General features: G+C 68.2%; 32 protein-coding genes and 2 pseudogenes (1 of these 34 only partly in view). 13 read left to right on the top strand and 21 right to left on the bottom strand.

What is annotated here, in order from left to right; translation table 11 throughout:
• The first annotated feature begins 153 nt into the window (after positions 1–153).
• The 5 genes from A6A27_RS43215 to A6A27_RS17655 all read left to right on the top strand — a co-directional run bounded on the left by A6A27_RS43215 (position 154) and on the right by A6A27_RS17655 (position 3011).
• A complete protein-coding gene (locus A6A27_RS43215) occupies positions 154–483 on the top strand; it encodes a hypothetical protein (RefSeq protein WP_143194046.1) in 330 nt (109 codons plus the stop codon).
• 141 nt (positions 484–624) lie between these two features.
• Complete coding sequence (locus A6A27_RS17670) at positions 625–1170, top strand: hypothetical protein (RefSeq protein ID WP_143194045.1); 546 nt, start codon at positions 625–627, stop codon at positions 1168–1170.
• A 266-nt stretch (positions 1171–1436) separates the two neighbouring features.
• The gene (locus tag A6A27_RS17665; protein WP_143194044.1) at positions 1437–1880 is read left to right on the top strand and encodes a hypothetical protein; all 444 of its coding nucleotides are present in this window, start codon (positions 1437–1439) and stop codon (positions 1878–1880) included.
• 259 nt (positions 1881–2139) lie between these two features.
• Positions 2140–2517 carry a hypothetical protein gene (locus A6A27_RS17660; RefSeq protein ID WP_143194043.1) on the top strand — a complete coding sequence of 126 codons (378 nt, stop codon included), beginning with the start codon at positions 2140–2142 and terminating at the stop codon, positions 2515–2517.
• A 242-nt stretch (positions 2518–2759) separates the two neighbouring features.
• Positions 2760–3011, top strand: coding sequence for a hypothetical protein (locus A6A27_RS17655; RefSeq protein ID WP_073835705.1), 252 nt, complete (start codon positions 2760–2762; stop codon positions 3009–3011).
• Positions 3012–3019: 8 nt separating this feature from the next.
• On the opposite strand, the gene A6A27_RS17650 is transcribed toward A6A27_RS17655, so the two are convergent.
• Positions 3020–3421 (bottom strand): GntR family transcriptional regulator, encoded by a 402-nt coding sequence (locus A6A27_RS17650; protein ID WP_073835704.1) that lies wholly within the window; start codon positions 3419–3421, stop codon positions 3020–3022.
• Between the two features lie 189 nt (positions 3422–3610).
• On the opposite strand from A6A27_RS17650, the pseudogene A6A27_RS47155 reads away from it, so the two are divergent.
• The 3 genes and pseudogenes from A6A27_RS47155 to A6A27_RS47530 all read left to right on the top strand — a co-directional run.
• Positions 3611–3928: pseudogene (locus tag A6A27_RS47155) on the top strand (hypothetical protein); the annotation flags it as partial.
• On the top strand, positions 3925–4344 hold the full coding sequence (locus A6A27_RS17640; RefSeq protein WP_241825312.1) for a hypothetical protein: 420 nt from the start codon (positions 3925–3927) through the stop codon (positions 4342–4344). The pseudogene A6A27_RS47155 and the gene A6A27_RS17640, both read left to right, overlap by 4 nt.
• A gap of 242 nt (positions 4345–4586) precedes the next feature.
• A pseudogene (locus tag A6A27_RS47530) lies at positions 4587–4781 on the top strand (helix-turn-helix domain-containing protein); the annotation flags it as partial.
• 312 nt (positions 4782–5093) lie between these two features.
• Here A6A27_RS47530 and A6A27_RS45960 read toward each other — a convergent pair.
• The 10 genes from A6A27_RS45960 to A6A27_RS17590 form a co-directional block, all read right to left on the bottom strand.
• Positions 5094–5765, bottom strand: coding sequence for a hypothetical protein (locus tag A6A27_RS45960; protein ID WP_241825311.1), 672 nt, complete (start codon positions 5763–5765; stop codon positions 5094–5096).
• A 273-nt stretch (positions 5766–6038) separates the two neighbouring features.
• The gene (locus tag A6A27_RS17630; RefSeq protein WP_158074000.1) at positions 6039–6824 is read right to left on the bottom strand and encodes an SDR family NAD(P)-dependent oxidoreductase; all 786 of its coding nucleotides are present in this window, start codon (positions 6822–6824) and stop codon (positions 6039–6041) included.
• 44 nt (positions 6825–6868) lie between these two features.
• A complete protein-coding gene (locus A6A27_RS17625) occupies positions 6869–7558 on the bottom strand; it encodes a GntR family transcriptional regulator (protein WP_073835702.1) in 690 nt (229 codons plus the stop codon).
• A 69-nt stretch (positions 7559–7627) separates the two neighbouring features.
• A complete protein-coding gene (locus A6A27_RS17620; RefSeq protein ID WP_073835701.1) occupies positions 7628–8407 on the bottom strand; it encodes an acetoacetate decarboxylase family protein in 780 nt (259 codons plus the stop codon).
• A 39-nt stretch (positions 8408–8446) separates the two neighbouring features.
• Positions 8447–9196, bottom strand: a complete 750-nt coding sequence (locus tag A6A27_RS17615) for an amino acid ABC transporter ATP-binding protein (RefSeq protein ID WP_073835700.1) — start codon at positions 9194–9196, stop codon at positions 8447–8449.
• A 3-nt stretch (positions 9197–9199) separates the two neighbouring features.
• Entirely contained in the window at positions 9200–10297 is a 1098-nt protein-coding gene (locus A6A27_RS17610) for an amino acid ABC transporter permease (RefSeq protein ID WP_073835699.1), read from the bottom strand.
• Between the two features lie 2 nt (positions 10298–10299).
• Positions 10300–11169, bottom strand: coding sequence for an ABC transporter substrate-binding protein (locus A6A27_RS17605; protein ID WP_083672663.1), 870 nt, complete (start codon positions 11167–11169; stop codon positions 10300–10302).
• 162 nt (positions 11170–11331) lie between these two features.
• The gene (pruA, locus tag A6A27_RS17600; protein WP_073835697.1) at positions 11332–12966 is read right to left on the bottom strand and encodes an L-glutamate gamma-semialdehyde dehydrogenase; all 1635 of its coding nucleotides are present in this window, start codon (positions 12964–12966) and stop codon (positions 11332–11334) included.
• Between the two features lie 1057 nt (positions 12967–14023).
• Positions 14024–14836 (bottom strand): G5 domain-containing protein, encoded by an 813-nt coding sequence (locus A6A27_RS17595; RefSeq protein ID WP_241825310.1) that lies wholly within the window; start codon positions 14834–14836, stop codon positions 14024–14026.
• Positions 14837–15077: 241 nt separating this feature from the next.
• Entirely contained in the window at positions 15078–15533 is a 456-nt protein-coding gene (locus A6A27_RS17590) for a lamin tail domain-containing protein (protein WP_073835696.1), read from the bottom strand.
• 253 nt (positions 15534–15786) lie between these two features.
• On the opposite strand from A6A27_RS17590, the gene A6A27_RS17585 reads away from it, so the two are divergent.
• Positions 15787–16917, top strand: a complete 1131-nt coding sequence (locus tag A6A27_RS17585; protein WP_073835695.1) for a DUF4236 domain-containing protein — start codon at positions 15787–15789, stop codon at positions 16915–16917.
• A gap of 449 nt (positions 16918–17366) precedes the next feature.
• A complete protein-coding gene (locus A6A27_RS17580; protein WP_073835694.1) occupies positions 17367–19445 on the top strand; it encodes a helicase-associated domain-containing protein in 2079 nt (692 codons plus the stop codon).
• A 101-nt stretch (positions 19446–19546) separates the two neighbouring features.
• Here A6A27_RS17580 and A6A27_RS17575 read toward each other — a convergent pair whose 3' ends face one another.
• A complete protein-coding gene (locus A6A27_RS17575) occupies positions 19547–19957 on the bottom strand; it encodes a type II toxin-antitoxin system VapC family toxin (RefSeq protein WP_073835693.1) in 411 nt (136 codons plus the stop codon).
• Entirely contained in the window at positions 19954–20232 is a 279-nt protein-coding gene (locus A6A27_RS17570) for a type II toxin-antitoxin system Phd/YefM family antitoxin (RefSeq protein ID WP_073835716.1), read from the bottom strand. The genes A6A27_RS17575 and A6A27_RS17570 overlap by 4 nt, the downstream gene beginning before the upstream one ends.
• Positions 20233–21404: 1172 nt before the next feature.
• Here A6A27_RS17570 and A6A27_RS47525 point away from each other — a divergent pair.
• The gene (locus tag A6A27_RS47525; RefSeq protein ID WP_143194042.1) at positions 21405–22535 is read left to right on the top strand and encodes a helix-turn-helix domain-containing protein; all 1131 of its coding nucleotides are present in this window, start codon (positions 21405–21407) and stop codon (positions 22533–22535) included.
• Here the strand turns inward: A6A27_RS47525 and A6A27_RS17560 are convergent.
• From A6A27_RS17560 to A6A27_RS17545, 4 genes are all read right to left on the bottom strand, one after another.
• A complete protein-coding gene (locus tag A6A27_RS17560; RefSeq protein WP_198940346.1) occupies positions 22445–22948 on the bottom strand; it encodes a hypothetical protein in 504 nt (167 codons plus the stop codon). The genes A6A27_RS47525 and A6A27_RS17560 overlap by 91 nt on opposite strands.
• Before the next feature lie 166 nt (positions 22949–23114).
• Positions 23115–23927: a hypothetical protein gene (locus A6A27_RS17555; protein ID WP_073835690.1), complete on the bottom strand. Its 813-nt coding sequence runs from the start codon at positions 23925–23927 to the stop codon at positions 23115–23117.
• Positions 23924–25279: a hypothetical protein gene (locus A6A27_RS17550; protein ID WP_143194041.1), complete on the bottom strand. Its 1356-nt coding sequence runs from the start codon at positions 25277–25279 to the stop codon at positions 23924–23926. The genes A6A27_RS17555 and A6A27_RS17550 overlap by 4 nt, the downstream gene beginning before the upstream one ends.
• A gap of 1295 nt (positions 25280–26574) precedes the next feature.
• Positions 26575–28536 (bottom strand): zinc ribbon domain-containing protein, encoded by a 1962-nt coding sequence (locus A6A27_RS17545; RefSeq protein ID WP_073835688.1) that lies wholly within the window; start codon positions 28534–28536, stop codon positions 26575–26577.
• A gap of 189 nt (positions 28537–28725) precedes the next feature.
• Between A6A27_RS17545 and A6A27_RS17540 the strand changes: the two genes are divergently transcribed.
• Complete coding sequence (locus A6A27_RS17540; RefSeq protein ID WP_073835687.1) at positions 28726–28995, top strand: hypothetical protein; 270 nt, start codon at positions 28726–28728, stop codon at positions 28993–28995.
• 62 nt (positions 28996–29057) lie between these two features.
• Here the strand turns inward: A6A27_RS17540 and A6A27_RS17535 are convergent, their stop codons facing one another.
• Positions 29058–33458, bottom strand: coding sequence for a S8 family serine peptidase (locus tag A6A27_RS17535; protein ID WP_158073998.1), 4401 nt, complete (start codon positions 33456–33458; stop codon positions 29058–29060).
• A 436-nt stretch (positions 33459–33894) separates the two neighbouring features.
• Here A6A27_RS17535 and A6A27_RS17530 point away from each other — a divergent pair, with 436 nt between their 5' ends.
• Positions 33895–35526 (top strand): hypothetical protein, encoded by a 1632-nt coding sequence (locus A6A27_RS17530; protein ID WP_073835685.1) that lies wholly within the window; start codon positions 33895–33897, stop codon positions 35524–35526.
• 770 nt (positions 35527–36296) lie between these two features.
• Here the strand turns inward: A6A27_RS17530 and A6A27_RS17525 are convergent.
• The 3 genes from A6A27_RS17525 to A6A27_RS17515 form a co-directional block, all read right to left on the bottom strand.
• On the bottom strand, positions 36297–41204 hold the full coding sequence (locus tag A6A27_RS17525; RefSeq protein ID WP_073835684.1) for a phosphodiester glycosidase family protein: 4908 nt from the start codon (positions 41202–41204) through the stop codon (positions 36297–36299).
• A gap of 209 nt (positions 41205–41413) precedes the next feature.
• Entirely contained in the window at positions 41414–45445 is a 4032-nt protein-coding gene (locus A6A27_RS17520; RefSeq protein ID WP_073835683.1) for a trypsin-like peptidase domain-containing protein, read from the bottom strand.
• 40 nt (positions 45446–45485) lie between these two features.
• A protein-coding gene (locus A6A27_RS17515) for a trypco2 family protein (RefSeq protein ID WP_198940345.1) crosses the window boundary here: on the bottom strand, positions 45486–45626 show its final stretch. Its footprint extends 177 nt past the window's final position; the window shows 141 of its 318 coding nt (coding positions 178–318); the start codon falls outside the window, past its right edge; the stop codon is at positions 45486–45488.

Raw genomic sequence — 45626 nt, 5'->3', positions numbered from 1 at the left:
TGAACCGCCGCCCAAATGAAAGACCGAGGCTAGGGCCGAGCATCGGACCGCCTACGCCGAGCACGGCGAGACCGTCGAATAGCCGCATGCTCCTGTGACCCGCCAACTGATGGGCGACGCGGTTCCTGTAGGTGATGCGCGACGGCGCACTACATGCACGCCAACATCTATCCCTCTGGCAACATCTACTGTCACTTCCGACGGAGGGACGTAGCGATGGACAGCTCCGCGACGAACAGGCCCGTCTCCCACCGTGAGATCACAGCATGGTCCATCGCCGTGGCCGCTTCCAGCATCCTGGTCTGTCCAGGACTTGGCACCGTCGTCGCGCTTGTCCTCGCCTTCACGCGGCTCAGGCACAACGCCAGAGCGCGATGGATGCTCGTCGGCGTAAGCGTCGCTATCCTCGCCCTACAGATGATCATTATCCTGCTCCCAGGAAGCGGATCCGGCTACGTCGGCCCGTCTGGGATCGTCGACTGACCAGAGGCCTCGCCGTCACGGTGCCGAACGCTCTTCAGCGATGCGCTACCGGCGGCGGACGGGCATCAGGTGGGACGCGAGTGTCATGCATCAGCCGGCACACGACAGGGCCTGACCGCGTCGCGTTGCCGAATTGGCCTCTTGAGGATCAAGGCGGCCCGCAAGCGGGCCGCGCCGGCCGCGCTCGGCCTGCTGGCGGCGCAAGCGCCGGCATCGGCCGGCGCGCCGGCCGATTGCAGACTGCGCCAAGGACCGGAACCGATGCCGCCGGCGGGGATCTTCGACAGAGATGGGGCCGCCCACCTCCACCGTGAGTCCGGGCGGAGCCGAACAGACCTGCTCCCCGGTGTCAACACGGTGGGTCGTTGTGTTGACACCGGGGAGCAGGCCCGTTCCACGATGTGCGGACTCACGGCGGAGATGGGCTTTGAGGCAGAGGAGCGGTACGTGGCAGACGAGGTGTTCCCCAGCGATCTTTCCGGCCACTTCTGCGCAACGCTGGAACGCCGGCCGGAACTCGATCGATGGCGCTTCGAGATCCTCGACTATCAGAACAACGTCCTGCTCAGTGGTTTGGCCTGTAGCGAGCGGCAGGCCGCAGCCATCGTCAACGCGTGGGACCAGGTGATCGCGACGTCGCCCGACGACGAGGACCCGAGCATGGATTGGGTCGATGACTCGGAATGACGGGTGGTCTGCTGTCGCAGGGACGCATGCAAGTCGGTGGCCATGACGGGCCATCCATGGGCCAATAACTGTGGCGCGCAGCGGTCATGAGCGGGCACGAGCGGCATCCGGCTCTGCCGCCGGCCGCAGGCGTTTCGGGCATCACCGCCCGATGAGCACGCTCTTCCAATCTGACGCTCCGCCCGCCAGCCGTGGCCGCATCTAGTCGGAGGAGGTCAACGGACGCGACGCTGACTGGCTGGCCAACCCTTCGGTAGTGTCCTGCCGTGGTTGAGGAGACGTGGAGCCCGGAGTGGTGCATTGTGGGCAACCTGCTGCCGTACCCGTACAGTTCTGATGGGCCGCAGGCGGACTTCCGCAGCCAGAAGATCTTTCCCGCCGGAGCGAAGCTCTACGTGGTCGGCGGCTTCGCTGGGCTGGGATACGAGACGCTCACCGTGATCGGGTACGCCCACCGCCGGCGCCGACCGGTGACCGCGCACATCAAGGCGAAGTATGTGGGCGGCTGGCGAGCGCAATTGGTCTACCGGCCGATCATTCTCCGCGCGATCCACGCTGCTCAGCAGGAGCGGCGGCATGAGTGCCATCGCTGGCTGGAGCCATTCCGGGACGACCGGGAGGCCGACTACGAGCCGGGCGAGCCAGAGTACGGCGAGCACCTCGCCCAGATCGCCGCTGGCTTCCAGCGAGCTCTCCATGGCGGCCGGTAGGTCGTGCCCGTTGCGTGCCCGTTCGGATGGGACCCGAGGGTCAACGGCGGTCAGCATCTGGCCGTGGCGGCCGGCATGGCGACGCAGGTCAATCCGGGTGAACGCCATGCGACTTCCGGCCGTGTCCACACTTCCTAAACCGTTTGTATGTCGACTCGGCCGGGACGGGGCCGCCTGCTCGTCCGCAGGTCCTCGTGACGGGCCATTGCGAGCTGCTGGCGCCCCTGCGCTGTTGTTCGACCTCTGCGACGATGTGGCCGTGTCTCTCCTCGCACGGACGCCGAAGCGACAGTGCGACCGCGCTGTGAAGCGAGCGCGGCGGGAGCTTGCTCGCGGCGGTACCGATCTCTTCTCGTCCGTGTTCTGGTACGGAGCTGTCGACATCGACCGTAAGCACCTCGTCGTCTGGGTCTTGCTCGCCGGTTCCCCGTCCCGTTTGCCAGCCTGGTACTTCCCGAGCAAGGACCGCGCCGACTACCGGTACGACCCGGAACTGCTGGCAGAGATCGAACGTATGCGTGACACGGTCGTCGCTTGTTTCGCTCAAGAGGGTTGGCCGGATTCTGAGCGTGTCGACGTAGGTTTCGACTCAGAGGCCCGAGTGACAGACGGCGGCGGGTGGCATTACTTCAAGTAGCGCCTGGCACAGGCCCCAGGGCTCCCAGACCCGCCTACGGAGCAGGCCGGCGGGAACCGTCGACAGCAACGCCGACAGCAACCGCACCAAACGGCGGCGCACCAGCGAGTGCGGAGACGGACAGTACTCCGAGCTAGCGAGCGCCCCCGGACAAGGACGGACGTGCTGCACAGAGCTTGTAATCGAGGCGTCAGCCAGCCGGCGGTCTGTTCGGGCGACATGGCGTCGGGGATCCTGGTCGGGTGGACAACCGGGATCTCGACGAGCTGGTCCGGGCCGGGCGGAACATTCAAGCACTCGCCTTGATCCGCGAACAGCTCGGTTGCAGCCTGCAAGAGGCGATTGACGTGCTCAATGAGCATCACCTGCGGCTGAAGGCCGAGCAGCCACACAAGCAGCCGAACCAGCGATCGTCGGCGGACGATGACGGACCGGGACGCCAGGTCGGGCGCGAGGATCAGCCGGTGGACCAGCGGCGGGCAGCCGACTTGTAATGCGCAGATCAGCGGCCGACGCGGATGCGGTCGGCGGCGAATAGCTCGCGGGAGCCGTCGGCGCGGAAGACCACCAGGACGGGGACGCCTTCGCCGATGTCCAGCTCCTTGCGTTCGGCAGGGGTGGGCATCCTGGCGGAGGCGGTGTCGCCCTTGAGTAGGGTCACCGTCTCGGTCGGTTCCATGCTGCGGACGAAGGTGCCACGCGGAGGTTGGACGATCACGAGCCCTTCCGACCGGAGGAGGGAGATGGCCTGCCGGACGCTTGTCCGGCTCAGTCCATACTCCTGAGCCAGTCGCAGCTCGCTGGGCAGCGACGCGCCGGGCGCGAGGTCGCCGGACGTGATCAGGTTCCGCAGTAGGTCGGCGAGCTGCCGAAACACTGCGCGATCCGCGCTGGGGTCGATCACGAATGTGACGCTACGTGTCCAACAGTTCTACAGGTTATTGTATCTACAGTCCTACGTATGTACGGTGAGTTGGCAGGTGCGGCGGCCGGATGACCAGCCAAGGCCCGGCCGCCGTGCCATCAGCCATGCACGAGGGGGAGATCTGGTGCGGCGTGTCTCGTACGAGGAGTACCTGCTCGCCGCAGCGATGACCCTCGCGCGACGACACCGGCCGGTCTGGTGCTGGCGGCAGTGGAGGCGGGTCTGCCGGTGCGGCGCCGAGTTGCCGTGTCACGCCCGGCACCGGATTCCGATCAATCGTGGCCACTGGCCGACGGAGGGGGAGCAGTGAACGACGGTCAGGAGCGGGCCATCCTCGCGGTTCACGTCCGCGGGCTCGATGGCATGTGCGTCGGCTGCCGCGCCTGGTGGTCGCGGCTGACTCCGTACCCGTGCTGGCAGGTGGATTGGGCAACCAGCCGGCAGGCCCGGACGATCACCGCTCGCTTCCTGGAGGATGTGCGGTGACCACCCACGGCCCGGTCATGCCGATCTGGAGCTGCGGAGGCTGCGACCTGCCCTGGCCCTGCCCGACCCGGAAGCGGGAGCTACGGGCGGAGTACGCCGATGCTCCGGTGTCGCTGGCCCTCTACCTCGGCAGCTATCTCGTCCAGGCCGCCGAAGACATGCCCTGGACGCCGGCCGGCGTGTTGCACTGCCGCTTCCTCGGCTGGACCACACGGGGCGAGCGGTCGACGCCAGCAGTACAGCAACCGTGCCAGCCGAACCCGACCGAGACCAGCCTCAGCAGGCCGGATGACCTCGCACCGCACCCGATCCGGCCGGCTCGGCGGCAATTCGGCGAGTTCAGGCGACGAGCCCCGCACCCATCTACGCGCCGACCCGCCCCGGCGATGAATCGATCACCGACGGCGACTGCCTAGCGCAACGCTGACCGCTGCTCCAACGGTCGGCCCATTTGGGCCGGCCGGTGGAGCAGATCCTCGCGGGCCAGACGGCGCGGCGGTGCGTTCGGAGGACGGGAACATCCAAGCGCTGCCGCGCCCTCCCGGCACCGATGACTTGACCTTTGGGCAGAGGTGAGCGTCGATCGTGTCCGTCCTGCCTCCGCCTGCCATCGGCGGATGGTGTGACCACCGACAAACATCGGAGATTCCACCCCGCCATGAGTATTGAAGCTGTCTCCTGGGCGCTCAGCTACGCCCCGGACGTCCCACCGCAGTGCCTCGCCGTCCTCATCGGCCTGGCCAACCACGCCGACGCCGCCGGGCGCGCCGCTTTCCCCTCCCAGGAACGCCTCGCCCACTACGCCCGCAAGACCGTACGATCCGTACGCCGCGACCTGGACGAGTTGGAACGCCTCGGCCTCATCCGCCGCGGCGACCAACGCCACACAGCGTCCCTGCCCGCGGACCGCCGGCCCGTCACCTGGGACCTCGCGACGCACCGCCGCCGCCCGCTTCCCGCAAGCCTCGACCCGTCCGCCGAACCGCAACCCGGCCGCCCCACCGACGTCCACAACCCTGTGGATAACCGGGACGACGTCCACAATCCTGTGGATAACCGGGAGGACGTCCACGTCCCCCCGGTTATCCACCGGCCGGACGTACACGTCCAGACGGCCGGACGTACACGTCCGAACGACCGGACGCACACGTCCGACGAACCGTCCTTAACCATCCATAACCAAAAACGCGCGCGCCCGCGAAGCGGCATCGCCGCACCAGCCGACGTCCGGGCTCGGCAGTGTCCCCAGCACCGCGGATCGCCGGCGCACAACTGTGGGCCCTGCCGGGCGGAGCGCCTCGGGCGTGGGCCCGATGACGGCCCGTCGCATGACCAACGTGCCGTGGCTGACAACCTGGGGTCGGCCTCTGCTCCGAGCGCCGCGCCGTATGACCATCGCCGTGATCAAGCCGTCGGCGATGTGCTCGGCGCCGCCGTTGGTCGACGCGGTGATCCACCAGTAGTGGTCGTCGCCGATCGGCGAGCTCCAGGTCACGGTGAGCTGCGCGGTCTGCTTGTCCTTGCCGGTCCCGACCTGGGCGGTGACAGCCAGGTCGGTGACCGGTGGTGTCGGTGGGTGCGCCGGCCCGAAGGAATGCAGCAGCTGAGTTTCCTGGTAGGGGTCGGTTGAGGTGACCGCCCAGGCTCGGGTGCCGGCCTGGTTGACCAACAGCGTGCCCTCCCAGAGGCTGTCCCCACTGCGGAAGTCGACCGCGTACGTCGGGACCGTGCTGCCCTTGCCGTAGAGGTAGACATCGGCGTCACCGGTGGCGGTCGAGGCGCGGCCGATGGCGACGGTGGAGCCGCCCCCGGACCAGGCGGCGTCCTGCGGATACACGCCGCTGGGATAGACGGTCGCGTCGGCGAGGTCCGGCAGCCGGTACGAGTGGTGCTCGTACGGGTAGCCGACGTCTCCACCACCTCGTGCCGTCCGGGCTGACGGCGTAGTCGATGCGGCTGCTGGTATGTGGGCTCACCCCCGAGCAGTACGTCGGAACCGTTCGGGGTCGGCCATGGCCAGCAGCGTCGAAGTGGCGTTGGCCGGCTGGGCTGCGGGTGGCAAATAGGACTGACGGGCTGGCGGGCAGTTCAGTGCGGCCGAGGGGATCATCTACATGGCGACGACCCAGCCACCATCCACGGTGAGCGTGTGGCCCGTGACATACGCGGAGGCGTCCGAGGCGAGGAAAACGACGGCGCCCGCGAGGTCCGCCGGTTCGCCGACTCGTCCGAGGGGTATGTGCCTGGTCACCAGTTCATCCTCGACAGCCTTCGTGGGCAGGAGATCGGCGGTCATCTCGGTTCGCATGTAGCCCGGCGCGATGGAGTTCACGCGGATCCCGTACCTGCCCCACTCGTAGGCGAGGTTCTTCGTCAACTGCACCACGGCCGCCTTCGACGCGTCGTACACCGAAGACTTCTCACCGTCGACGACGAGGCCGCCGATGGAGGAGAGGTTGATGATCCGGCCCCCGCCGCGTTGGCGCATGGCCCGCGCGGCGCGCTGGGCCACGAAGTACGTGCCGCGTAGGTTCACCGTCAGGGTCAGGTCGAACTGGTCCGTGGTCGCGTCCAGCGCGGTGTTGCGCAGTGATACGCCGGCGTTGTTCACGACCACGTCCGGGACGGTGCGCCGCCGCTCAAGGTCGTCGAACGCGGCGTCGATGCTGTCGACCGAGGTGACGTCCAGCGGCAGCGGAGTCGCCTGGAGGCCCTGATGTTCGAGGTAGGCGCACGCCTGTTCCGCGCGGTCGGTGGTCAGGTCCGTTGCGATGATCTCGGCGCCGGCCTGCCCGAGCGCAAGGGCCTGTGCGCGGCCGAGACCGCCGTGGGCGCCGGTGACCAGGGCTCGTGCGCCGTCCAGGGTGAATAGAGAGCTCAGGGGGGCCGATGTCACTGACAGGGTCCTTTCTGGCGGCCCGTGAACGGCTGGCGAGGCGGCTACAGGCCGTAGTTGGTGAGGATTTCGAAGACCTGCTGGGAGTCGTGGCGCACGTGCTCACGCATCTGCTCGGTGGCGGTGGCGACGTCCTCGGCGGCCACGGCTGCCGCCATGGAGCGGTGGTCCACGCCGGTCCAGTCGGGGGTGGTGACCACCTTGGAGCAGAAGTACCACTGCCGTAGAGCCAGGTTGAAGGACACCCGGGCGGTCGCGACGAGGTATTCGTTGCGGCTCATCCGGTAGATGCTCTCGTGGAATGCGGCATCCAGGTCGATGCATCGTTGCAGGTCGGTGGTCTGCGCTTGTTCCTCGGCGAGCGCGACGAGTTGTTCCTTCTCGGCTTTCGAGCCGCGGCTGCAGGCCAGCATCGTGGCGAGGGATTCCAGTTCCAGTCTCAGTTCCATGACCGAGCGGGAGTCCTTGAGGGCGATCTCGGTGGCGTAGGTGCCGCTGCGCGGGTAGATGACGACCAGCTTTTCGAACTCCAGCCGTCGGATCGCCTCCCGTACCGGGGAAAGGCCGAGGCCGAGATCCGCCCGCAGTGCACTCTCGACGAGTTTGTCCCCGGGCATGATCTCGGCGCGGACGAGTCGGGAGCACAGTCGGGCGTAGGCCGATTCGCTCAGCAGGGCGTTACCCGTCTGGTCGACGCCGACGAGCGCGCCCTTTCCGACATACTCCGACAACATGCTGCTCCTCCCCCACATTCTCCGCAGCGTGTGCGGAGCGGCCCCGTTTTCTGGCAAGCTATCGGACGGCTACGGCCGCTCGGCTTCCTCGACACTGGGCGGATTGCCGAGGAGGTCGTCGATCACCGTCGAGATCCCGTTCGCCACGGTGCAGGCGTAGTCCCCGACGGAGAATTCGCCGCCGAGAACCTCCACCACCTTCAGTTCGACGCCGTTGACCGAGAGCGTGTCGGTGAGTTCGACGTTCGCGGGGCCGAAGCTCTTCCGGTTCAGGACGAAGTCGCTGGATGTGTCCCGCGAGATGATCTCGAAGACTCGGAAGCCTGGTCCGTTGGCCTCGGGAAGGGCGTGGACCTGGAGGTGCGGGTACGTGGACATGTCTGCCCAGGCCGCGTTGTCGTACCCCTGCTGGGGAGTCATCGAGATGCCGAAGATCAGCTTGCCGGAGCGGTGGACGGTGCCGGAGACGGATTCGGCGGTGTCGGTCAGGGTGATGTCGGCGTACTGCTTGGGGTAGCCCCAGACCTCCCGGCCGAAGGCGACGCTCCAGGGCTGGTCCTCGTACTCGAAGAAGTAGTTCACCCCGCGGTGGTTGCGGTAGCGGACGGGGATGACGACGCCCGAGTCGTAGAAGGCTCCCGGGGTGGCGTTGCCGAAGTCGGCGATCTGTACGACGAATCGGTCGTCGGCGAGTTCGAACGGGGTGGGCTCGAGAAGGGCCTCGAGGTTGGCCCGGTCGCCGCGGCAGTAGACGGAGAGGCTACGCAGGTCCTTGCACCAGTAGGGCTGGTCGCCGCTCGGGTACCCGAGGTAGGTGAAGAACTGCTTGGTGTCGTACGTCTTGCTCATCAGGTGATGTCCTTGATCCGTTCTCAGGGAGGGGTGGCGCTAGTCCCGGCCGGCTTCGTGGATCTTCCGGAGGAACGACCGGAGCTCGGGAGTGGAGGGTGAGTCGAAGATCTGCTCGGGCGGGCCCTGCTCGAGGATCGTGCCCTGGTGCAGGAAGCAGACCTTCGAGGAGATCTCGCGGGCGAAGGGCATCTCGTGGGTCGTCATCATCATGGTGATGCCGTCGGAGGCGAGTTCCCGGACCAGGTTCAGGACCTCGATCACGAGCTCGGGATCGAGGGCCGAGGTGATCTCGTCCAGCAGCAGGGCCTGCGGACGCATGAGCATCGCCCGGGCGATGGCGACGCGTTGCTGCTGCCCGCCGGAGAGTTGGTCGGGGTAGGCGTCGGCCTTGTCCTTGAGGCCGACGCGTTCGAGCATGACCCGGGCGTTGCGTTCGGCCTCGGCCCTGGTCGCCACGCCGGCGCGGACCGGGGTGAGGGTGCAGTTGCGCAGCACGGTCATGTGCGGGAACAGGTTGTAGCTCTGGAAGACGATCCCGACGCGACGGCGAAGGGCGACGAGGTCGACGCCTTCGCCGGATACGACGTCGCCGTTGAGGAGGATCTGCCCGCCCTGGATGTTCTCCAGCCCGTTGACGCAGCGCAGCAGTGTCGACTTTCCGGAGCCGGAGGCGCCGATCAGGGTCACCACTTCGTGTCGGTCGACGGTGAGGTCGACCTTGTCCAGCACGGTGAGGTCGCCGTACCGCTTGGTCACCGTGTCGAACTCGATGAACGCTCTCGACATGGCTCACACCCCTGTCTTCCTGGCGCCGCTGCGGGCGAGCAGGTAGTCGACGAACCGGGTCTGCGGGATGGTGATGAGGACGAAGACGATGCAGACGGCGGTCACCGCGGAGAGGTTGAAGTCGTTCGCCGAGTAGATCTTGGCCTGGCTGAACGCGTCGATGATGCCGACGACGATCACCAGCGCGGTGTCCTTCTGCAGGCCGATGAAGGTGCTGAGCATCGGTGCGGCGATGTTGCGGGCCATCTGCGGCAGGATGACGAATCGCATGACGTCTGTCTGGGTGAGGCCCATGGACAGGGCGGCTGAGCTCTGGCCCGGGTTGATCGACTCGATCCCGGCTCGGTACAGCTCCGCGTTGTAGGCGCTGTAGGTCATGGCAAGCGCCACGATCGCGTAGACGATCAGGGAGCCGCCGCTGAGGAACGGCACCTCGGTGAGCGGGAGCCCGTAGCAGACGAGGTAGATCAGGACGACGGACGGAATGCCGCGGAACACGTCGATGTAGGCGATGGACAGGGCCCTGACCGGGCGGAAGCCCCGGCCGGGGAGCTGCCGGCCGATGGCGAGCACGAGCCCGAAGACCATGGCGAGGATCTGGGCGCCGAGCGCGATCTGCACGTTGATCCAGAGTGCGCGCAGGATGTCGAAGAAGCTCCGCGTCATGTACTCGCCGTTGAAGAAGGTCTTCTGCACCGCCCCGTCGTTGGTGAAGACCATCAGGGCGAGTACGGCCACGATGGCCACGCAGCCGCTGAGTCCGAGGGAGGTGATGGCGGCGTTGCGGGAGCTGGCTGCCCCCGTGCGGGCCTCGACGTAGCGGCGGGCGGTCCAGTCCTGCTGGGATTGGCGGCTACGTCGGTAGGCCAGCGACAGGGGCCAGCCGAGCGCGGCGATCGGAAGCACGGCACCGAGCAGGAGCCGGGTGGTGGATCCGGTGACGAGGATGGCGGTGAGCTGGTAGCAGAGCGTCGCGGCCAGGAGGGCGAGGATGGCTGCCGCGGTGAGGTAGGCGGTCGTCGGCAGTGGGCGGGCCGGAGTGAAGCTGATGTCGGACGGTGTCGGCGGGGCCTCACGTCCTTCGGGTGCCTGCACTTTCATGGTCAGGCACTCCAGTCGGCCAGCTTGTTAGGGTCGCCGCCGAGGATCGGGTTCAGCCACTTGTTCATGATGGCGGCGAGGGTGCCGTCCTTCTCCATGTCGGCGAGGATCTCGTTGACCACGGTGACGTTCTGCGAGCCCTTGGGGAACAGCGCCGCGACGTCGCCGCCGGCCGGGTACTGTCCGATGACTTCGAGCTTCCCGCCGGAGCTGGCCGCCCGGGGCATGACGGTGGCGGTGTCGTTGAGTGCGGCGTCGATCTGCCCGGCCAGGACCGCGTTGAAGAGGTCGTCGTTCGAGGAGAAGACCCGCACCTCCTTGGGCTTGAGGGTCTCGTTGACGTACTTGAGCTGGACAGAACCGGCCAGCACGCCGACGGTGGCGGTCTTGATGCTCTCCTTGGTCAGGTTCGAGCCGGTCTTGACGAGGACGCCGGTGCGGTAGGTGTTGTAGGGCGTGGAGAAGTCCACCGCCTTACGTCGCTCAGGGGTGTCGTAGATGTCCCAGACCGCGAAGTCGAAGTTCGAGGTCTTGGCGGTGACGAGGGCCTCGAAGGAGGCGTTCACGAGCTTGATCTTGCGCAGTCCGGCGCGGTTGGCGATCTCGGCGTCGAGGCAGTACATGTAGCCCCCGTCCACCGACTCGAGGGTGTTGCCCCGGTAGCCCGCGGGGTAGGGCAGGGAGGCGGCGACGGTGAGAGTTCCCTCGGTCTTGGTCTTCATCGCGTGGACGGTGGGGTTCTTCGTCACCTCGCAGTCGCCGAAAGGGGATGACCCCGAGTTGGCGGACGAGGTGTCCGTGCCACATGCGGCGAGGGCGAGCATCCCGGTGATGGCTGCGGCGACGCCGAGGGATCGGAGGGACCTGGTCATCTGACACCTCCGTGTCGATGGTCGTTGGCTCAATCAGAAACAGTGAATATGTCAGTGAAATGTTAGTGAAGTGTGAGTGAGGCTACACCCAGGGAGCAGGCCCGTACAGAGGGCCGAGGGTCGAATTTTGGCTGGTCACGAGAGCGCGTGGCGGGCCCAGGATCAGCGGGGCCGCATGTGGGGGTAGCGGTGATCCCGGGGCGGGTCGAAGGTTTCCTTGATCGACCGGGGCGAGACCCAGCGGGAGAGGTTGGACGCGGCGCCCGCCTTGTCGTTGGTGCCGGAGGCGCGGGACCCACCGAACGGCTGCTGCCCGACGACCGCACCAGTCGGTTTGTCGTTGACGTAGAAGTTCCCCGCAGCGAACCGCAGCCGCCGGCTCGCCCACGCGATCGCCCTACGATCACGGGCGACGACCGCTCCGGTCAGGCCGTACGGCGCGAAGGACTCCAACTGGCCGACAGCGTCCTCGAAGTTCCCATCGTCGAAGACGTGCACGGCGAGGATCGGCCCGAAGTACTCGGTGCGGAACATCTCGTCGGTCGGATCGCTGCTCTCCACAACGGTCGGACGAACGAAATAGCCGACCGAGTCGTCGACCTCACCGCCAGCGAGCACCGTCAGGTGGTTCGTCCGGGTGGCCCGGTTGATCGCGTCCCGGTGCCGGGCGAACGCCCGAGCGTCGATCACCGCGCCCATGAAATGGGAGAAATCGGTGACGTCGCCCATCATGATCGCTTCCACCTCGGCGAGGAACTCCTCTCGCACCTTGTCCCAGACCGACCGGGCCACGTACGCGCGGGAGGCGGCGGAGCACTTCTGCCCCTGGTACTCGAACGCCCCCCGCAGCAGTGCCACCCGCAACACGTCGGGGTCAGCCGACCCGTGTGCGACGACGAACCCCTTCCCGCCGGTCTCGCCGACGACCCGTGGGTACGAACGGTAGGTCCTGAGATTTGCTCCCACCGTCGACCACAGGTGTTGGAACGTCGCGGTGGAGCCGGTGAAGTGGATGCCGGCCAGGTCGGGACTGGTGAGTGCCGACGCAGAGACATCGATTCCGTCGCCGGGCAGCATATTGATCACCCCGGGTGGCAGCCCGGCATCCTCCAGCAACTCCATGATCAGGTGGGCGGCGTACTGCTGGGTTGGCGCCGGTTTCCAGATCACCGTGTTGCCCATCAACGCCGGGGCGGTCGGCAGGTTACCCGCGATCGCGGTGAAGTTGAACGGGGTGATCGCGTAGACGAACCCTTCCAGGGGGCGGTGGTCGGTGCGATTCCACACCCCACGGGCGTTCGCCACCGGCTGCTCGGCCACGATCTGCTTGGCATAGTGGGCGTTGAACCGCCAGAAGTCGACCAGCTCACACGCGGAGTCGATCTCGGCCTGGACGGCGGTCTTCGACTGGCCCAGCATCGTGGCGGCGTTGAGGCGTTGACGCCATGGCCCTGCCAGCAGGTCAGCCGCCCTGAGCAGGATCGCCGCGCGATCGTCGAGAGACAGGTCCCGCCAGCCTGGCGCCGCTTCCCGCGCCGCCATGATCGCGGCCTCGGCATCGTCGCGCGTGGAGTTGCGCAGCACCCCGAGAACGTGGCGATGGTCGTGCGGCTGCACCACTGCGACCTCCGCTCCCCCGCCCATCCGCTTGCGGCCGCCGATCGTGGCGGTCAGGTCCACCTCTCGGCTCTCCTGCCGCTCCAGCTCCCGCTCCAACGCGTCCCGTTCGGGGCTACCGGGGGCATAGCTCAGGGTCGGTTCGTTGACCGGAGACGGCGCACTCGTGACGGCATCCACACTGTTGTCCTTCGCATCGACAGGAACCGCGGTGCCGGCTGGGCCGGCCCGCCCGGAAGGCGCGATTGGTGACGCGCTACGAGGCGTACCTGGATCAGGACCACCCCGGGTGAGCGCTGACATTACACTAAAATTTCAGACGCGCCAGCCCTCCAAATCGCCTGACGGAAGTGCCAATGACCGGACCGCCCGGGACGCCAACAACCAGGGATCTTGGCGGCTCATGGCACGGATTCCGGCACTCGGGGCAACCATGTACGGGTTGATCCTCATCCATGGCACAGCAATGGGCGGTGCGATGAGGAGGACAAGGGCACTCCTCCGCGACGCATCCGGACGCGGCATCCTCGTCGCGGCGCCACCATGTAACTCGGGACTCCCGCGAGTCCCCCCTGCCAGACCGCCGTCGGAAGCTGCTTGCCGAGTACGACCGGGCCCGGTCTCGCTCGTCCTCTACCGGGCCGCTCAGCTCGTCAACGCCCGGGTGGGGGACCATGCGGCGGCGACGGTCGCTGCCCGGATGGCTGGGCGGGTGGGCGTTCGGCCCTGTCTGCCAGGGTGAGTTGAGGCCAGCGGCTCGTAGCAAGTTCCGCTGACAGGGCGAGATCAGGGATTGAGAAGCGTTGAGGCTTTCTGTTGGTACCGCGTCGTTTGGGTGGGCGACCCTCCGTTCAGAGGGAGCCCGGCGTCATGGGGCCTCGGGGAGACCTTCTCTGTGGTGGGGGGCGCGTTCCTCTGCTGGGCCGCGCTACGTCATCGACAGCAGCGGTGACAGCAACCGGCCCGGATGGAGGCAGCCCGGGCCGGCGTCGCACGGACGGTCGACCGAGGCGGGAGACGGTCGAAGAAGCCGCCGGACGACGCGCCCAGAACTTACAATCGAGGGGTCCGAGCACACGAGGAGCAACGGTCCGCGGGGCGTCAGCGATGACTAGGTCTGGGCCCTAGCCAGACCGTCGAAGTCGGGCCAGTGTTCGGGACCCGCTACCGGCCCTTTAGGGGCGACTGGACTCGGGGAAGGCAGAGGAAGCGGCCTCCGCACATCCCCGTACCGTCGTCACGTGTCGCAGGCGATGCCGTCGCCGTCTCGGTCGAGCTTGTAGATGTCGGAGCCGATGACGCGGACGGGTCCGTCGACGTAAGCTGGCCCGTCCCCGCTGCCGCCGGCGCAGTCGACGTCGCTTGCTATGGGGACGCAGGCGCCGCTGTAGTTCGGGTCGCACTGCTGGGTGGCCTTCGTGCCGACCCTGACAACCTGGGTGACGGGAGCTTTGGTGACCTGCGAGCGGACCAGCTTCTTTGTTGTCTGGACCCCGTCAGTCAGGGTCACCTCGTAGGTCAACGTCTTGACTCCCGCGACCCCGCGGGTGGTCACGTTTCTGGTGCCTTTGCGTAGCGAGGAGTCGTTGACGGTCTTGGTCTGGTAGGGGATCTTCTGCGTTTCTGTGACGGTCCGGGTTTCGACTACGGGGGTGGCGGGAGCCGTGGGGGTCGTCGCAGCCGACGACGTTGCTGCTGGCGTGGCAAGGCCCGTCGTTGCTGCAGTCGACGGGGCCTGGGCGGCCTGGGCTGACGAGGCTGGCTCGCTCGTCGTGTCCTTGTCGGAACTGGTGGGGTCGACAAGGGCGACGATGCCGGGCACCCCGCAGCACAACAGGAACAGCGCGGCTGCGCTGATGAGCGCAATCTTGCCCTTGGACGGCTTGGATCGTGCTGGCGCCTGGTTCCAGCTCGTTGCTGCCGGGAACTGCGTCGTTGGGTACGGCGGTACCTGGCCGTCGTGCCCGGCCTGCGGCTGGTAGGGCGGTGGGGGTGGGGGTGGTGGAGTCGTTTGGTCGTGCCAGGGGTCCTGCGGAGGCGGGTACGTCACCTGCCTGAGTGTGGTGACCAGTGTCAATGTCCGGCACCGGCCGGTCGGCCACCATGTGTGTCAGCATTCCGACGGACGTTCACCGAGCTCGGTCGGCTGCTCCTCCCTGATCGAGGAGCGACGATCTCCCGAGTCCCAAGTCCCGAGTCCCGGGCGGCGGGGTCGGGGCGGCGATGGAAGTGATGGGGTGGGTAGCGCCGGCCCACCTGATGGCGGGCCGGCGCTCTCACGGTGCTGCTGTTCAGCAGTAGGTGTAGCTGCCGCTGCTGCCCCAGGAGCAGCTGTCGATGCCGGTGCCGGCGGAGTTGCGCAGGTAGGCGGCGTCGCCGGTGTTGTTCCAGATGTAGTTGCCCGAACCCCAGTAGCGGTTGCTGCTGGTGTTGGTGCCCTTGCCGGTGTGGATCACGACGCTGTAGCCGGGCTTGAGGTAGAAGTTGCTGGCGAACTTGTAGACGTGGTTGGACTTGTCGCGCAGGGTCCAGTTCTTGAGGTTGATGGTGGAGCTGCGCTTGTTGGTCAGCCGCACGTACTCGGCGTTCAGGCTGGTGTTCGACCGGTTGTCGGTGCCCGGCGAGTTGTAGTAGACCTTGGTGATCATGATGGCCGGGGTGGCGGCCTGCGCCGGGGCGGCGGCGGCCAGCGACCCGCCGACGGCGATGGCGAGCGCCGAGACAAACCCGATCAGCCTCTTCTTCAAGTGGTCCCCCTGGTCTGGAGTGGAGGCCGGCGTGAACCCATCCGCCGACCGGATGCCTCGATGGCACCACATGCGCGCAAGATCGTAATCACGGCGACCGACAGATTCGCTACCCGCGAGTAGGACAGCAGGAAACCGTGTCCAGCCGGGCATCCGGGCACAGCCGTCCGGCTTGACCGGCGATCAGTCGTCGGAGCCGCCATCGGATAACAGGGTGAACGGGCAGCGCGGTCTCAGGTTCTACGGTCAAGGCGTGGGGTTCTCCATCAAGCTGGCACCCGGGGTGCGGATCCGCGCGTCGTCGCGTGGCATCCGTACCAGCGTTGGCCCGCGGGCAGCCCGGGTTCACTTCGGCGCCGGTCGCACCGGTTTCTCCACCGGCGTCGGTCCGGTCGGGTTCTACACCTCACTGGGCGGCGGCCGTCGGGGCAACTCCCGGGGCCGGACCACGTCCACGGCGAGCTACCAGCGGCAAGTCGCGGCGCAGCAGCGCCAGGCAGTGCAAGCGCAACGGGCCGAGGAGGCACGTCTCTTGGCGCAGGCGTTCCTGCGCATTCTCGAGTTGCACCGAGTCGACTTCCCTGCCGCGTCGCGGCCGATCGCACCCGAGCCCGCACCACCAGACCGGGCCAGCATCTACAAGCACTACGAACACCACGCTCTGGCTGGGATCGGCCTCTTTGAGCGCGGCAAGCGCGCGCAGGCGAAACAGCAGGCAGCGCAGTGGACCGAAGCCGAGGTGCAGCGGCAGCGGGACTTACTACGTGAGCAGCAGACAGGCTGGCAGCAGTACTTGGATGAACGGTGGCAGCAGCTCTGCACCAACGTGCCCGATGTCGTCCTGGAGACCCTTGAGGAAGCCTTCGAAGACAACGAGGCCCCAAGCGCCGCCGTCGGTGTCACCAGCGGTGAGGTCTCCCTCGTGGTGCTCGTGCCCTCCGTCGAGCAGGTCGTGCCCGAACGTATGCCCACCACCACTCAGGCCGGCAACCTGTCGCTGCGTAAGCTCCCGCAACGCGAACGCGCCGACTACTACAAGCTGTTCGTCTGCGGCCAGGTCCTCGTCACCGTGCGGGAAGCCTTCGCCGTCGCGCCCGGCATCACCACCGCACGGGTGGCCGTGCTCCGCCACGACGGACCCGACAGCTACGGCCGACCCCGCGTGTCCTGCCTGCTCGCGACGAAGATCGATCGATCCGCGCTGGACGGAGTTCGGTGGGACACGGCCGACGCCGCTGCCATCGTCAACGACACCACCTCCGAGCTGCTGCTCAACCCACGAGCGCGCACCGGCGAACTCCTACCCCTGAACCTTGCCACCGAGCCGGCACTCGCCGAACTCATCAACACCGTTGACCTAGCCGAACTCACAGCCGCCCCCTAGACGCTCCGACTCTGGCCGGGAGCACCTCACAGAGCGGAGGCAGCAGCGGCTTTCCCCCGTACCTCGCTATCGGGCCGTGGCGTGGTCGCACCGGCAGCGTGGCAGGCGGCCGGGCCGAGCGTCGCCGAGGGGATCAGCAAGATCGTTGGGCACACGCCGGGCACAACTGACGCCGACAAGGGCTGTCAACCGATGTAAGGCAGCGGAAGAACTCGCTCAGGTCAGGCGGCCGATCCGTCCGATTGGAGTTGATCAGGAGAACGCCTGAGGGGTTCAGGGTTCGAGTCCCTGGCGGCCCGCTCGAAACGGATACCCAAACGGAGGGTGTCAGGCGGACAGCCGCGCGCACCACAAGCCTGATCGCGCTGTTGATCCACATCGTGTGGCACGGTCCCCGGCACGGCGTACCTGTCGTCTCCTGCCGGAGCGGGTGGTCGTAGGTTGGCACCGTGCAGTCCCTCGCCGATCACCTTCGCACCCTGACCCAGGAGCAGCTCACCAGTCTGGTCGCGAATCGTCGCGACGCGACCATCGAGCCTGCTCCGAAGACCGCCGACCAGCTCGCCGTGCGGCTGCTTCACCCGTCGTCGATGGCAGCTGCCTGTGCGTTGCTAACGCTGCCGCAGCTCCAGGTGGGCGAGGCCGCCGCGGCGCTGGGCGACGGGTGCACCCTCGCGCGGCTGGCGACGCTGTTGGGCGTATCGGAGGGCGATGCGGACCTGGCTTCGGCGCTGTGTCGTCTTACCGAGCTTGCCCTGATCTGGCCGTACGCCGACGGCTTCGCGGCGGCACATCTGAGCCCGATGTGGCCGCACCCGCTGGACCTCGGACCCGGCGCCGCCGAGCTGCTCGTCGCCCGGAACACGAACGAGCTGCGCAGACTGGCAAAGGTGTACAGCATCCCCGTAACGGGCCGCGGCAAGGACGAGTTGATCGTTGCGCTGGTCGGCTGGCTGGCGCGGCCGGAGAACGTACGCCGGCTCGTGGCGCAGGCCCCCGCCGACGTTCGCGCCCGGCTCGCCGCGCTCGCCGTGCGGCCGGCACAGCCCTTCGATGTGCGAGGGATCATGTTCGGCTCGGCCAGTGTGGCGCTGCCGTGGGCCGCCGAGCGTGGTCTCGTCGTCGGCTCCGCATGGGGCATCGAGGAGATGCCCCGCGAGGTCGCCCTCGCGCTGCGGGAGGGCTACGTCGCTGCGTTCGACCCGCAGCCGCCGGCCGTGCCTACCACCCTGGTCGAGCCAAAGGACGCCGAACGGGAGGCCGCAGCCACCGCCTCGGAGACCCTCGCCGCAATCACCGCGATCGTCGGAACCATGAACGGCGGCCCGGTGCCCCTGCTCAAGACGGGCGGTCTCGGCGTACGCGAACTCCGTCGGATCGCCAAGTCGTCCGACCAGGACGAGGACCGTACCCGCCTGACCATCGAACTGCTCGCCGCGGGCGGCCTCACCGAGGCCTCGGACACCGGTCTGGCCCCCTCGGCGGCCTATGACGAGTTCGCCGCCGCCGAACCCGCGGACCAGCTGCTGGACATCGTCGACACCTGGCTGGCGATGCCCGCGTGCCCGCTCGCCCCGGCCGACTCGACCGCGGTCTCCTCCCGTGTCCTCTACTGGGACGAGGGCGAGGAGATGATCTTGACGGGTCTGCGGGCGCTGACCTTGCGCACTCTCGTCGACGTCTTGCCCGAAGGCCACGCCACCGACCCCGGCACGCTCGCCGACCGGCTGGCCTGGCAGAGCCCTGTCCTGACGGACCAGGCCGACGAGGATCTGCAACGGTATGTCACCGGCATCTGGCGGGAAGCACACCAGCTCGGTCTGCTCGCTCACGGAACCGTAACCAGGCTCTGCCGTAGCCTGCTGACCGGAGACGCCGACGCGACTCATCGGCACGCTCAGTCCATGCTGCCCCGATCCCGCGGCACGGTCCTCTTGCAGAACGACCTCACCGCAGTGGTGACCGGCACCCCGTCGGCCGACCTGCTGGCTCTGCTGGACGGCGCGGCCATGCCAGCGTCCCGCAGCGGCGCCTGGACCTGGCGTTTCTCGCCGGCCAGCATCCGCGGCGCACTCGACACCGGAAGCACCCCGGCGAATCTGCTGGCCCAGATCACCGAGGTGGCCGAAGGCGGCCGCGTGCCGCAGACACTCACCTACCTGATCAACGACGTGGCCCGCCGATACGGCAGCGTTCAGGTCCGCCCAAGCGGCTGCTGCCTGTGCAGCGACGACGAAACCCTGCTCACCGAAATCATCAACACCCGCTCGCTGCGGGCCCTGCACCTGGTCCGGGTCGCCCCGACCGTGCTCGCCAGCGCAAAATCGCAGACCGAAACCCTGGCCGCACTGCGCGCCGCCGGCTACGCCCCGGCCGGCCTCCACCTCGACGGCAGCCCAGCGATCGGGATCCCGCAACGACGCCACGCCGACCCATCACCCACCGAGCCAGACAGCGGTGACATGTTCCCTCTGCCACGCCTGAGCGACCCGGCCGACGTCGCGCGGACCCTGCTCGGCAACCGCTGACCTCGGCAAACACACCCGGCACGGCCGAGGCTCGCTCACGCGAGCAACTCAGCCTGCCTCTGGGAGATCACCCTCCGGTGCCCGTCTTCGGGAGTCGCGGTTCAGTTCTGGCCGGGGCTTGCTACGGGTAGTCCTGCGGCCTTGGCGCATTCGAGCAGTCGCCGGTCGTAGGTGACGAAAGCGATGAGTGCCGTTCCGGACTCGTTGATCAGAACCTGGGCGGTGGCGAGGTGGATGGCGTCGAGGCTGGGTAGCGTCGGCTCAGCGAGCGCGGCTGCAGTCGCGCGGATCGTACTGTCGATCTCCAGTCGGAAGAGCCGCCCGATGGCCGCCGGCACTCCGATCAAGGCTTGCGGAGCTGATCGGCGTAACGCTCTGGGCACTTCCACCTCGACGAGAGCGGAGGAGACCAGCGGCACGTCGTCGTGGGTGTTGAGCCAGGCGACAAGGTCAGCGCTGCATGCCTCCTGCCGAACCAGCTTGACGACGGCGGCGGAATCGAGATAGATCACCAGCGCTCTTCGTCTCGCATCTCGGCGAGCGTGGCGGCCACGTCCACATCCTCGTCACCGAGCTTTGGCGGAAGCGGAACGGGACCGCCGCCGGTCGGAGCCACGGCCCTCCCCGCAGCTACCAGCTTGGCCAGCAGCGATCTGTCATCACCTACCGGAACAAGTCGGGCGATCGGGTGCCCGCGATCGGTGATCTCGACGGTCTCGCCGCCACTCACCCGAGCCAACACCTGGCTCGTGTTCTGGTTCAGCTCCCGGACACCGATACGTTCCATGGACATGAGTGTAGAACTAAATGTTCTACCTTGCCAGTTGTTCGCTGCCTCCCGGCCAGGACCAGAACCGGCGGCATCAGGCAGAGGGCCGCTGCGACTCGCAACCGGGCGCCGCGCGTCGGCGAACCGGACCGACGGTTCGGCTGGTCGGGCCGGCATCATCGGGCACCGCCCGACGGGCGCAAGCTGGGCAGAGACGGCCGACAGTCGGCGACGGACCTGCCCTCCCAACCAGACCGGCTGCCCGGCGGGTAGGGCGACCGCGGATAGTTCCCACGTTCACCGGATCATCGATCGGCCAGATCGGCGTTCAGCTATACCCCGACAGCATCGCCACGCCTACGCCGTAGACCTTCAACGTGGCCTCCCCACCGTCTGCTGCACACGGTGTCGGCGGCCAGTGAAAGATGGCCGTTGACAACACGGCTTCGGAGTTGGCCCACCACGTTTCGGCAGGTCACGCACTGCACCCCGACCCCTATCCACCAGATTCGAGCCGGCACTCTTTACGAGGCTTCCACCACTGATTCACTCGCGTTACGCACCCTGGCCTCGCTAGCCGAACCCGCACCGTCTGGCAGTACCAGCACGTCCCGGCATCGTCGGGGCTGCTTCCCACCCTCACCGGCATCCCCCGGATCAGGCTGCCCCCCAGCTTCGATCAGACCGCTACGACGGCCCACGGCCCAACGGAGAGGACTCCCACCCCTGTCGACAATCCAGCGCCTCGTGGCCCACACAGCAGCGAAGTACAGCAACCGTGCCAGCCAAACACGACCGAGACCAGCCTCAGCAGGCCGAATGACCTCGCACCGCACCCGATCCGGCCGGCTCGCCGGCAATTCGGCGAGTTCAGGCCACGAGCCCCGCACCCATCTACGCGCCGACCCGCCCCGGCGATGAATCGATCACCGACGGCGACTGCCTAGCGCAACGCTGACCGCTGCTCCAACGGCCGGCCCACGTGGGCCGGCCGGTGGAGCAGATCCTCGGCGGGCCAGACAGCGCGGCGGTGCGCTCGGAGGACGGGAACACCCAGGCGCTGCCGCGCTCTCCCGGCACCGATGACTTGACCTTGGGGCAAAGGTGAGCGTCGATCGTGTCCGTCCTGCCTCCGCCTGCCATCGGCGGATGGTGTGACCACCGACAAACATCGGAGATTCCACCCCGCCATGAGCATTGAAGCTGTCTCCTGGGCACTCAGCTACGCCCCCGACGTCCCACCACAATGCCTCGCCGTCCTCATCGGCCTGGCCAACCACGCCGACGCCGCCGGCCGCGCCGCCTTCCCCTCCCAGGAACGCCTCGCCCACTACGCCCGCAAGACCGTACGATCCGTACGCCGCGACCTGGACGAGCTGGAACGCCTCGGCCTCATCCGCCGCGGCGACCAACGCCACACGGCGTTCCTGCCCGCGGACCGCCGGCCCGTCACCTGGGACCTCGCGACGCACAGCCGCCGCCCACTGCCGACAAGCCTCGACCCGTCCGCCGAACCGCAACCCAGCCGCCCCACCGACATCCACAACCCTGTGGATAACCGGGAGGACATCCACGTCCCCCCGGTTATCCACCGGCCGGACGCACACGTCCAGACGGCCGGACGTACACGTCCGAACGGCCGGACGCACACGTCCGACGAACCGTCCTTAACCATCCATAACCAAACACGCGCGCGCCCGCGAAGCGGCACCGCACTGGCCGACGTCCGGAGCCGGCAGTGTCCCCAGCACCGCGGATCGCCAGCGCACAACTGTGGGCCCTGTCGGGCGGAGCGTCTCGGGCGTGGGGCCAACGACGGCCCGGCACCTCACCAGCGAGCCACGGTTGACAAGCTGCGGCCGGCCTCTGCTCCGAGCGCCGCACCGCATGACCATCGGCGCCCAGCAGCCCCGCCCACCACGGTGGTGGATCGGCCCGCTGCCTCGCCGACCCTGCATCGGAGGCGCCGTGATCATGATGCCGGCGACGGCCTCTCCGGCCGTGGCGTGGGGAAGGCGGCGCACTGCGCCCTGCCGCCGCCCACGCTGCGAAGGAGCCCCTGTTCCTCCATGTTCCCAGCCTGTCACGGACCAACGGTTAGGTCGTTCTTGAATGCTGGAGCGGGCGGACTGGCAGGCGGTCAACCGAGAAGACCTACGGACGTTCTGGCAGGAGATGTCCGAGCGCATGGCGCCAGCCTGGCGGGAGTAACGATTAGCCGGCTTGGTCGTCAACGGGAACGCTGGTCGGCTGACGGCTGGGCAGTCAGCCGAGGTTCCACATCCTCCGGCAGCTCAGCACCACACAGCACGCACATGTAGTCGTCGTCGCGGACGAGGTTGTGCTCGCCGCAGTCCAGGCAGCGCCGGAAGACCACGGCGACGGTGAACGCTTCCGGACGGCCGATACCCGCCCAATCGAGGGCGTCCGCCACTGCCGCCCATGAGTTGGGATTGGGGCAGTAGCCGGTGGACTGGTTGCTCACCTCGGCCACGACCCAGCCGTCCCGCTCGTCGGCGAAGGCGATCTCCCCCGCGCCGAGAACCTCCCCACCACCGGCGCAGGCGACGTGCTCGCTGCGTCTCGGTGCGAGACGCAACGTACCGCCAGTGTCGATGACGTACGTGAACGGCTCGTCCCGGTCGCGCGGATCTGCTGCCGCCAGAAAGGTGTCGAGATCGGCCGGTGATCGGACGGGCCAGCCCTCGGGCGCGTCGGCGACCGACGCCCGCACGTCCGCCGGGCCAACATAGCGGTACCGACGCCCCGCCCCTACCACGGCACCGACCCTACGCTCGTGCGGCCGCCGTCGTGCACAACCGCGCCGGTCTGGCAGCCCAGACCCTGGCCCCCGGTTGATCCCAGCACCTCACAAGTTCGCGGGTAGTGGTACCTCCGCGTCAGCCGGGTACGGTCACCCGCTGCTCAGGGGTCGGCTTGCCGGCACCCGGGAAGTGCACCTCGGTGTCGAAGGCGAGCACGCCGTAGTGTCCGCCCGAGGTGTATCCGGTGAATCGGATCGTGTAGGCGTCGCTGCCCGTCGTCGGGGTGACCGCGTGCGGCACCAGCCGGCCGCAGGACGCCGTGTGCCCGGGCCCGTTCCCGCTCGGTGAGGTAGCGGTGAGGGAGTAGTCCTGTTCGCCGGCGTGGCTGACCCGGCAGGTGATGGTCAGGCTGAGCGGCTCGCGCGAGTCCGGGAGCCATCGGCCGCCGTCGAGGAAGAAGGGCTGGACGAAGACATACGGGTTGAGGTAGTAGCCGCCGCTGTCGTTCTTGCGCAGCCGTTGGGTGCAGAAGCGGAAGGTTCCCTTCGTCTTGCCGCTGCGCGAGACGTACACCTGCTGGCCGGTCTGGAGGGTGCAGGTCTGCGACAGCAGGGTGTAGCCGCGGGGGAATTCCGGGGCCGGGGTGGCCCTGGCGGTCGGGGCCGGCGGCGGGGCGGCGGCTGAGCCGGCTCGAGCTGTCGCCGGGGTGCGCGGTTTGGTTGTCGGGGAGGCGCTCGTGGCCAGGTTGCTCGGCGTGGGGGTCGCCACGGCCGCACTGGTCGTCGGCGCCCCGGTGGGCGCCGTCGCCGCGACGGTGGGTGCCGGGGTGGCCCAGACGGTGCCGGCAGCACCGGGTTGGGCGCAGCCGGCAATACCGGTGGTGAGCAGCAGCAGCGCCGGTACGCCGCACCGGACGAGCGGACGGCGCCGCTGGGTCGCAGTGTTCATCGCTGCAGCGTCGCGGTTGCGTAGCCGTCCGGGTAGAACTGGTAGTAGTCGTGGTACCGGACGGTGAAGGTGGTGGTACCGCGGGGCAGCGCGTAGGTGAGGGTGTATCTGCCGCTGGCGTCCAGCTTGCCGCGCCAGAACTCCCGCTCGGCCCCGCCGTTGGTCGACGCGGTGATCCACCAGTAGTGGTCGTCGCCGATCGGCGAGCTCCAGGTCACGGTGAGCTGCGCGGTCTGCTTGTCCTTGCCGGTCCCGACCTGGGCGGTGACGGCCAGGTCGGTGACCGGTGGTGTCGGCGGGTGCGCCGGCCCGAAGGAATGCAGCAGCTGGGTCTCCTGGTAGGGGTCGGTTGAGGTGACCGCCCAGGCTCGGGTGCCAGCCTGGTTGACCAACAGCGTGCCCTCCCAGAGGCTGTCCCCGCTGCGGAAGTCGACCGCGTACGTCGGGACCGTGCTGCCCTTGCCATAGAGGTAGACATCGGCGTCACCGGTGGCGGTCGAGGCGCGGCCGATGGCGACGGTGGAGCTGTCCCCGGACCAGGCGGCGTCCTGCGGATACACGCCGCGGGGATAGACGGTGGCGTCGGCGAGGTCCGGCAGCCGGTACGAGTGGTGCTCGTACGGGTAGCCAACCGTCTCCACCACCTCGGTGCCGTCCGGGCTGACGGCGTAGTCGATGAGGTTGCTGCCGGTGTTGTCCCGCCGGGCGACGATCGTCGGGCTGTCGCCGGACACGTCAATGACGTAGGTGGTGACCGGCGAATAGTCGGTGTCGCCGGCGACGAGGAGGCCGGGCGTGCCGGGGCTGGCGTCGATGATCGGGTGGTAGTTGGGGCCGCCGGTGTAGACCACCGGCGGGATTCCGGGCGCGGACCAGATCAGCAGACCGCCGGAGCCGATGCCGGCATTGATGAACCCGCCGACGATCTTGCCGCCGGTCGGTTCGACGGTGTACAGGTGGGCGCCGACGGGTGCGGGGTAGCTGGCGATGACGGTGAGCGTGTCGGCGTCCAGCGCGATGATCCGGTTGAAGCCCTGGGCCGCGTACAGGGTGCGCCCGTCGTCGCTGAGGACGAGGTCGGAGATGTCAGCGACGGCGGTGACCCGGTTCAGCAGCCGGCCGTCGAGGTCGGTCACCACCAGCGGCAGGCCGGCACCTACCCCCTGGGCGACGTAGAGGCGCCCGCGCGCCTCGTCAAGCTCGATCGCCCGCAGGTCGTTCACCGGCAGCTGCACGCCGACGCTCTTCACTGGGGCCGTCTGGGCGGCGGCCGGCCCTGTGGACAGCAGCTCCCTGGCACTGAGTCCGATCGCCGCGGTTATCCCGGACGCCAGTAGCTGACGACGCCGCATGACACCTCCCCCGTGTCGGCCGCCGCTCGGTACGGACGGCCAGGCGAGATCCTAGTACCGGGCATACTGCTGGCGTGGTACTTCATCGCCCGGCCCGCTCGTGAGCTGGTCCCTGCCGTGCGCAGTGGGCGGCATGGTCGCGGTTGTGACGCCGGTCAGGCGCTTCTGGGCAGGCGATGCTGGGCGTCGGCACGTGCACTCTCCGGGTCGACGTCGATCAGACGCGGCAGCCGAGCTGCCGGGCCGGCGGGATCGGCCTGCAGCTCGACGACCAGATGGGTCGTGCCGGCGTGCGGGTCGCCCCGCCGGAAGGCGGCGAGGCTGGCTCCGCGTAGCGTGCTCAGCTCGCTGCGACCGTGGGCTGGCCCGGCGAACGGGCGAGGGAGGTGGGGAAGCCCTCGGCACGGCCCGACGCCGCAGGCGCCGATATCGGCCCAGTGACTCCGCGATCCTCCGGTTTGTACTCGACGCCGCGGGGTGGGAACACAGCGACTGGTCCTGGGAGGCGCTGCGGTTCGGTAACGGACGTATAGTTCGCGCCATGGCCGGCCCCAGTCGCCCCTCCCCGCTGAGCTCACTCATCGGGGTCGATGTCGACGCGACGGCCGAGCAGGTCTATCGGGCGTTGGTCTCCGGCGGACCGGCGCTCGGGCCGGATCTCGCCGGCCTGCTGGGGATCTCGGTCGAGGACATCGAAACGGCGATCGGTGCGTTGCGGCAGGTGGGCCTGGTTGACATGGCCGACGGCGGAGGAATCTCGGCGGTGTCGCCGTCGCTGGCGCTCGAGGGGATGGTCGCGCAGCGCGAGCAGCAGGTCAGGGCCGCCCGAACGGCACTCGACGAGCTCGCGGAGGAGTACCGGAGGGCGCGCGAGGCGCAGCTGTCGAACGGCATCGAGATCGTTCGGGGTCGCAGCGAGATCGGCAGCTGGCTCAATGGCCTGTTGCTGTCCGCCAAGGAGCAGATGCGGATGTTCGCGAAACCACCGTTCGCGGTTTTCGGGATCTCCGAAACTGACACCGAACGCGAGGTCGCCGGTCGTGGTCTGCGGGAGCGGATCATCATCCAGCGGACCGTGCTGGATGAGCCCGCCGCGGAGAAGGACATGGTCGCGTCCCTGGATCGGGGACAGGAGATCCGCATGGTGCAGTCGTTACCGGCGAAGCTGCTGATCGTCGACGATTCGATTGCGATCGTGCAGCTCGACGAGGGTGGGCACGCGCACTCGGAGGTCGCGGTGGTACGCGCCGGGGGCTGCTGGATTGTCTGGTGTTCAGCTTCGAGAGCGTCTCTGGTCAGCCTAGTGATCCTGAGTCGGATTGAGTTTCCGGGATCGTTTCCCACCGTGGCGGGGAGGCATGGGCATGCAGGTGAAATCCCGCGCCCAAGGCGGCCCCTCGTGGCCGGTGGCCGGTGGTGGGTGTGCTGATCGTGTTCACGCCCTGGTGTCGGTGGGCTGCGCGTGGCAGCCTCTGGCCCGTTGGTGCGTGTCCCTCCGGACGCTTGCCCGCTCGGCTGTGGGGCCGGGTGGGGGAGGGTGCCCTGCGTCGCCTGGGCGCGGGGCGTGTTGCCCTGTGCCAGGTCGGGCCGGTCTTCGACCGGTCCACCCGACTCACCTTCGTGATGACCGCTGTGGCTTCGAGTTTGTCGACCACGGCGCGGATCACCATCTGACCGCTGGTCTTGTCGATGACGGTCTTGGCCTGGTGGGTGAGGCCGCGGGCGGCGATGCGCCGCCAGGCGCCGTGGTCGCGGTCGCCTTGCCAGCGGCAGGACTGGTTGGGGCAGATGGCCCACTTCCAGCCCGCCACGGTCGGCTTGTCTGGCGCTTTGCGATGTTGCAGCACGGTCAGGCATTGCGGGCAGTGCTTGGAGGTGTTGCGGGCGGGGACGGTGACCACGGCGATACCGGTCTCGGCGGCGAGGTGCCGCATGCGGTCGACGATCTTTCCGCGGACCTGCTGGGACAGGCGCGTGTTCAGGGTGGCGCCCATGCCCCGTGCTTCCAAAGAGCGCAGGTCTTCCAGATAGATGACGGACGCCCGGGCGGCGATCGCCTGGTCGACGGCCCAACGGGCGGCAGCCCAGGCGACCGCGTTGTTCAGGTTCTGGCGGCGTTCGGAGACGTGGCGGATCTCGTCCCGCAGGACCGCATGCTTGCCGACGAGTTGATGGCGCTCGTTGACGCCGATGAGCCGCTGGTAGTGGTCGACCTTGGCGTGCAGCCGCTCACTGTGACGGCGTAGGCGGTGCTGCTTCGCGAGGACCCCGGCGGCCCGGAACTGGCCCCCAGCCCCCAACGCCGTGATACGCCCGTCGGTGTGCAGTCGTACGGCCCCCGCGCTGAGGAGGGTGTTCACGCCCCAGTCCACACCGAGCCCGACCGTGTGACCGGCGCGGCGGGCTTTCGCCACGACATGGGTGAATGCCACATCGGCGCGCACCCTGCCACCCAGGACACGGAGAGTCGGCAGGTGCAGCACCGCACCCACAGGGACCGTGGGTGGCAGGATGATCGGACAGGCCACCCACGTCCAGTCCCGATACGCTCGCGGATCCGGCCGTAAGGGCAACTGCAAGCGCAGCAGCACCCTGCCCGGGTCGGTCTCGCAACGTTCGAGGGTGGCCTGCTGCCGATCACACGCGGCGAGCAGCAGCATCCGCGGGACCCTCGGAACGCCTTCGAGTTCGAACACGTCCACCGGCAGCCGGCCGTTGGCGTTGAGGAACGTGACGGCCTGCCGGGTCCGGCCCTTGATGACGCCCGACGGCAGATGTTCCCCGCCAGGGATCGACGCCCGAACCTGCTCCCACTCGGCCGGGGTCCGCTTGCGCGGATCGGCCGGCCACGTCGCCAGGACCCCGGCGGTCAGAGCAGCACGCCACCACACCGAGCGAAGAGCACGCCCGGCCTGCTCCTGCGCCATCCGCACGACCCGGTCATTGACCCTCACACCCTCCGCGGGGGTGACGGTCCACCCCAGGCGCCGCAGCGCCATCCACGCGTGCGACGGCAGCTTCCGGCCACCCGCGTCCTGCCCGGAGGCCAACACCTGCACATCCGCGGTGTTCCAATGCTCACCGATCAGAGCGCCCACCATGCCCGCCACCAGATCGGCACACCAACCGATCCGTTGCGCAAGCACCGCCGGGGACAGCACCTCACCGGTCTCCTCGTCCACACCCCCACGCACCAGAGTGCGGACACCCGCGGTCCGGGCAAGCTCGCCGTCGGCCAGCGGCAGCCTCCCACTCACCGGCCCACCGCCTCAACACCAATCCACGAGAACCGGCGCTCACGGTCGACCCACGTCACCGGAATCCTCCCCGATCCAACCCAAAGACCAAGCGCCAAGGGGTGCACACCCCGACGCTTCACGGCCCTTGGAAGCCGAAGAAATTCCACACGATCAATCTATGATCACTCACGATTCCTAATCAAGTTGGTGAGCCTGTGGCGGTCGGCCATGCAACTGCGGGAGGCCCTCGGCCGTAGGGTCGATCCGAACTTGGCATCGCCGAAGGATCTCGCCGACCCGGCGGACCGGGAGGTCCTGATGCTGTTGCTGGCTGGGTACACCGATGCCGCGGTCGCTGCCCGGCTGGGGATCGGCCTGCGGACCATGCAGCGCAGGGTCCGCAGGCTGATGGATCTGGCCGGCGCCGATTCCCGGGTGTTGCTTGGCTGGCACGCGCGGGACCGGGGCTGGCTCTGAACGCCTTCGTCCCGTCGAGCCACCGACTGCGGTGGCTCGACGGGACGAGGTGGGACCGGGGTCTAGTTGCCCAGACGTGCCGGGATGCTCAGCATCACCGAGCTGGACCAGGCGGCGTTCGGGCCGCCCTCGCCGTAGACCATCAGCTGGTGGTGATCGTTGATGTCGAAGCTGTAGGTCGGCGTGAACCGGTCACCGGCAGAGAGCGGCACCATGCCGGACAGATCCCAGAGCCGTCCCTGCGGGTCCCACATCGCTGACACCGCGACGTCCGGGAAGAGTTCGACAGTTCCGAGGATCCACCCGTCGTCGGTGACTTTCTCGCCGGTCGCGTTGTATCCGTAGTCGGCAAGGCGCCGCATTCCGCCGGCCTTGGTCCACACGAACGCGTCGTCACCGCTGGTTCCCACGATGGTCCCGGAGGTGTTCACATCGTTTGCCTGGGCCGAATACTGTCCCGGAAGCGTGCCGAGATCCTGAACAGCGCCTGACGTCGCATCCCAGGCGACCGCGTGCGGCGCATGGCCATCGGTGCGGGAGGCACCGACGATCGTTCCGGCATCGTTGATGGCGCGCGGCTGGGTTCCCGTCTGATCGGAGGACAGGTGGGCCAGCTTGCTGAACGTCCCATCTGGCGTCCGCACGAACCCGTCGCTGTAGCTGTGGTTCTTGCCGTCAGACTCTTTGACGATTGCTTCGGAGAATCCGGTGACGACCGCCTTGTTGTTCACGGCGGTCGCGTAGCCGCTGGAATAGGGCCGCCAATCCGGGACGCCGAGCACGGTGAGCGATCCGTCCTTGGCCCATTGGGCGGGAAGATAATGCAACGCGCTGTCTGTCGCGATACCGACGGCGATCTGGCCGTCATTCAGGTCCAGAGCCGATCCGTACCTGCCCCCGGCCAGATCCAGGTTGGTGAACCCGTCAGCGGCCGTCCAGATGGTCGGCGTCATCCTGGCGTTGTACTGGCGATCTCCCGCGACTACGCCGCTTTCATTGAGAGCCGCGCCGACGAATGGCGGGGCCCACGCGACCAGATCAAGTTTGGGGACATCGACAGTGGCTACCGTGACGTCCGCCGCCCCGATGATCGTGCCGTACTCGTTGGCCACTCGGACCCGGCCGACCATGGGATCCTTGGTCAGCTGCCGAGCGCTGACGATCATTGCCCCGTCGACCGGCATCGACTGGCCCGTGGCAACCGTGTACTTCGCGTCGGATTTCGGCGTGATCGTGCCGAGGCCCTTCGAGTACATCTCTTGGTGGTAGTCGAACGTGACGTTGTCTCCGGGCACGGTGACTCCCGCGACCACGATGAAGTACGTACCCGGTTGTGGATCATCGATGACGATGTGCTCGGGCGAGTCCCCGGTCGTGGTGCTCTGGCCTATCGGCCTGCCGTTGAAATACACATAGAAGTCCAGATCGGCAGCGTCTCTGGGTGTCAGCGTCACGTCGAGCCGGGTCGTCTGACGCGGAACATAGAGCATGTTGGACGTGATTTCGCCTTGCGATACCGTCGAGAACAAATTGCGGACATCGCCGATCTCGCCAGTTGCGACGTGGGCGGTCGCGGGGCCAAAGGTGTTCGTCCCCGTCGAGCCGACATTTGTCGGCGAGTTCATCGTCACCTTGTCGACTGTGACGGTCCCCGGATCGAACGACATGCCCTGCAGCGAAACCGTTGCGGTGTACGGGTTCTGTTCGACTGGAGACGTCCTGCGAGACTCGATCACGAACTCCCAGATGCCGGGTTTGGGTCGGTACACCGGTCGTGCGGTGGCGTTGCAGTTCGTCGGGTCGGTGTAGTTGGTGTAGCAGTGGTAACTGGCGTTGGAGTCTGCGGGCATGCCGTCGGGGTCGATGGGCAATGCGCGGACCTGGCTGCCGGTGGCGAGCCCGCCCAGGGTCAGCTGCAGTGCTTCGACGCCCTCGGGGACGGGCACCAGCAGCGAGGTGGTTCCGGTTCGGTCGAGCGTGCCGGAACTGGTGACCGCGTAGTCGGGTTTGGCCAGCGGCTTGGTCGCCAGCACGGTGACGGCGACGAACTGGTCGATGCCGCCGGTCGCCGGGTCATCAATGGTCAGGATTGCGCTATGCACGCCGGAGGTCGTCGCGGTCGCGGTGACCGTGATATCGGCTGCCTTTCCGAGCTGCAGGGGCATTGCTTCGCGGGCGCTGAACGTGCCGTCGTTGCCGATCCAACCGATGCGGTGCACGACGTTCCCGGCGGCACCGCTGGTCCGGGTGACGCTGACCTTGTAGGTCTTCTGCGCGCCGGTCACCTGGCCGCCTTCGGTTGGCAGACAACGGTTGTAGATGCCGACGCCGGTGTTCGGAGTTGCGAGCAGGCCGGACAGCGAACTGCAAACGGGAGCCGACACAGTGAGCTCATTGGTGTTGATGCCAGCGCTGAGCTGCTTCCAGGCCGCGACGGTGTCGATGATGCCGGCGCCCTGCGCGGCGGTCGGGACGTCGGGGATCGGGTCGGCGGTGCCGGTCAGGGCGGTCTTCAGCGCCGCTGAGCTGACCGTGAGCGAACGGGCCTTGGCGGCCGATAGCAGCAGTGCCGCCGCTCCGGCGACCTGCGGGGCCGCCATGGAGGTGCCGTTGGCCATGCCGTACCCGGCCGGCAGCGAATACCCGGCCTCGGGGACGGCTTCACCGGACAGCCACATCGGGATCGAGGAGATGGCGGCGCCGGGCGCGGACACCTGCGGCGCCAGCGCGCCGTTCTCAGCGGGGCCGCGGGAGGAGAAGCCGAAGATGCCCTGCTTGGTGGCGACCTTCGACCCGTAGTCGGCCCACCAGGTGTCGGAGCTGACGGACGCGGCGACCGAGATGGCCTTGCCCGCCACGGACGGCGAGCTGACGGTGTTGGTGCCGAGGCCGTCGTTGCCGGCGGCGATGATGATCTGCACGCCGTAGCTGTCGATCAGCTTGTCGTAGAGCGCGGCGATCACGTCGGAGCCGTCGTTCAACGCGGGAAGCCCACCGATGGACAGGTTGACGACGTCGACATGCCGATTGGTGACCAGGTCGATCATGCCCTCGGTCAGTGCCGCCTGGGTGCAGCCACCGCCCCAAGTGCAGGCGCGTGCGGACACGATCTGCGCGCCCGGTGCGGCGCCGTGCATCTGGCCGCCGAACATCGACGTGCCGGCGATGATCCCCGCCACATGGGTGGCGTGCGAGGCGACCGGCAACCCGATGGACACGTAGTTCGCGGTCTTGCCGACGTTGCTGCCGCCGAGCGGGGAGAGATCGACGTTGTCGCGGTACTCGACGACGAACGGGATGCGCTCGTTCTGTGGTGTTGCGGGGTCGTCACTCCCGAGGTGGCCGACCTGGCGATCGACCGCGAATGGGGCCATCGGTGCCTCGTCGGTGAGGTCCTGGTTGTTGTTGCCGTCGACCCAGATCCTGTGTGTGGTCGGGTCGTAGAGAACCCCGTAGAAGTCCAGGGTGTCGCCGTCCCGGTTGAGGTCGCCCTCGAAGTCGCTCCCGGCGGTCGCACCCTCGTAGAACACGCCGAATTGGAATGTGCCCTCCGGGATCGTCCAGGTCTTGCCCAGGTAGCTGAACGTCGGACCCTTCTTGGTGGTGGACATCCGCACCCAGCTGCCGTCGCGGTCGGTGACCGGATCGGTCGCGGTTACCCAATCGACAATCTTGGGCTTGCCGTCGCTGGTCGTCTGTAGCGCGGGATGCTCGACGTCGACGCCGGTGTCCAGCACGCCGACGACCGTGCCGCGTCCGTCCCAGGCCGGGTTGTCCTTGACGAAGGCCTCGGCGCCGGTCTCGTTGATCGGCAGGTACGGGTTGTCGGCGGGCGTGTTCGCGCCAGGCGCGGTCGGCTCCGCGGCCTTCGTTGCCGCCGTTCTCGCACCCGCGGCGCCCAGATCCGGGCGCGGGATCTTGTATGTCCGGTCCAGGTCGATCGCCGCGACCGACCGAAGGCCGGCCAAGGTGGTAACGCGGTCGGTCGGGACGGTCGCCCGGACGTAGCCGACCTTTCCGGTCACCGACCCGACGGTCCCGCCGGCCTTCTCCACTGCGGCGACGACGTCCTCGGTCGCGCCCTTCCGGGCCAGCATCAACACCGTGACAGACTTCTTCTTCGACGCATGCGCCTGCTGCAGCAGCCTGGTGTCGGCGTTGCCCAGCTTCTCGGCCGCAGTATCCGACAGCGAATCGTCGGTCAGCGGCTGGAACCCGTCGGTCTTCCCCGCGCTGTAGATCGAATCCGGGTTGTCGCGCCCGGCCCGGTCGTCGAGCCCAGCAACGGGCGACCGACCCGGACCCTGTGGCCCGTCGGGATCACCGGGTTCGACCTTGCTCGCGCCAGCACTCTCGGAGCCAGCCGGGCTGGGTGGGTCGGCGGCTGCGGCCGCAGGCTCCATCAACGCCGCGGCGATCAACACGGCCGACGCCGCGGCAATCACACCTGTTCGTCGTTTCATCGTGCTCCTAACCAAGGGGTGAAACATCACCGTGCGGCCAAGCCCGCAGACACGAGAACACCTGAGCCGCCTGGCCAATCTCGCAGTTGGGTCCGGACAGGATCAACGGACCGAGTGGGGCGGATGTCGGCCATGGCCGGATACCGCCACACTCGGCGCAGACCCACCGCTCCCAGTCGGTCGACCATGCCGGCGAGGTCCCTCAGCACCCGCCATCGGTACGGATTGCTCGCCCAGAACCCCGCAGTCTCAGTACGACGCGATCGTGGAATGGGGGATCCCTGACCCGACCCAGCTCAACAGGCTTGCCGGGAAAGTCGAAGATCGAAAGCTGTGGGTAACGGGGCAACTGACGGATCCATCTGATCGTTCAGCCCTATGTAATCGCCAAACGCGGGAAGTCGGCGCCGAGCTGACGCGTACCGGAGGAGGACCCGTGCCACCAACGCATCGGCGGCTGTTGGCGCTGCTCGGGATCGCCGCAGCGGTCCCGCTGGCTGAGGTCTTCGTGCTGGTGCTGGTCGGGTTCTTCCCGGCCGAGGGGCTGGCGCCGCAGGTCACGGCGGTCTGGCCGTACGACTCCTACCACGATATGCGTTGGCTGCTGGTCTACCACAACTCCTGGCTGATGTTCGGGTCCGGCCTGCTGACCCTGATCGCGCTGCGTGGGGTGCTGTCCGCGACGATCGTCAGCCTGGCCTGGCCGGCGCATGCGCCGCGGCCGCCGTACCGGGCGCTTGTGCTGCGCAACGTCGGGGTGGCCGCGTTCGGGGCGGTCCTCGTTCTGCCGTTCGCCGCCTATTCGGTCGCGGCGTCGGTGGTCTCGCTGTCCTGGTTCCTGTTCGCCTCCCTGATTCCGATGCTGCTGCTCGCCCCCTTCCTGCAGCGGATGTCAGTGGACCCGGGGTGGTGGCGCGGATTGCCGCCGATCGAACTGGTCGGCTGGTCGCTACTCGATTTCGCCGTGATCACCGTTCTCGGCGCGCTGGTGTGGCGCGCACCGGAGGTGTGGACCCCACTCGTCGCCGCAGCCGCCGGAGCGCTCAACGGCCTGCTGTGGCGGCAAACGGTGCGCGCGGCCGTACGGCAGCGGCGGGTACGTTGGGCGGGGGTGCCGGTCGCACCGATCGTCGTGGTGCTGGCGCTGGTCGTCCCGCTGGCGTCGCAGGTGCTCTCCCAGCCCCGCAACCAGGCCAACACCTTCACGCCGCCGATCTTTACCCGACCGCTACCGCCGCAGGTGCCCTACGCGGTGATCCTGCTGGCCGGGCACGACTCGGCGTACGACGGCCGGTCCGCGGCGGATCCAAACGTGGAGTTGTTCTCGTACGTTGGCCTGGACTCGGCTGGCCGGCCGCTGCCGTATCGGCCAGAGGCCACCCACCGATCGTTGGAGTCCAGCTCCCAGTTGCTCGCCGCGCAGGTGCAGGCGGTCCACCAGCGCACCGGCCGGCCGATCGCTCTGGTCGGACAGAGCGAAGGGGCGACGGTGGCCCGCACCTACCTGCGGGACCGGCCCGACTCTCCGGTGCGCGCCCTGGCGATGTTCAGCCCGCTGGTCCGCGCGGCGAACGTGTACTACCCGCCGGCGGATGCCAATGGCGGATGGGGGCTGGCCGCCGGGTGGCTACTGCGGGTGATGTTCAAGGTGACGACCATCGGTAACCGGGCCGCCAGCACACCCGATGAACCGTTCGTCCGCTCGATGCTGGACAACGCGCCCTTCTACCGCTACCAGATCCTGTGCCCGATCCCGGGCGTACGCGTTGTCGCCTTCCTGCCGACGGTGAGCGCCGCCGAGGCCCCGACCGGCCAGAAGATCAGAATTCCGGTGGTCGAGGTGCCAACGTTCCACGCGGGGATCATCGGCCGGATGGGCGCCGACGACGTGCTGATCAGCTTCCTCGCCGGCGCCGAGGTCAACCACCCCCGCCGCGAGTTCGGCCTGCTCCAGCAACTGGGGGATGCCTGGCATGCCCCAGTTCTGGCGATCCAACTGAATCCGGTATGGCGGCCCACCGCGCCACCTGGTCGGCCGTTCACACCGACCCGATTTTGCCGCACATGATGTCCTACGTCGCGGCGACCGACACCGGCGCGCTGAGCGGTCCCTCGTTCCCGCTGGGGATCCGACCCGGACATGCAGGAGGACAGGGTCCTATTCCCCCAAGGTCCACAAGACACGCCCTAGTTCGCGCCGTGGCAACACCGGGCGATTGCGGCTGCGCGGTCGTCGACGATGTCAACCTTGTGGCGAAGTTTCGCCTTGGCGACACGTAGGTCATCGGGTCGCGTCCGACGATCGTTGCCACTGCTGACGGGCGGGGCGTTGTCGGGCATACGGAGGCTCGGCTGCTGGCCGGAGCCTCGCCGATGCCACGGGGGCTGATCGCGTTCCGTGATGCTTTCGCACCGCTGCGGGTCCGGTGGGCAGGTCATGACGCTGGCCGGGTGGCGGTGCCCAGGCGCAGTCAATGACTTCCTCGGGAGTGCCGGTGTCTTGACCGGTGGGCCGGCTGGCGCACCAGGCCTGCTCCCCGTGTCGCTCGATCCGTGGCACGGGGAAGGACTGCGCCCCGGCCTTTGTACGCCGCCGTCACCTGCCAACAGGCCGAAGGTGTCCCGGAGGGAACCTCAGATGCCGCTGCTCACGGGATCCGTCACGTCGAGATCGTTGGGGCGAGTGCACGGCGGCGTTCTGTCATAGACGGCCGCCGCTGACTGAGTGCCTACGGGCCGTATGCCGCCGGGCTCGGACGCGCGGTCCGAGCCCGGCGGCATACGAACCCCTGAGTGGGGGTTAGCTGCCGACGATCGGGGCAGGGTGGCCAGCTGTCCCTACTGCAGCCGCACCGTCACCGTGTGCACGGCCCCGTCGCCCAGATCGATTCGGACCCGGTAGTCACCCGCGGCAAGCCCCTTCGTGCTCCAGTTGTACGCGTACAGGCCATTGGTCTCGGCCAGACGCACGAGGTTGGCATCGTTGCCGGACGCCGAGGTTGCCGGCGTCTCAGGACCCACCTGCCCATCGGTGACGGGTGCGATGAGGACGCGCGGGGCGGCGTCCAACACGGGCTTGCCGGCTGCATCGGTCAGGACGAACTTCACCGGGATCACCCGGCCGGCGTTGAACGGGGCGCTTGTGTCGCTCAGCGGGCCCTCGAGGTCGCCGAGCACGTACTCGACCCGGTAGCTGATCGTCACTGTTGCCGTGTTTCCGGCGCGGTCGGTGGCGCTGAAGCGAACGGTGTGCGGTCCCGGCGTCTTGGTGTCGAGCTGTTCGCCACTGGCCACGTCCCCTCGGGACTCGGCGACCCCAGAGGTCGCGTCACTGGCGCTCCACGTCACCGGCACGGCCTGGTTCAGCTTCACTACCTGACCGTCGGTGATGCCGTTCACCGTGATGACCGGCGCCGTCCGATCCACGACGAACGTCACCGACGACTCCGATCGGTTTCCCGCCTTGTCAACCGCGACGACCTTGAAGTCGTAGTGCCCGTCCGCCTCAATTGGGCGACCGTCGTAGGGGTGTCCGTTCAGCGTCACCGTGGTGGTGTCGGCGTGGGCATCGGTCACCTTCACCACCGGGGTCACCGCGTGGTTGTAGACGCCTTGGTCCGCGACACCGGACACGGTGACCACGGGCGCGTCGATGTCCTTGACGAGGCTGTACTCGTCGATGATCGACTCATCGGCCCGCTTCGCGGTCAGCGACAGCTTGCCTCCTGCGACCTCGACGGTGACGTACATGGCGAACTGGCCGTCGTCCATCACTGCGAAGGTGCCGTCATTCGCGGCCGAGTAGTGCTTGGGCCCGGTCGTGCCGGTCACCACGTACACGGTGCCGCCGTCGGTCTTCACGCCCGCCTTCAGCGGGTCGGTCCGGCCGTAGGCGTGGTCGTGCCCGGAGAAGACCAGGTCGATACCCAGCTCGTCGGCGGCCTTCGGCAGGTCCTTGCGGAACAGGTCGGAGTCGTCCGGGTTGGTCGCGTACGGCGGCTGGTGGGTGACCACGACCTTCCACAGCTTGTCGGAGGCTGTCATGTCCTGCTTCAGCCAGTCCATCTCGGCCTTCAGCGTCGCCGCGTCGTCGGTCCATCCGATCACCGCGACGTGCATGTTCTGGTAGTCCATCGAGTAGGTGCCGTCCGGGTTCACCTTCGACCCGTTGTTGGGCTGCCCGAAGATGCGTACGGCCTTGGACCCGTCGTCGCCCATGTACTCGTGGTTGCCCAGTACCCGGACCATGTCGGTGGACCCGATTTTCTCGTGGTCGCTGAGCATGCCTGCGATGGCGTCCATCTGGGCGAACTTGCCGGCGTCATCGGTGAAGTCACCCACGTGCATCGTGAAGTCCGGCAGCTTCGCCTGCCCCTCGATCGAGGTCAGGATCTTGTCGAACTCGGCCAGGCCGGCGCGGTCCGGTGACTGGGTGTCGCCGAACACGTTGAAGGTGAAGTCCGTTGCGTTGCTGGACGTAGAGAACTCGCGTACGCCCGACCAGCTGGTGCCGTCGCCGACCCGGTACACGTAGTGGGTCGCGGGGGTCAGCTTGGTGGCCGTGGTCGAGTTGGAGCGCACGACGCCGTTCTGGGCGATGTCCTCGTAGCCGGCGTAGGTCAGCTCCTTGGCGGTGCCGTCGAAGCTGGTGAACGCGGTCTCGCCGCCGGCCTGGTAGGCGGCCTTCGTGGCGACCTGCAGCACCGCGGCGTCTCTGGAGGTCAGCGGGTTCGACATCCAGGTGATGGTCTTGGTGGTCGCCGGGTCGGCGCTCGCACCGGCCATGATGTTGCTCGGCGCCTGCTGCTTCAGGGGCGTGAACGACTGCGTGGTGATCGCAAACGACCTGCCCTGCTCGGTCTGGGCGAACAGGTCGTACTTCTTCACCGTGTCGGTCAGCTGCGCCGAGGTCAGCACGCCGTCTGCGCCCGTGGTGCCCAGCTTGGTCGCCTTGCCAGCCGACAGCATCGTCACCGTGGCACCGGCGACCGGCTTGCCGGCGGCGTCGGTCACAGTCACCTTGCCCGGCCGTCCGACCACGGTGCTGTTGACTGCCAGCTTCAGCGCCGCCACGACATCGACGGACGCCGGCCGTTCCGAGAAGGTGGGGGCGAACTTCGACGGACGGTCGCTGGCGTAGCGGATTGTCGAGCTCGTGACTTCCCAGGCCAGCTTGGTCCCGGGTGCCACGCCGCCGGTCACCGACACGTTGATGGTCGCCAGCGTGGCGGGCCCAGCCGCGGCATTCGAGTTCACCACATGCAGGGTGAGGACGCCGGTGGCAGCGTCGTAGCCCCAGGTGCTGCCCGACGCCGACGCGGCGAAGTCGACCCCCGTCACCGGGAAGTCCTTGCCGATCCGGATCTTCGTGTCGACGCCGGTGACATCGGCGGCGTCGGTGGTGGTGAGGTGGAGCCGGTAGGTCCCGCCGAGGTTCGCGACGGCGTCCGGGGAGGACAATCCGACCGAGGTGCCCGAACCCGTCTTCACCGTGAAGTACCCGGTCTTGAGGGTCTCGTTGCCGAAGTGGTCCTGGACGCTGGCGTCGACCCGGTGGATACCGTCGGCGAAGCTCAGGTGCGACAAGGCGACGGTGTTGAGGCCCTTGTTGAGCGCGTAGACGCCCTCGGCGTTGGTGTACTCGGTGCCATCGACCCACATCCGCACCCGGTCGTAGTTGATCCCGGTGGCGTACTTGTCGGTGGTGTCCTCGGCGAAGGACGTCGAGATCTCCACCTGCGAGTTCGTGAAGGTCTTGCCGTCGACGTTGAGGGCGTGAACGGTCGGCGGGAACATGTCGTCAACGGACGCGCCGTAGGTGACCCGCACGTTGTCGATCGCCACGAACCCCTTTCGCAGCGGGTTGCCGCCCGGCATCCCAGACTTCAGCGACATGATGCGGAACATCTGGTTGGGGAAGGTGGTGAACGGGCCGACCAGGCCGTCGGGGATCTCCGCTTCGACGTACTTCCAGCCCAGCCAGTCGATGCCCTCGGTCTGGGTGGTGAAGTTGATCGGCTGGAACTGGCCCTTGGCGTCGTAGATGTAGCAGCGCAGCCAGTAACCCTGGGCCTCGGGCGTCCCGTACACCCAGGCCCCGATCGCCTTCGGGCGGCCCGGGATGGGCTTGCTGGACGCGGGCCCGGCATAGGCGCCGAGGGTGGCATTCAGCTGGCCCTTGGTGAAGTCGAAGTTCACCTGCAGCGCATGGTCGCCGAACCGGGTCAGGTCATCCGGGTAGGTGTTCCAGTGTAGCTGGCTGACCTCACCGCGTCCCGCCGTGCCGGCCTTCCAGTCGCCGATGCCGTCCTCGAAGTCGTACAGCACGACGGGCATCTGGCCCAACAACACGTGGACCGACGCCTGCACGTCGCTCCCGGTGAGGGTCGCGGTGACCTGGGTGTCGAAGCTGCCCGACGACGCAGCGTGGAAGACGTTCGCGTCGTCCATCGTGCCCATCTCGTCAGGGATACCGCCCCAGCTGATGTCGCCGGGCTTGAGCCGCACGTCACGGCCCTGGTAACGGGCGGTCAGCCCGAACGGCTTTACCGCCCCGTAGTCGAGGCTGATCTCTGCCTGCCCGAAGGCGAGCGTGTCCGGCAGTGCCACCTCGACCCAGGCCGAGCCGACCTGCTTCCCGTTGTGGGACAGGATCGCCTGCGTCTGGCCCTGCTTGCCGGTCGAGGTGAACAGCCCGTTGGCGTCGATTGTGCCGAATGTGGGATCCGCCAGGCTCCAGCTCAGCCCGGATGCCGGCACGGGCGCCGAGGCACCGGTGGCGTCCTGTCCCTTGACCGAGAACTGCAGTGTCGAGTGCGGCGTGACGGTCATCCCGTTCGGGGCGACAGCGGCAGCTGCGAACTCGTGGGTCATCGGCGCGGAGGAGACCAGCAGGAACCCGTTGGCGACCGGACGTTCCTCACCGTCGGAGGGGCGGTTGACCACCTGAACGGTGTCGATGCCCGGCGTCCTGGTGGCGAAGGTCGCGCTGCCGCCGCTGTCGAGGTGGATCGCGTTGTAGGCGCCCAGAAACAGCATGTAGTCGGCGAAGTCCGACATGGTCAGGCCGCGGCTGAAACCGGTCTGGCGGCCGTCGATCTCGGCGAAGAAGATGGTGCCGTCGCGCCTGACGCCGATGCCGATACGTGGGTCGAGGTTGTTGGGGGCGCCCTTGGTGGCGATCTGGTTCTCGTCGCGGGCACCGTTCTTGATGACCTGCGCGTCACCGGACAGTGCCTGTTGCAGGTCGTTCTTGACCTGGTTGAACAGGGCTCGGTCACCCATCAGGTAGCTGCCGTCTTTCTTCATGCCGAAGAAGAACCAGTTGGCGGCCATGTCGGTCTTGAGGACGGTGCCGTCCTTCACGACCACGCCCAGCGGGTAGCCGTCAGACATGTTGTAGTAGTCGGCGTTGATCGCGGCGATGACCTGGTGGCCGGGACGCGTGGCCGCTTCGGCTTGCTTGCTCATCGGCTGCATGCCGTACCAGGGAGTGCCCTTCCCGTCGTTGGGCAGGCCCGCCTCGATGGTCAGCTCAGGGCGTTTCGGCATGTCGATGTCCAGGACGTGGGACTCCATCCGCTGACCGTCCCGGTCGTTGAAGATGTAGTCGCTCTGCACCACGCCTGGCGCGATCTGCTGGGTGTTCTGGTTGATCGGGGTCGCAGTGATCGGCGAGGTGGGGCTGAAGCCTCCCATCGCGGACGCCGACTGCGCATTGCCCAACAGCAGGGCGGACGCCGCCACAGCCGTCAGGATCGCTTGACTTCTCTTCCGCGACAGCTTCATCGCCCTCTTTCACCCTTCGACCGGTTCCTCCACGACATGCCACGCCTGGAATGCGAGCATCGGGTGAACAGTCCCGGATATCAACTTCAACCATGCGCGAAATAGGACCGACGACGACTGCCGCGGGAGGCGATTCGATGTCGCTGCCCTGTCGCCAGGGAAGGCCCTCAGCGCCCCGACGGTCGGTGGTGCTCGGTGCCGCGTTGGCGCTGGTGCGGTACCGGCGGCGGATGCGACAACCGGAGTCGGCGGGCAGTCACGGCCTCGCGGGTACGGGGATGGGCGTCCGGGTTCCCGTTCAGCCAGGCGTCCAGGTATCGCAGCGTCCGCTCGGTGTACTCCGGGACGAAACGCGTGCCTGCTCCCTCCACCGCCAGCCGCTCCGCGACCTGGCGCAACAGCGGGAGGTAGTAGGTGTTGGGTCTTTCCCGACCCAGTATGTCGAGGGCAAGACTCACCGCCGCGTCCTCGATCGCCGGATCCGGCAGTTCGCCCTGACGGAAGAGTTCGGCGAGCAGCTTGCCGAGGCCCGGGTCGTCCAAACTGTCGCGTCTGATCCATTCGACCGCCACCTGTGATGCCTCCCGTCGCACGGAGTCCGGCAGGATGCGGCTGCCGAGCACGGTGCCGAGCAGTTCGGTGGCGTCCCGCGTACGGCTGTTCGCAGCGCACCAGGCGACGCACGTCAATTGCAGCTCCTCGGCGATGGTTTCGCTGATCGGCCCGCACCCCTTGAGCATCAGGCGCAGCGCCCGTTTCGCCCCCGCCGGCATTCCGGAATCCCCGAGGACGACGCACGACCTGGCGACGAACCGGTTCCAGGCAGCTTGCACCTCGACGCGGTGTGCCAGCAGATGCTTGACCACCCGGTGCTCCCGCTCCGTCGCCAACAGTTCGCCGGAGAGCGCCCCCACTGCGCGTTCGGCGAGCGTCTGCCGGTCTTCCGGGGCCGCCCAGCGATTCCCCAGAGCGGCGCCGAGGAGACGATGGGCGCTGGCTTGCCTCGGGTGCGCCTCCAGCCATCCGAGGGTGGCGTCGAGCGCCCACCGGTACTCCTCGACGGCGAGGTCCGCCCGCCGTAAGACAGAGGTGAGCGGATAGCTCGTGTGTTCGCCGATGGGGTGGCGCCGGATCAACTCGGCCAGCAGCCCCATGGCGAGCATCCGGGTGTCGGGGGCAAGCGCCTCGTGGTTCAGCAGGGGCACCAGCAGGTCCCGGGCGACGCTGTCGTCGAGATGCCGGTCGCAGAGCACCAGCGCCTGCTTGGCGTATCGCTCGAACTGGTCGGGCTCGGTGAGCAGCCCGGAGTGCAGCAGCGCGCCCAGCACGCTCGTGCGCTTGTATGGCAACGCGGCAGGGGCGGCCAACCAGGCGGTGGTGCGCCGCGCGAGCGCGTCACGTTCCTCGGCGGTGAGGCGGATGTCGGCGCGGGTCTCCTCCCGCGCGAAGGTGAGCAGACGTTCCAGTAGCTGCCCCGCCTCCGGCGAGTCGTCGTTGTGCTCCAGCCACCGCAGCGCCAGGTGGACCGCACGGGGCAGGTCGTTACGGCCGGGCAGGTCGGGAGCGACCAGCCGCTTCAGGACATACGATGCCCCAGGCTGCAGGCCGTGGCCGGCGGGGTGCGCCAGCCACTCCAGGGAATCCTTCACGGCGTCCCTGAACAGGGACGGCGGCAGGTCCCGGCGCCTGCGGTGGCGCTGGAGCACGGGCCCGTAGGAGAAGCTCGCCTCGTGCGGGGCGCGCTGGGCGACCGTGTCCAGCAGGTACCGGGCCGTGCGGGCGAGAGCCTCCCCGGTGAGCTCGGGACGCAGCACCAGCCGGCTCGCCACGTAACCAGCCCAGGGGTCGGCCGGATGACGTCGTAGCCAGCGCAGCGCTGCCGCGGCCAGCGGGCGGGCGGCCGGGTGGCCGGGTGGCAGGCCGATTCCTCGGCCGAGTTCGAGCAGGGGCTGCAGAACTCGGGAGGCTTCGCGTTCGTCGGCGTGCTGGGCGAGCCAGTCGACGCCGTACTTGGCCATGCGCAGGCGCACGGCCGGATCGACGTCGCTGGGCACCTTGATCCGATGGAAGACAGCGCCAGCGGAGAGGAGCGTGCCGTGTCGGCTGAGCCAGGCGAGCAGCGGCGGGTACACCACGTCCGGTGCCAGGTCGAGCGCCGCTGCCACGTACGTCTCCCTGGCCCCCGGCTGGTCGACGTTCCGCTCGAGCCAGGGCCTGGCGATCCGGTCCGCCAACCGGCGCACCGCCGGCACCCAGGTGGCGCGTCGCAGCAGCAGCCGCAACGTGTCGCCGTCGGGTTCGTCGGCGAGGTATCGCCCGAGACCCGTGGCCGTCTGCTCACACCATCGGTCCACCCCGGCGGCGAGTGCCTCCGCCGCTTCGCGGTCGACGGCCTCGCGCAGCCGGTCCACGGCACGGACGAGGTTGGCCAGCGCCCGGTGCCCACCGAACCCGCTGTCCAGGAGCTTGGGCAGCCATTTCCGACGCAGCGCCGACGAGTTGGGCTCGAAGAGCACCTGATGCAGGATCTCGTCGGCGAGGAGGTGGTGGGTCACCCGCAGTCCGTCCGGGCTCTGGGTCAGGATTCCGGCCCGGCACAGGGTGTCGATCAGTTCCTGGGGTGACCACACGAACCCGTCTGCGGTACGGATCTCGTCTTCGACTTGGAGGTAGGTCAGCATCTCGGGCAGCGGCCGGGGGGTGGTGGCGGCCGCGTAGGCGACAGCGAAGAGCCGGCCGTCGGGGTCGCCCAGCGGGCGGGACGGACCCGAGCGGCGCGTCGACAGCTCCTCGCTGTCCAGCACTCGCCGTAGCCAGCCACTGATGCCGGCCGCACCCACCGGGACGGCGGCACGAATGTCTCGGCCGGCTTTGGCCTGCGCGTCGTACCACCGGGCGAGCAGGGCGGCGACCGCCGGCACGCCGGCGCTGATCCGCGTGACATGCGGCGCCCCGGCTCGCTCGACGGCGTGGGGGGCGAGCGCAAGGACCACCTCGTCGAGGATCAGCCGGTGGTACTGGTCGTCGTCGCGGATCGGGACCCGCTCGAAGCTGTCCCAGAGCTGGGGCGGCCAGCTCTCCGTCTCCCGGGTCGGCGCGGTGGTCAGCACCGCCAGCTGGAGGCCCCTGGACAGTGCGTCCTGCTGGATCTCATACAGGTTGTCGTCGGCCGTCTCCGTGCTGGACCGGACGTCGTCCACAACGATCAGCACCCGTCGCGTCATCCCCCGGACACTCTCCCAGGCCAGGTCCACCGGTTTGCCGCGCAGCAGATGGACCACGAACCAGTCCCGCTGGTCGGCGAGGGCCGCGACCTCGAGGCAGAGCCTGCTCTTGCCGGTCCCCGGCCGCCCGTGGATCAGTACACCGCTGGCCGGCTGGCGTCCGTCGGCACACTCGGCGAGGGTCGCCAGGATCCGGTCCGGCTTGCTCGAGTGGTCGCCCGGATCGACAAAGGTGACCGGACCGGCCGGCCCCTCACCCTTGGCCGCCAGGGAGTCCGCGTGGATCCAGTGCGGCTCCAGGTCCCGGCGGAGCTGGTTCCAGTTGTCGGGTGGGACCGGCCAGGGCCGGGGGCGGATGCCCTCGTCCGCGAGCAGGCGCTCCCAGCTCGGGTCGTTGACCGCCGCCAGCTCGATGACCTCGTGCGTGCTGACGCCGGACGCGGTCAGGTGGCTGTGGAACACGCCGACCAGCAGTCCGGACGCTCTCGTGATCAAGGCGGCGCCGGACATCCCCTTCCAGGGGCTGTCCTCGGGGTCCGGCGACGGCGTGGGGGTGCTGGCCAACCGGACCCGCAGGGTGCCCGGCTCGCCTGTCTCCGCGGTCCGGATCTCGCATGGCTCGTGGGCTCGGCCCCGCAGATAGTCGTCCGACCCCGCGTTGATGTCGAGATGCTTGGGGTAGCCGAGGACGTCGCCGCTCACGACCGTCACGGCGTTTCGGTTCACCCGGCCCAACCGCACCGGAGACACCGGATCGGGTGGCGGCTCGGTGAAGCGCAGCAGGGCGAGGTCGAGGGCGCTGTCGTGCCAGACCCGGACGACGTCCCGGTAGCGGCCGTCACCGGCGAGGTCCACGCTCAGTTGTGGCCGGTCGGTGGCGTGGGCGGCAGTGATCACGAGGTGACGAGAGATGCGGTAGCCGGTGGCTAGCTCGATATCCTCCGTGTCGGGAGTGCGGCCCAGAACCCGCGCCACCCGGCGCGGGTTCAGCCCGCTGGGCGAGGGATCCACGGTCTCACCGGGGCAGCCGGCGCAACTGGTCGCTGGTCTGCACCGGGCGGCCCTCAGCGGTCCGAGCGTCGAGCTGGATCTTGAGCGTCTGCACCTCACTCTGCGAGTGCGAACGCTTCGCTCCGGCCGAGATCACATGGACCCG

Source organism: Micromonospora sp. CB01531 (genome assembly GCF_001905095.1).
Classification (GTDB): domain Bacteria; phylum Actinomycetota; class Actinomycetes; order Mycobacteriales; family Micromonosporaceae; genus Micromonospora.
The sequence above is the reverse complement of the archived record's forward strand: the minus strand, read 5'-3'. Positions and strand labels throughout refer to the sequence as shown.

Bases quoted from the DNA above. Each gene is read 5' to 3' on its own strand.
- A6A27_RS17625 (WP_073835702.1), bottom strand. From the start codon at position 7,558: ATGTTGTCGGAGTATGTCGGAAAGGGCGCGCTCGTCGGCGTCGACCAG.
- A6A27_RS17620 (WP_073835701.1), bottom strand. From the start codon at position 8,407: ATGAGCAAGACGTACGACACCAAGCAGTTCTTCACCTACCTCGGGTAC.
- A6A27_RS43215 (WP_143194046.1), top strand. From the start codon at position 154: ATGCACGCCAACATCTATCCCTCTGGCAACATCTACTGTCACTTCCGA.
- A6A27_RS17605 (WP_083672663.1), bottom strand. From the start codon at position 11,169: ATGACCAGGTCCCTCCGATCCCTCGGCGTCGCCGCAGCCATCACCGGG.
- A6A27_RS17535 (WP_158073998.1), bottom strand. From the start codon at position 33,458: ATGAAACGACGAACAGGTGTGATTGCCGCGGCGTCGGCCGTGTTGATC.
- A6A27_RS17610 (WP_073835699.1), bottom strand. From the start codon at position 10,297: ATGAAAGTGCAGGCACCCGAAGGACGTGAGGCCCCGCCGACACCGTCC.
- A6A27_RS17615 (WP_073835700.1), bottom strand. From the start codon at position 9,196: ATGTCGAGAGCGTTCATCGAGTTCGACACGGTGACCAAGCGGTACGGC.
- A6A27_RS47525 (WP_143194042.1), top strand. From the start codon at position 21,405: ATGAGCATTGAAGCTGTCTCCTGGGCACTCAGCTACGCCCCCGACGTC.
- A6A27_RS17550 (WP_143194041.1), bottom strand. From the start codon at position 25,279: ATGCGGCGTCGTCAGCTACTGGCGTCCGGGATAACCGCGGCGATCGGA.
- A6A27_RS17570 (WP_073835716.1), bottom strand. From the start codon at position 20,232: ATGGAACGTATCGGTGTCCGGGAGCTGAACCAGAACACGAGCCAGGTG.
- A6A27_RS17555 (WP_073835690.1), bottom strand. From the start codon at position 23,927: ATGAACACTGCGACCCAGCGGCGCCGTCCGCTCGTCCGGTGCGGCGTA.